55 protein-coding genes (2 of these 55 cut by a window edge) are annotated in these 55,733 nt (G+C 74.3%); 21 read left to right on the plus strand and 34 right to left on the minus strand.

The features are described 5' to 3' along the window. The 8 genes in view from ACFY3L_RS15960 to ACFY3L_RS15995 are tightly spaced (at most 12 nt apart) and all read right to left on the minus strand, a layout consistent with a single transcriptional unit that may run on beyond the window. Positions 1-1,130 carry the 5' portion of a chemotaxis protein CheA gene (locus ACFY3L_RS15960; protein ID WP_389323435.1) on the minus strand. Its footprint begins 991 nt before the window's first position, so only the first 1,130 of its 2,121 coding nucleotides appear in the window; its start codon is at positions 1,128-1,130; its stop codon lies off the left edge, out of view. 10 nt (positions 1,131-1,140) lie between these two features. After that, positions 1,141-1,437 carry a lipid asymmetry maintenance protein MlaB gene (locus tag ACFY3L_RS15965; RefSeq protein ID WP_389323438.1) on the minus strand — a complete coding sequence of 99 codons (297 nt, stop codon included), beginning with the start codon at positions 1,435-1,437 and terminating at the stop codon, positions 1,141-1,143. Further along, positions 1,434-1,802 carry a response regulator gene (locus ACFY3L_RS15970; RefSeq protein WP_344512636.1) on the minus strand — a complete coding sequence of 123 codons (369 nt, stop codon included), beginning with the start codon at positions 1,800-1,802 and terminating at the stop codon, positions 1,434-1,436. The genes ACFY3L_RS15965 and ACFY3L_RS15970 overlap by 4 nt, the downstream gene beginning before the upstream one ends. Positions 1,803-1,814: 12 nt before the next feature. Then, positions 1,815-2,852 carry a methyl-accepting chemotaxis protein gene (locus tag ACFY3L_RS15975; protein WP_389323441.1) on the minus strand — a complete coding sequence of 346 codons (1,038 nt, stop codon included), beginning with the start codon at positions 2,850-2,852 and terminating at the stop codon, positions 1,815-1,817. Further along, positions 2,845-3,921, minus strand: a complete 1,077-nt coding sequence (locus ACFY3L_RS15980) for a chemotaxis response regulator protein-glutamate methylesterase (RefSeq protein ID WP_389323444.1) — start codon at positions 3,919-3,921, stop codon at positions 2,845-2,847. Before ACFY3L_RS15980 ends, ACFY3L_RS15975 begins: the two co-directional genes overlap by 8 nt. Beyond that, entirely contained in the window at positions 3,911-4,417 is a 507-nt protein-coding gene (locus tag ACFY3L_RS15985) for a chemotaxis protein CheD (protein ID WP_389323447.1), read from the minus strand. The genes ACFY3L_RS15980 and ACFY3L_RS15985 overlap by 11 nt, the downstream gene beginning before the upstream one ends. Further along, complete coding sequence (locus ACFY3L_RS15990; protein WP_389323449.1) at positions 4,410-5,252, minus strand: CheR family methyltransferase; 843 nt, start codon at positions 5,250-5,252, stop codon at positions 4,410-4,412. The genes ACFY3L_RS15985 and ACFY3L_RS15990 overlap by 8 nt, the downstream gene beginning before the upstream one ends. Further along, positions 5,249-5,860: a chemotaxis protein CheW gene (locus tag ACFY3L_RS15995; RefSeq protein WP_389323452.1), complete on the minus strand. Its 612-nt coding sequence runs from the start codon at positions 5,858-5,860 to the stop codon at positions 5,249-5,251. Before ACFY3L_RS15995 ends, ACFY3L_RS15990 begins: the two co-directional genes overlap by 4 nt. 227 nt (positions 5,861-6,087) lie before the next feature. Between ACFY3L_RS15995 and ACFY3L_RS16000 the strand changes: the two genes are divergently transcribed. Both ACFY3L_RS16000 and ACFY3L_RS16005 read left to right on the plus strand, forming a co-directional pair. Beyond that, positions 6,088-6,609 (plus strand): RNA polymerase sigma factor, encoded by a 522-nt coding sequence (locus ACFY3L_RS16000; RefSeq protein ID WP_389323455.1) that lies wholly within the window; start codon positions 6,088-6,090, stop codon positions 6,607-6,609. Beyond that, a complete protein-coding gene (locus ACFY3L_RS16005) occupies positions 6,602-7,537 on the plus strand; it encodes a hypothetical protein (protein ID WP_389323458.1) in 936 nt (311 codons plus the stop codon). The genes ACFY3L_RS16000 and ACFY3L_RS16005 overlap by 8 nt, the downstream gene beginning before the upstream one ends. 151 nt (positions 7,538-7,688) lie before the next feature. On the opposite strand, the gene ACFY3L_RS16010 is transcribed toward ACFY3L_RS16005, so the two are convergent. After that, entirely contained in the window at positions 7,689-8,297 is a 609-nt protein-coding gene (locus ACFY3L_RS16010; protein ID WP_389323461.1) for an adenylate kinase, read from the minus strand. Positions 8,298-8,410: 113 nt separating this feature from the next. Here ACFY3L_RS16010 and ACFY3L_RS16015 point away from each other — a divergent pair, with 113 nt between their 5' ends. Beyond that, positions 8,411-11,212, plus strand: a complete 2,802-nt coding sequence (locus ACFY3L_RS16015; protein WP_389323464.1) for an AAA family ATPase — start codon at positions 8,411-8,413, stop codon at positions 11,210-11,212. Between the two features lie 133 nt (positions 11,213-11,345). Here the strand turns inward: ACFY3L_RS16015 and ACFY3L_RS16020 are convergent, their stop codons facing one another. Next, a complete protein-coding gene (locus ACFY3L_RS16020; RefSeq protein ID WP_389323467.1) occupies positions 11,346-11,954 on the minus strand; it encodes a class I SAM-dependent methyltransferase in 609 nt (202 codons plus the stop codon). Positions 11,955-12,023: 69 nt separating this feature from the next. Here ACFY3L_RS16020 and ACFY3L_RS16025 point away from each other — a divergent pair, with 69 nt between their 5' ends. Further along, a complete protein-coding gene (locus ACFY3L_RS16025) occupies positions 12,024-13,238 on the plus strand; it encodes an MFS transporter (protein WP_389323470.1) in 1,215 nt (404 codons plus the stop codon). Positions 13,239-13,241: 3 nt separating this feature from the next. Here the strand turns inward: ACFY3L_RS16025 and ACFY3L_RS16030 are convergent, their stop codons facing one another. Then, complete coding sequence (locus ACFY3L_RS16030) at positions 13,242-14,606, minus strand: MFS transporter (protein ID WP_389323473.1); 1,365 nt, start codon at positions 14,604-14,606, stop codon at positions 13,242-13,244. A 64-nt stretch (positions 14,607-14,670) separates the two neighbouring features. Between ACFY3L_RS16030 and ACFY3L_RS16035 the strand changes: the two genes are divergently transcribed. Further along, a complete protein-coding gene (locus ACFY3L_RS16035) occupies positions 14,671-14,898 on the plus strand; it encodes a hypothetical protein (protein ID WP_389323476.1) in 228 nt (75 codons plus the stop codon). 113 nt (positions 14,899-15,011) lie between these two features. Continuing rightward, positions 15,012-15,887, plus strand: coding sequence for a hypothetical protein (locus ACFY3L_RS16040; protein ID WP_389323479.1), 876 nt, complete (start codon positions 15,012-15,014; stop codon positions 15,885-15,887). Between the two features lie 8 nt (positions 15,888-15,895). Here ACFY3L_RS16040 and ACFY3L_RS16045 read toward each other — a convergent pair whose 3' ends face one another. Beyond that, entirely contained in the window at positions 15,896-16,249 is a 354-nt protein-coding gene (locus tag ACFY3L_RS16045) for a winged helix-turn-helix transcriptional regulator (RefSeq protein WP_389323482.1), read from the minus strand. Between the two features lie 48 nt (positions 16,250-16,297). Between ACFY3L_RS16045 and ACFY3L_RS16050 the strand changes: the two genes are divergently transcribed. After that, positions 16,298-16,963 (plus strand): NAD(P)-dependent oxidoreductase, encoded by a 666-nt coding sequence (locus ACFY3L_RS16050; RefSeq protein WP_389323485.1) that lies wholly within the window; start codon positions 16,298-16,300, stop codon positions 16,961-16,963. Between the two features lie 108 nt (positions 16,964-17,071). On the opposite strand, the gene ACFY3L_RS16055 is transcribed toward ACFY3L_RS16050, so the two are convergent. Then, positions 17,072-18,154 (minus strand): barstar family protein, encoded by a 1,083-nt coding sequence (locus ACFY3L_RS16055; RefSeq protein WP_389323487.1) that lies wholly within the window; start codon positions 18,152-18,154, stop codon positions 17,072-17,074. Between the two features lie 79 nt (positions 18,155-18,233). Here ACFY3L_RS16055 and ACFY3L_RS16060 point away from each other — a divergent pair, with 79 nt between their 5' ends. After that, complete coding sequence (locus tag ACFY3L_RS16060; protein ID WP_389324579.1) at positions 18,234-19,190, plus strand: TIGR03885 family FMN-dependent LLM class oxidoreductase; 957 nt, start codon at positions 18,234-18,236, stop codon at positions 19,188-19,190. A gap of 40 nt (positions 19,191-19,230) precedes the next feature. Beyond that, entirely contained in the window at positions 19,231-21,948 is a 2,718-nt protein-coding gene (locus tag ACFY3L_RS16065; protein ID WP_389323490.1) for an ATP-binding protein, read from the plus strand. Between the two features lie 10 nt (positions 21,949-21,958). Here the strand turns inward: ACFY3L_RS16065 and ACFY3L_RS16070 are convergent, their stop codons facing one another. From ACFY3L_RS16070 to dnaK, 5 genes are read right to left on the minus strand one after another with little or no spacing between them, the layout of a single operon-like run. Continuing rightward, positions 21,959-23,119: a sensor histidine kinase gene (locus ACFY3L_RS16070; RefSeq protein ID WP_389323493.1), complete on the minus strand. Its 1,161-nt coding sequence runs from the start codon at positions 23,117-23,119 to the stop codon at positions 21,959-21,961. Positions 23,120-23,162: 43 nt separating this feature from the next. Continuing rightward, positions 23,163-24,764 carry a CHASE3 domain-containing protein gene (locus ACFY3L_RS16075; RefSeq protein ID WP_389323496.1) on the minus strand — a complete coding sequence of 534 codons (1,602 nt, stop codon included), beginning with the start codon at positions 24,762-24,764 and terminating at the stop codon, positions 23,163-23,165. Between the two features lie 37 nt (positions 24,765-24,801). Beyond that, the gene (locus tag ACFY3L_RS16080; protein ID WP_389323499.1) at positions 24,802-25,629 is read right to left on the minus strand and encodes a DnaJ C-terminal domain-containing protein; all 828 of its coding nucleotides are present in this window, start codon (positions 25,627-25,629) and stop codon (positions 24,802-24,804) included. Continuing rightward, positions 25,622-26,095, minus strand: a complete 474-nt coding sequence (locus ACFY3L_RS16085) for a nucleotide exchange factor GrpE (RefSeq protein ID WP_389323502.1) — start codon at positions 26,093-26,095, stop codon at positions 25,622-25,624. Before ACFY3L_RS16085 ends, ACFY3L_RS16080 begins: the two co-directional genes overlap by 8 nt. Positions 26,096-26,153: 58 nt before the next feature. Then, entirely contained in the window at positions 26,154-28,034 is a 1,881-nt protein-coding gene (gene dnaK / locus ACFY3L_RS16090) for a molecular chaperone DnaK (RefSeq protein ID WP_389323505.1), read from the minus strand. Between the two features lie 208 nt (positions 28,035-28,242). On the opposite strand from dnaK, the gene ACFY3L_RS16095 reads away from it, so the two are divergent. Beyond that, positions 28,243-28,566, plus strand: a complete 324-nt coding sequence (locus ACFY3L_RS16095; RefSeq protein WP_389323508.1) for an STAS domain-containing protein — start codon at positions 28,243-28,245, stop codon at positions 28,564-28,566. Between the two features lie 29 nt (positions 28,567-28,595). After that, positions 28,596-28,967 (plus strand): ATP-binding protein, encoded by a 372-nt coding sequence (locus ACFY3L_RS16100; RefSeq protein WP_389323511.1) that lies wholly within the window; start codon positions 28,596-28,598, stop codon positions 28,965-28,967. A gap of 36 nt (positions 28,968-29,003) precedes the next feature. Here ACFY3L_RS16100 and ACFY3L_RS16105 read toward each other — a convergent pair whose 3' ends face one another. Further along, a complete protein-coding gene (locus tag ACFY3L_RS16105; RefSeq protein WP_389323514.1) occupies positions 29,004-30,563 on the minus strand; it encodes a PP2C family protein-serine/threonine phosphatase in 1,560 nt (519 codons plus the stop codon). Between the two features lie 119 nt (positions 30,564-30,682). Between ACFY3L_RS16105 and ACFY3L_RS16110 the strand changes: the two genes are divergently transcribed. Together ACFY3L_RS16110 and fabV are read left to right on the plus strand one after the other, a co-directional pair. Continuing rightward, entirely contained in the window at positions 30,683-31,630 is a 948-nt protein-coding gene (locus ACFY3L_RS16110) for a DUF1861 family protein (protein ID WP_389323517.1), read from the plus strand. A 104-nt stretch (positions 31,631-31,734) separates the two neighbouring features. Next, a complete protein-coding gene (gene fabV / locus ACFY3L_RS16115; protein WP_389323520.1) occupies positions 31,735-32,931 on the plus strand; it encodes an enoyl-[acyl-carrier-protein] reductase FabV in 1,197 nt (398 codons plus the stop codon). Here the strand turns inward: fabV and ACFY3L_RS16120 are convergent. Then, positions 32,883-33,311, minus strand: a complete 429-nt coding sequence (locus ACFY3L_RS16120; RefSeq protein WP_389323523.1) for a DUF4345 family protein — start codon at positions 33,309-33,311, stop codon at positions 32,883-32,885. The genes fabV and ACFY3L_RS16120 overlap by 49 nt on opposite strands. Next, positions 33,308-34,108 carry an NAD(P)H-binding protein gene (locus ACFY3L_RS16125; RefSeq protein ID WP_389323526.1) on the minus strand — a complete coding sequence of 267 codons (801 nt, stop codon included), beginning with the start codon at positions 34,106-34,108 and terminating at the stop codon, positions 33,308-33,310. The genes ACFY3L_RS16120 and ACFY3L_RS16125 overlap by 4 nt, the downstream gene beginning before the upstream one ends. Before the next feature lie 91 nt (positions 34,109-34,199). Between ACFY3L_RS16125 and ACFY3L_RS16130 the strand changes: the two genes are divergently transcribed. Together ACFY3L_RS16130 and ACFY3L_RS16135 are read left to right on the plus strand one after the other, a co-directional pair. Further along, positions 34,200-35,162: an AraC family transcriptional regulator gene (locus ACFY3L_RS16130; protein WP_389323529.1), complete on the plus strand. Its 963-nt coding sequence runs from the start codon at positions 34,200-34,202 to the stop codon at positions 35,160-35,162. Positions 35,163-35,364: 202 nt separating this feature from the next. Continuing rightward, positions 35,365-36,885: a serine/threonine-protein kinase gene (locus tag ACFY3L_RS16135; protein WP_389323532.1), complete on the plus strand. Its 1,521-nt coding sequence runs from the start codon at positions 35,365-35,367 to the stop codon at positions 36,883-36,885. A gap of 137 nt (positions 36,886-37,022) precedes the next feature. Here ACFY3L_RS16135 and ACFY3L_RS16140 read toward each other — a convergent pair whose 3' ends face one another. Beyond that, positions 37,023-38,021, minus strand: a complete 999-nt coding sequence (locus ACFY3L_RS16140) for a TolB family protein (RefSeq protein ID WP_389323535.1) — start codon at positions 38,019-38,021, stop codon at positions 37,023-37,025. Then, on the minus strand, positions 38,018-39,268 hold the full coding sequence (locus ACFY3L_RS16145) for an MFS transporter (RefSeq protein ID WP_389323538.1): 1,251 nt from the start codon (positions 39,266-39,268) through the stop codon (positions 38,018-38,020). The genes ACFY3L_RS16140 and ACFY3L_RS16145 overlap by 4 nt, the downstream gene beginning before the upstream one ends. Before the next feature lie 223 nt (positions 39,269-39,491). Here ACFY3L_RS16145 and ACFY3L_RS16150 point away from each other — a divergent pair, with 223 nt between their 5' ends. Both ACFY3L_RS16150 and ACFY3L_RS16155 read left to right on the plus strand, forming a co-directional pair. After that, the gene (locus ACFY3L_RS16150) at positions 39,492-40,868 is read left to right on the plus strand and encodes a DNRLRE domain-containing protein (RefSeq protein ID WP_389323541.1); all 1,377 of its coding nucleotides are present in this window, start codon (positions 39,492-39,494) and stop codon (positions 40,866-40,868) included. Between the two features lie 80 nt (positions 40,869-40,948). Next, complete coding sequence (locus ACFY3L_RS16155; protein ID WP_389323543.1) at positions 40,949-41,203, plus strand: hypothetical protein; 255 nt, start codon at positions 40,949-40,951, stop codon at positions 41,201-41,203. Positions 41,204-41,227: 24 nt separating this feature from the next. On the opposite strand, the gene ACFY3L_RS16160 is transcribed toward ACFY3L_RS16155, so the two are convergent. Further along, a complete protein-coding gene (locus ACFY3L_RS16160; RefSeq protein ID WP_389323546.1) occupies positions 41,228-42,457 on the minus strand; it encodes an RNA polymerase sigma factor in 1,230 nt (409 codons plus the stop codon). After that, entirely contained in the window at positions 42,450-42,782 is a 333-nt protein-coding gene (locus ACFY3L_RS16165) for a YciI family protein (protein ID WP_389323549.1), read from the minus strand. The genes ACFY3L_RS16160 and ACFY3L_RS16165 overlap by 8 nt, the downstream gene beginning before the upstream one ends. Positions 42,783-42,971: 189 nt before the next feature. On the opposite strand from ACFY3L_RS16165, the gene ACFY3L_RS16170 reads away from it, so the two are divergent. Beyond that, positions 42,972-43,145 (plus strand): CsbD family protein, encoded by a 174-nt coding sequence (locus tag ACFY3L_RS16170; protein WP_389323551.1) that lies wholly within the window; start codon positions 42,972-42,974, stop codon positions 43,143-43,145. Positions 43,146-43,231: 86 nt separating this feature from the next. Here the strand turns inward: ACFY3L_RS16170 and ACFY3L_RS16175 are convergent, their stop codons facing one another. From ACFY3L_RS16175 to ACFY3L_RS16195, 5 genes are all read right to left on the minus strand, one after another. Beyond that, entirely contained in the window at positions 43,232-44,467 is a 1,236-nt protein-coding gene (locus ACFY3L_RS16175; RefSeq protein WP_389323554.1) for a cupin domain-containing protein, read from the minus strand. Continuing rightward, the gene (locus ACFY3L_RS16180; RefSeq protein ID WP_389323557.1) at positions 44,464-44,724 is read right to left on the minus strand and encodes a hypothetical protein; all 261 of its coding nucleotides are present in this window, start codon (positions 44,722-44,724) and stop codon (positions 44,464-44,466) included. The genes ACFY3L_RS16175 and ACFY3L_RS16180 overlap by 4 nt, the downstream gene beginning before the upstream one ends. Before the next feature lie 83 nt (positions 44,725-44,807). Then, positions 44,808-45,290, minus strand: a complete 483-nt coding sequence (locus ACFY3L_RS16185) for a DUF6194 family protein (protein ID WP_389323560.1) — start codon at positions 45,288-45,290, stop codon at positions 44,808-44,810. A gap of 73 nt (positions 45,291-45,363) precedes the next feature. Then, positions 45,364-45,744 carry an ATP-binding protein gene (locus ACFY3L_RS16190; protein WP_389323563.1) on the minus strand — a complete coding sequence of 127 codons (381 nt, stop codon included), beginning with the start codon at positions 45,742-45,744 and terminating at the stop codon, positions 45,364-45,366. Positions 45,745-45,932: 188 nt separating this feature from the next. Next, positions 45,933-46,952, minus strand: coding sequence for a hemerythrin domain-containing protein (locus tag ACFY3L_RS16195; protein WP_389323566.1), 1,020 nt, complete (start codon positions 46,950-46,952; stop codon positions 45,933-45,935). 250 nt (positions 46,953-47,202) lie between these two features. On the opposite strand from ACFY3L_RS16195, the gene ACFY3L_RS16200 reads away from it, so the two are divergent. Beyond that, positions 47,203-48,780, plus strand: coding sequence for a cellulose binding domain-containing protein (locus tag ACFY3L_RS16200; protein ID WP_389323569.1), 1,578 nt, complete (start codon positions 47,203-47,205; stop codon positions 48,778-48,780). Positions 48,781-48,786: 6 nt separating this feature from the next. On the opposite strand, the gene ACFY3L_RS16205 is transcribed toward ACFY3L_RS16200, so the two are convergent. Genes ACFY3L_RS16205 through ACFY3L_RS16220 form a run of 4 tightly spaced genes read right to left on the minus strand, consistent with a single transcriptional unit; the run spans position 48,787 to position 50,970 of the window. After that, a complete protein-coding gene (locus ACFY3L_RS16205; protein ID WP_389323572.1) occupies positions 48,787-49,377 on the minus strand; it encodes a hypothetical protein in 591 nt (196 codons plus the stop codon). A 14-nt stretch (positions 49,378-49,391) separates the two neighbouring features. Beyond that, entirely contained in the window at positions 49,392-50,102 is a 711-nt protein-coding gene (locus tag ACFY3L_RS16210; protein WP_389323575.1) for a glycosyltransferase family 2 protein, read from the minus strand. Between the two features lie 9 nt (positions 50,103-50,111). Then, entirely contained in the window at positions 50,112-50,738 is a 627-nt protein-coding gene (locus ACFY3L_RS16215; RefSeq protein ID WP_389323578.1) for a YdcF family protein, read from the minus strand. 58 nt (positions 50,739-50,796) lie between these two features. After that, complete coding sequence (locus tag ACFY3L_RS16220; RefSeq protein ID WP_389323581.1) at positions 50,797-50,970, minus strand: hypothetical protein; 174 nt, start codon at positions 50,968-50,970, stop codon at positions 50,797-50,799. A 202-nt stretch (positions 50,971-51,172) separates the two neighbouring features. Here ACFY3L_RS16220 and ACFY3L_RS16225 point away from each other — a divergent pair, with 202 nt between their 5' ends. Continuing rightward, on the plus strand, positions 51,173-52,000 hold the full coding sequence (locus tag ACFY3L_RS16225; protein WP_389323583.1) for a helix-turn-helix domain-containing protein: 828 nt from the start codon (positions 51,173-51,175) through the stop codon (positions 51,998-52,000). Positions 52,001-52,007: 7 nt separating this feature from the next. Beyond that, on the plus strand, positions 52,008-55,733 hold the 5' portion of the coding sequence (locus ACFY3L_RS16230; RefSeq protein ID WP_389323586.1) for a glycoside hydrolase family 38 C-terminal domain-containing protein. 663 nt of this gene lie beyond the right edge of the window; the window shows 3,726 of its 4,389 coding nt (coding positions 1-3,726); it begins with the start codon at positions 52,008-52,010; its stop codon lies beyond the right edge, outside the window.

A 55,733-nucleotide genomic window follows, 5' to 3' on the forward strand; every position in this document is an offset into this window, starting at 1 on the left:
ACCTCCTCGACGAGCCGCATGACCTCGCCCTGCGCCTCCTCGTCGCCGTCGCCGTCGCGGCGGCGGATCCCGACGCTCGACTGGGCGATGACGAGCTCACCGACGAGGTCGATGAGCTTGTCGAGCCGGTTGGCGTACACGCGGATGGTCTGGGTCTCCTGCGACCGGCTGTCGGCGGTCTTGCGCTGCTTGCCGAGCGCCGCCTCGACCACCGGCTTCGGCACGGCCTGCGTCTCGATCAGGATCTGGCCGAGCGGTGGCAGGGTGTCGCCGGACCGGTTGTGCTCCTGCTGGATCCGCAGCGCCCTGGCGATCTCCAGGTCGGTGGCGGCGCCGCTACGGATCAGCAGGTCACCGAGCCGGTCCTGGTCAGGCAGCTCCTCGATCACCGTGACGTAGTCGTCGGCGGGCACGATCGCGATCCGGCTGTCCTCGCGGACGAAGTCGAAGACCTCCTCGATCTCGGTCTTCGGCGCGCCGCTGACGAACTCGGCCTCGAAGCCGAGGTAGCACGTCTCCGGGTCCATCAGGTCGGGCTCGGGCAGGGCGTCGGTCAGCGTCGTGACCCGGGTGACGTCGCCCATACCGCCCAGATAGCGCAGGAACGACAGCGGGTCCATGCCGTTGCGCAGGCTGTCGGGGCCGAACCACAACGTGAGCCGCCAGGTCCTGAGCCCATTGCCGCTCTGCTCGTCGGCGGCGTCGGGTGTACGAGCCGGCGCCGGCGTCTCGGTGAGGAACGGCTGCAGCGCGGCGAGCAGCCGGTCACCGTCCTCGGTCTCCGCCGGCGTCGCCTCGAGCCGGCCGGAGGCGATGCCCTCGACCATCGACGAGACGTGGTCGCTGCACGGCAGCAGCGCGCTGACCAGCTCCGGGGTCACCGTCAGCTCGCCCTCGCGGAGCGAGTCCAGCACGGTCTCCACCACGTGCGTGAACGCCACCAGATGGCCCAGGCCGAACAGCCCCGCCGACCCCTTGAGGGTGTGCATCGTGCGGAAGAGGGCGTTGACGGTCTCCTCGGCGCTCGGGTCGTCCTCCAGGCCGAGCAGGCCCTCCTCGAAGTCCTGCAGCAGCTCCCGCGCCTCGGTGATGAACGTGTCGAGGGCGTCGTTGAGGTCGTCGCTCACCATCGTGCTCCAGTCAGGTCCCGGGGTGCGGCGCGTCCAGCTCCGCGACGAGGTGGGCGGTCTCGAACACCGCCCGGACGGCCCCGCTCGGGTCATGGAAGGTCAGGGTGGTGCCCTGCTGCTCCGCCTCCCGCCGGGCGGCGAGCAGGATCTGCAGGCCGGCGGTGTCCAGCTCGGTCACGCCGGAGAGGCCGATCTCGGCGACCGTCGTGCTCTCGTGCAGGAAGGCGCGGACGCGGGCGTGCTGCTCGGCCGCCGCGACGACGGTCAGCTCGCCGTCGAGCTCCAGGCGGCTCGCGGGTCCCGTCACGGCATGACCAGCTTCGACACCGCGGCCAGCATCTGGTCCGGCTGGAACGGCTTGGTGACCCACGCCTTCGCCCCTGCCGCCTGCGCCTGCCGCTTCTTGTCCTCCTGCGACTCCGTCGTCAGCATGATGATCGGGGTGAACCGGTAGGACGGCAGCTTCTTGACCTCGCCGACGAGCGTGATGCCGTCCATGTTCGGCATGTTCACGTCCGAGATGATCAGGTGGATCCGCCGGCCGTCGAGCTGCTTGAGCGCGTCCTTGCCGTCGGTGGCGGCCACCACCTCGTAGCCCGCGCCGCGCAGCGCGATGGTGACGACCTGCCGTACCGACGCCGAGTCATCGACGATCAGAATGGTCTTCGACATCAGGTGCCCCCTCTAGAAGAACGTGATCTCTGATTCGGGCACCGCGGCGGTCTTCGCGCCGGTGAGGTGCGCCTCCCGCTCCTGGTGCATCGTGTAGGTGGCGGCGAGCTCGTCGAGCAGCCGCTGGGCGTTCAGCGAGCGGTCCTCGGCGACGACGACCGGCATCCGTTCGATGTTCTGCCGCAGGTGCTCCAGGACCTGGCCGATCCGGTCCTGGAACTGCAGGTTGACGATGGCGCCGGCGACCCCCGACCGGATCCCGACGGCGGCGCGTTCGAGCTGGTCGGAGGAGTCGCGCAGGCCGGCGAGCACGGCACCGAGGTCGTCGAGGACCTCGCCCACCTCGCTGTTGGCCCGGGTGACCGCCGCGCCCTCCCGCTCGGCGTCGCCCTCGGCCTTGCTCAGCGCGGAGGCGATCGCACCGGCGATGCCCTCGACGCGGCGGGCCATCCGCTCGCTGGTCTGGAACGACCGCTCCGCCAGCTGGCGGACCTCCAGGGCGACGATGCCGAACCCGGCGCCGGCCTCGCCGGCCCGCGCGGCCTCGATCGACGCGTTCAGCGCGAGGAGGTTGGTCTGCGCCGCGATCTGCGCGACCTCGGCGGTCATCTGCTTCAGGTCGTCGTTGAGGCCCAGCAGCGCCTCGAGGTCCCGCAGCGCCTCGCGTTTCGAGGTCAGGGCGGCGTCGAGGGTGTGCACGACGCTGCCGAGGCGCTGCCGTCCGCGCTCCAGCGCGCCGCCGCCGTGGCTGTCCTCCAGCGCGGCGCTCGACGAGGCGAGCACCGCGTCGAGGTTGTCGACGATCTGGCTGAACTCGGTGGTCACCGCGCCGACCGCGGACTCCATCTGCGTCCGCGACGACTCGATCTGGCTCGACCACACCGGGGCGACCGCGCCGGCGAACTCGGTGACGCTGCGCTCGTAGCCGGCCGTCGCGGCGCGCGCCGCCGCCGCCTCCCGTTCGGCGCGGCCGGCGCGGCCCGTCCCGGCCTTGTAACCGATGGCCAGACCGGCGGCGAGGACGAGGACTACGATCAGGAGCTCAACCATGGGTACGGATCACCTCGGCGATGACGGTCAACGGCACTTCCCGGTCGACGGCACCCAGCCGGACCGCTTCCTTCGGCATCCCGTGCACGACACAGGTCGCCTCGTCCTGCGCGACGGTGAGCGCGCCGGCGGCCCGCATCTCCAGCAGCCCGCGGGCGCCGTCGTCGCCCATCCCGGTCATGATCACGCCGAGCGCGCGACGGCCCGCGACCTTCGCGACGGACCGGAAGAGCACGTCGACGGAGGGCCGGTGCCGGTTGACAGGCGGGCCGTCGCTCACCTTGACCCGGAAGCGAGCGCCGTCGCAGAGGACCTGCATGTGCCGGCCGCCCGGCGCGACGAGGGCCAGGCCGTCGGCGACGAGGTCGCCGTCGGCGGCCTCGCGGACCTCGATCGCGGACACCATGTCCATGCGCTCGGCGAACGCGGCGGTGAACTTCTCCGGCATGTGCTGCACGATCACGATTCCCGGGCTGTCGCGGGGCAGCGCCGTCAGCACGGTCTCCAGGGCCTGCGTGCCGCCGGTGGAGGTGCCGATGGCGATGATCCGGCCGGCCGGCACCACGGGCGAGGACACGGGCGAGGACATGGGCGAGGACACGGTGGCCGGTCGCGGCACGGCGGCGGCCGGGGCCGTCCCGGCCCGGTTGAGGCGGGCGACCTTGCCGGCCGCCGCCGCCCTGACCGCCGCCACGATGTCGCCGCTGTCCTCGGCCATGAACTGCTTCAGGCCGGTGCTGGGCTTGGGCACGACACCGGCCGCCCCGGCCGCCAGGGCGTCCATCGTGGCGCGGGCGCCGCGCTGGCTCAGCGTCGAGCAGATGACCACCGGCGTCGGCCGGGTGGCCATGATCTTCTTGAGGAACGTGATGCCGTCCATCCTGGGCATCTCGATGTCGAGCACGACGACGTCCGGCCAGGCCCGGTTCATCAGGTTCATCGCGAAGATCGGATCGGAGGCGGATCCGAGCACCTCGATGCCCGGGCTCTCCGCCAGCCGCTTGGACAGCACCTGGCGCACCACCGCGGAGTCGTCGACGATGACGACGCGGATTCCCTTACCGGTCATGGCCCGCTCCGGCCGGTCGGCGCTCCTGATGCTGCAGCCACACGTCGCCCGTGCCGAGGTCGAACACCAGCTGCCGGGATCCGGTGCCGCCCAGATGTCTCGCGGTCAGGTGGAAGCCGTGCTCGCGCAGCAGCAGCAGGCCGGTCTCGATGTTGTCCTGCGGCACGTGCGGCGCCGGGCCGGGCGATCCGCCGGGGAACTGGTCCCCGCCGCCGAAGATCTTCGCCTGGTACTCCGCGGGACGGGTGCCGGTGCGCCCGAGCTCGCGCAGGAACAGCTGGACCGCCTCGTCGGCGTAGCGGCCGCTCAGCGCGGGATGGTCGCCGGGCGGGGCCGCCCGGCGGGACAGCAGGTAATGGCACATCCCGCCGATCCGCAGCCGCGGGTGCCACAGCGTGATGGCGACGCAGGACCCGAGCATGGTGCGGATGCGGGTGCCGGCCCCGGCGAAGTGGAAGTCGCCCGGGTTGAGGAAGACCTCGGTCGCGCTACCCACGGTCGTCTCCGAGGCGGTAGATCGACGGCTGGACCGCCCGCAGCCGCGACGGGATGCCGTTGAGCGTCTCGGACAGGCTGACGATGAGGTAGCCACCCGGAAGCAGCATCTCCTGCAGCCGCCCGATCAACTGTGCCTTCGTCTCCGGCTCGAAGTAGATCATCACGTTGCGCAGCATGATCACGTCGAACCGGCCGAGGCGGCTCAGGTCCTCCAGGAGGTTCGCGCCGAGGAACGTCGTGCGCGCCCGCAGCTCCCGGTCGACGGCCATCAGGCCTTCGTACTCGGCCCGCCCCTTCCGGCAGTACCGCCGCAGCAACACCTTCGGGATCCGCTCCGCCGCCGAGATCGGGTAGATGCCGGCCGCCGCCCCGGCCACCACCCGCGACGAGATGTCGGTGCCGACGATCTCCCACGGCCGGTCCGGCAGCGCCTCCGCGAGCACCATCGCCGCGCTGTACGCCTCCTCGCCGCTGGAGCTGGCGGCGCTCCACAGCCGGAACGGCCGGTTCGCCGGCTGGGCGCGGTACGCCGGCGCGACGACCTCACCGAGGAAGTCGAAGTGCCGCGGCTCGCGGAAGAAGAAGGTCTCGTTCGTGGTCAGCAGGTCGATCGCCTGCCGGGTCTCCGCGGCGTGCTGCGGGGAGCGGATCACCTGGAGGTACTCCGTGTAGCTGGACAGGCCGAGCGTGCGCAGGCGCTTGTCCAGCCGCCCCATCACCAGCGTCTCCTTGCCCGGCGCGAGCCGGATGCCGGTGCACTGGTGGAGGAACTCGCTGACGGCCTGGAACTCCGCGGAGCTGATCTCCGTGGGGCCGGCAAGTGACCGCGTCATGACGACCGGATCGCCCGGTCGGCGCCGCCATTCCCTTCCGCTCCGGCCGGCAGCGCCGTCACGAGGTCCACCATGTCGCTCAGCGACAGCACGTGTTCGATGTCGAGCACGATGATGAAGTCGTTGTCGCGCTTCGCCATTCCGCTGATGAAGTCGGACCGGATGCCGGCGCCGAACGCCGGCGCCGGCTCGATGTCCTCGGGAGTGAACGACTCGACCTTGCTGACCGCGTCGACGAGGACGCCGATGTCCTGACCGTCGCGGCCGGCGCCGGTGACCGTGCCGGCGCCGGTGTCACCGGACCCGGACATCCCGCGGATGTGGACGATGATGATGCTGGTGCGCCTGGCGATGCTCGTGGCGCCCTTCGCGAAGCGGATCGCGAGGTCGATGACCGGGACCGCCCGGCCGCGCAGATTGATGACGCCACGGACGAAGTCGGGCGTCATCGGCACGACCGTGAGGTTCCGGTATTCCAGGATCTCGGTGATGTGGAAGATGTCCAGCGCGTAGGACTCACCGTTCAACGTGAAGGTCAGGTATCGCTTCGCATCGCCAGCGGTGCTGTCGCCGGGACCACCGCCGCGGGGTGCTGCCTCAACGCTCACTGGTCTCCCCTCCCGGGCCGGACGCGCGCTCGGCACACGCTCACCGAGAGCCCTATCGGCTCCGCCGCGGACGCCTGAAGGGGAACATCCCACAAGATCAGACAAATGCTCCCCGGGTCGCTGGTCCGCGAGTCGCCGGCGGGTGATCGCCGTGCAGGAGCCGTGAAATGCTCGGCCCCGTGCGGACATGTACAGGCGACACCAACGCCGCATGACGGGAGCCACCCTTGGCACGAGCCCCTGACGCCGCCCGCTTCGAAGCCCTGTACCGGTCCTGCTACCAGGACCTGCTCGGCTACGCGCTGCGGCGCGTCGACCGGCCGGAGTCGGCCGCCGACGTGGTCGCCGACACGTTCCTGGTCGCCTGGCGCCGCATCGACGAGGTCCCCGACGACCAGGCCAGGCCCTGGCTGTTCGGGGTCGCCCGCAACGTCATGGCCAACCACCAGCGCGCCGACCGGCGCCGCGCCGACCTCGGGGCGCGCCTGCGGCAGGAGCTCGCGGACGCCACCACGATCGAGCCGTCGGTGCCGCCGGAGATCGCGCACGCGTTCCGCGCGCTGCCCGAGGGCGACCGGGAGGTCCTGCGGCTGGTGGCCTGGGAAGGGCTGAGCGCCGACGAGCTCGCCGTCGCGCTCGGCTGCACGGCCAACGCCGCCCGGATCCGCCTGCACCGGGCGCGCCGCCGCTTCGCGGAGGCGCTGCGCACACCCACCTTCACCAGCCGTGAGAGGAGCCACCGTGACTGACGTCGACGAGGAGCAGGACCACCTGATCCGGCTGCTCTCCCCCACCGTGCACGTCCCCGCGCCCGCCCAGGCGGCCGGCGAGGACCTGCTGCACGCCATCCTGGACACCGGCGTGCCGGCGGCGGACCGGCGGCGCCGCCTCCTCGTCGGAGTGCCGGTCGCGGCCGGGCTCGCGGTCGCGGCGCTCGTCGCCGGGTCGCTGCTCACGGCGCCGAAGCCGGCCAACGCGACGCTCACGTTCACCGAGGGCGACGGGTTCCTGACCGTCATCATCAAGGACCCCGCCGCCGATCCCCAGCGGTACCGTGCCGAACTCGCGAGGCGTGGACTCGACATCAAGATCGACCTGGTGCCGGCCAACCCGGAGGACGTCGGCAAGGTCGTCTTCGAGGAGTCCGGCGCCCCGGGGCTCGAGCCGATCGAGGATCCCGGCCGGTGCACCGCCAACGGGTCGTGCCAGGTCGGGTTCAAGGTGCCGCTGAACTTCTCGTCCTACGCGGTCGTCGCGTTCGGCCGCACCCCGCTGGACGGCGAGTGGGTCGAGGGCGGGTCCGCCGGGGAGCGGGCGATCGGCGCGAGCCTGATCGGCAAACGGGTCTCCGAGGCGCGTCAGCTGCTCGCCGCGAAGGGCCTGACGGCCGAGTACCGCGTCGGCCCGAAGTCCCTGGCCGCCCCGGCGGAGCAGGTGCCCGGCGACTGGATCGTGTTCGACACCGCACCGCTGCCCGGGAACGTCATCGTGCTGTGGTCGTCGGCGGACGGCAAGCATCCGGTCCCGGCCGGCGACGACACCCCGCGCCCGGCCGCGTCGTCCCGGCCCGGCGCGCCCACGTCGGCCGGCGCCGGCCCGGGCGCCTCCTCCATGCCCGCGTCGTCATCGATGCCCGCGTCGTCATCGATGCCCGCGGCCGGCTCCAAGGCCGGCTGACCCGGACGACACGGCAAGCTCCACAGCGCCGGGAACCGCCGCGTGCTCCACCGGCGGGTTGACGAACAGCGCGGCGAGTCATCGCCCGGACGGCGGGATCTCCCCGCCCCGGGCGATGCGCCGCGCCGGCACGGGGTGCGGCGCCTCTCTGTCAGGCGGCCAGCGGGACGGGAGCCGGACCGGGACACGGTCTTCTGCGCCGCAACGCCGACACCACCGTCGACGTCACCCGGTCCGGCTCCGGCATGCCGTCGACCGACAGCAGGATGCCGCGGTGGCGGTACCACTCCAGGATCGGCTCCGTCATCAGGTGGTACAGGGCGAGCCGGCGGCGGATGACGGGCTCGGTGTCGTCGCTGCGGTGCTCGATCGCGGAGCGGGCCAGCAGGCGGCGGACCACCTCGTCGTCGTCGGCGCGCAGGTGCAGCGCGACGTGCGCGGTCGCGTCGAGCGACAAGGCGATCTGGTATGCCGCCCACGCCTGGGCGGGCGTGCGCGGGTAGCCGTCGAGCACGTAACCGCCGCCGGCGGCCGTCGCGTCGGCGAGGGCGCTGCGGACCAGGTCCTGCATGACGCCGTCCGGCACCAGCTCGCCGCGGTCCAGGTGCACCCGCACGGCGCGGCCCAGGCTCGTGCCGCACGCGACGTGGCGGCGCAGCAGGTCGCCGGTCGCGAGGTGCGGCACGCCGAAGTGGGCGGCGAGCCGGGCGCCCTGCGTGCCCTTGCCGGCTCCGGGCGGCGCGATCATCAGTACCCGCATGGGATCTCCTTCTCAGTTGCGTGGCTACCCCATGAATCCTGCGGCGGCCCCGGAACCCGCGGCATGGGTCAGATGACTGCTTCCCCGGCTACCGTGGGCATCGGGGGATGCCCGTGACGCTTCCAGCGGAGCCGGTGGCACTGCGCGGCCGGACGTCCGAGTTGCGGACGATCGACGCGGTGCTCGCCGGTGCCGAACCGCCAGGCCCGAGCCTGCTGCTGCGCGGCGACCCGGGCACCGGTAAGACCGCGCTGCTCGACGCCGCCGCCGCGCGGGCCACCGCGGCCGGGGCGCGGGTGCTGCGGGCGGCGGGCGCGCCGTTCGAGACCGGGATCCGCTTCTCCGCGCTGCACCAGCTGCTGTACGCAACCCGGGACTTCGCCGGGCGGCTCCCCGACGACCAGCGCGACGCCCTCGCCCACGTGCTCGGCCGCGCCGGCGCCCGCGAGACCGACCCGCTGGTGCTGTCCACGGCCGTGCTCGCCCTCGTCATCGAGGTCGCGGCCGGCCACCCGCTGCTGCTGGTCGTCGACGACGCCCAGTGGATCGACGCGGCGAGCGCGACCGTTCTCGGGTTCCTCGCGCGACGCGTCGCCGGCACCCACGCGCGGTTCCTCGCCGCCGTCCGGTCGGGTGCGGGTGGCGTCTTCGACGAGACGCGGCTGCCGGAGCGGACCGTCGGCCCGCTGCCCGCACGGGCCGCGGCGGCGTTGCTGGACTCCCACCACCCCGGCCTGCCGGGCATCGTGCGGCGGCGGCTGCTCCACGACGCCGCCGGCAACCCGCTCGCGCTGCTGGAGCTGCCGGCGTCGCTCACGCCCCGGGAACGGTCGGGTCAGGTCGCCCTGCCCGCGTTCCTGCCGCTCAGTGACCGCCTCGAGGCGGCGTTCGCCGCCGGGCTCGCCGGGTTGCCGGAGCCGACCCGGGCCATGCTCCTGCTGGCCGCGCTCGACCACGATGCGGATGTCGCCATGGTACGAGCGGCCGCCCGCCCGCACGCGGACCTCCGCGACCTGTCCGCGGCGAAGCGGGCCGGGCTGATCCGCGTGGTCGAGGGCGGTCGCCTGGAGTTCCGCCACCCGCTGGTCCGCGCCGCGGTCGCCCAGCTCGCCACCGTCGACGAGCGGCGGCAGGCGCATGTTGCGCTCGCCCGGACGCTCGGGCCCGCCGTCGCGGCGACACCGGCCGGGTGCCGCGGGACCGCACCGGAGCGCCGCGCCCGTCACCTCGCCGACGCCGCCACCGGACCCGACGAGGTCGTCGCCCGCGCGCTGGACGAGGTCGCCCAGGCCGCCTGGACCGGTGGCCGCGGCGGCCGGCCACGCGGCGGCGCCGCCGGGGCGGTCACCGCGCTCGTGCGCGCCAGCGAGCTCAGCGACCGGCCCGGGCAGCGGTCCCGGCGGCTCGTCGAGGCGGCGTTCCTCGCCAACGTCACCGGCCAGCTCGACCGGGTGCCGCAGCTGCTCAACGACGCCGGGCAGACCACCAACACCGCCACCGGCCTCGTGTTCGCCACCACCGCGCACCTGCTGACGAACGGCGACGGCGACGTCGACGCGGCCCACCGCCTGCTCGTCAAGGCGCTCGACGACCTCGACAGCATGCCCGGCAACGGCTGGGACGCCTACGGCCTGCTGTACGCGCTGCTGTTCGTGTGTGTCTACAGTGGACGCACCGAGCCGTGGGAGCTGCTTCGGGCGGCGCTGACCCGGTTCGACCCGCGGGCCGTCACCGCGCTGCAGCTGTGCTACGACGCGTACGCCGACCCGGTCGGCACCGCCGACCCGTCGCGGCACCGGCTCTCCACCGCGTTCGAGGACCTGTCCAGCGACCCGGCGCCGTGGCAGTTCATCCCGCTCGCGTACGCCGCCGTCCAGCTCGACGCCCTCGCCGGCTACCGGCACCTGTGCCATCGCATCATCGACCGGGAGCGCGACGGCGGCATCGTCACCGTCGTCATCGCCGGGCTGCTGATGCTCAGCGTCGACTCGATCGCGCACGGGCAGTGGGACGAGGCGGAGCGGCTGGCGGAGGAGGCCCTCGAGATCGCCCGCGCCGACGGCTACCACCTGCTCGAAGGGCAGCTGCGGTGCCGGCTGGCGCTGATCAAGGCGTACCGCGGCGACACCGCCCGCGCGCGGACGCTGACCGACGAGGTGACCCGCTGGGCGGCGCCGCGCGGCGTCGGGCTGACGCAGGCCCTCGCCTCGCAGGCCCGCGCCGTCGCCGCGCTCGGCCGGCGCGACTACGAGGACGCCTACGTGCAGGCCGGCCGGATCGGCCCGCCCGGTCACCCGAGCTTCGGCGTGCCAGGCCGATGGATGGTCCTCGACTCCGTCGAGGCGGCTGTCCACATCGGACACCTCGACGAGGCGCGGGCGCACGTCGACGCCGCGCGGCGGGCCGGGCTCGCCGGCGTGTCGTCCCGCGTCGCGCTGCTGACCGCCGGCGCCGCCGCGCTCGCCGCCCCCGACGACGACGCCGAACGGTGCTACACGGCCGCGCTCGCGCTTCCGGGCGCCGACCAGTGGCCGTTCGAGCAGGCGCGGATCCGGCTCGCCTACGGCGAGTGGCTGCGGCGTACCCGCGACACCACCGCCGCCAGACTGCAGTTGCGGGACGCCCTGGAGAGCCTCGAACGGCTGGGTGCCCGGCCGTGGGCGGACCGGGCCCGCAACGAGCTGCGCGCCGCGGGCGTGGCCACCGCCCGGTCCGAGCCGGCGGCGGCGCTGACCCCGCAGGAGCGGCAGATCGCCACGCTCGCCGCCACCGGGCTGACCAACAAGCAGATCGGCGAGCGGCTGTTCCTGTCGCACCGCACCGTCGGCGCCCACCTGCACCGGGTCTTCCCGAAGCTCGGCATCACCTCGCGCGCCGCCCTCGCCGCCGCGCTCGAGGCTCAGGTGAGCGGGTAGTCGCTCCGCAGCACCCCGGCCACCGCCGAGGTCCTGGCCTTCGCCCACGCCGCCGACGACCTGACCACCCACGCCCCGTGACCGGACCCGTCCGCCGCGGGATCGATGCACGGCGGACCGGTGCGGCGGGGCCCTACGCCGCCGGGCGAAGGACGGCGACGAGGAAGTCGGAGCCCGGGGTGAAGGGGCGGAGGTCCCAGGTGGCCAGGAGCAGGTCCGGAACCAGGCCGGCGGCGTCGGCGTCGCCGAGGAAGTCGTCGAACTCGTAGCCGCGGCCGGCGCCGAAGCCGATCACGACCCGGCCGGCGCCCCGCAGGTGCGCTCGCATCCGGCGCAGGACCTCGCGGCGGGTGTCCTTCGCGACGAACGTCATCACGTTGCCGGCGCAGACGATGGCGTCGAAGCCGTCGGGGACGTCGCGGGCCGGCAGGTCGAGCTCCGACAGGTCACCGACGAGCCAGGTCGCGGACGGGTAGGAGCGCCGGGCGGCCGCGACCAGGACCGGGTCGAGGTCGACGCCGAGCACGTCGTGGCCCACCAGGGCCAGGTGGCCGCCCACCCGGCCCTGACCGCAGCCGGCGTCGAGGACCCGGGCGCCGCGGGGCAGCATCGCGTCGACGAGGCGGGCCTCGCCGACGAGGTCCGCGCCCGCCTCGGCCATCGACCGGAACCGTTCGATGTAGCGCTGGGAGTGCTCCGGGTCGGCCTCGATGAGCTCGAGCCAGGCGTTGCGGTCGGACATCCGCGGTTCCTTTCAATTTCGAAAAACCGAACCCGCGACTCGGCGCCTCCGGTTCGGCATGATGATCCGGTGTCAGCGTCTCATCCGCGCGCTCTGGCGCCGATCGCGTTCGCCTACGCCACCTTCGTCCTCGCCGGGTTGAGCGCCGGGGTCGGCGGGGTGCTGCTCCCCGCGCAGCTGCGCGACTACCACCTCGACAAGGCTACGATCGGCGTCACGTTCTTCGCGTTCTCGGCCGGGTTCCTGCTCGCCGGGGCGACCGCCGGGGCGCTCATCCACCGGCTCGGGACCAGGGCGGCGCTGACCGCGGGCGGCGTCGCGTTCATCGCCGCGGGGCTCTGCACGGCGACCCGCCCGGCCTTCGCGGTGCTCGTCGGGGTGCAGGTCGTCGCCGGGTACGGCACCGGCGTCCTCGAGTCGGTGCTCAACGCGTACCTCGCCGCCCTGCCGGGCTCCACCACGCTGCTCAACTGGCTGCACGCGTTCTTCGGCGTCGGGGCGTTGATCGGCCCGCCGCTCGCCACCTGGATGCTGGGCTTCACCGCGTGGACCTCGGTGTGGCTGGTCCTCGCCCTGGCGTGCGTGCCGCTCGTCGCCGGGTTCCAGCTCACGCTGCGCGCCACCGCCGGCAGCGCCCCGGCCGGCGCCCTGACCGGCATCCAGCCCCCGCCGCCCGCGCGCGGTCTGGTCCGCACGGCCACCCGGCGGCCGGCGGTGCTGCTCGGGGCGGTGTTCCTCGCCGTGTACGTGGGGCTGGAGATCAGCGTCGGCAACTGGGGCTTCAGCTACCTCGTCGCCGAACGCGGCCACGGCGACCTCCTCGCCGGGTACACGGTCAGCGGCTACTGGCTCGGCCTGACCCTCGGCCGCTTCGTGCTCAGCCCGGCCACCGCCCGCCTCGGCTGGACCGCGAACCGGCTCATGACCGCCTGCCTGATCGGCGTCACCGTGGCGTCGGCGCTGCTGTGGCTCGTGCCCGCGACGGCTGTGGCGGCGTTCGCGCTCCTCGGCTTCTGGCTCGGGCCGATCTTCCCCACCACGATGGCGGTCGCGCCCGCCCTCGCCCCGGGCGACCTCGCCCCCACCGCGATCGGCCTGCTCAACGGCGTGTCGGTGCTCGGCGGCGCGCTCTTCCCGTTCCTGGCCGGCGCCATCGCGGACCGGTCCGGGTTGTGGACCCTGGCCCCGTTCGCGCTCGCGCTGGCCGTCGCGGAACTGCTCATCTGGTGGCCCACCGCCCGGCACATGACCGCCCCGGCCCCCGCACTGCCGGCCGGCGCCTGAGCCTCAGCGCTCCCGGGTCCGCGACCGGGTGCCCGCCCGCGCCGGCGGCGCTTCCGTGCCGGGCCGCGGCCGCGTCGACTCCGCCGTGCCCGCCGCCGTGTCCGGCGCGCCGGCGACCGGATCCGCCGCGATGACCGCCGGGTCCGCCGCCGCTTTCCCGTTGCCCGCCGGCGGATCAGCATCGCCCCCAGGCGGACCAGTGTCGTGCTCCGGTGGATCCGCGTCGTGGGCCTGGCGGGCCAGGGCCAGCAGGACGCAGCCCGCGGCCGCGAGTGCGCCGCACAGCAGCAGGGCGGCCCGCGGCCCGAGCGCCTGCACCGCGCCGCCGCCCAGGACGCCCGAGACCAGCGAGCCGAAGGTCAGCGTGTTGGCGAACATGGTGGTCGCCCGGCCGGTGGCGCCCGGCATCAGGTCCTGCATGAGCGTGATGCCCAGCGCGCCGACCACCGCGATCGCCACCCCCCGCGCCACCTGCGTGCCGACGAGCTGCGGCAGGTTCACGCTCGCCGCGACGAGCGCGAAGTACCCGACGAACACGACCATGCCCGCCAGGATCATCCGCCGCCGGCGGACGCGGGCCGGCAGCAGCACCAGGGCGAGGGCGGCCGGGATCTCGACCAGCGCGCACACGCTGAACAGCAGGCCGACGTCGCCGTCGGGAAGGTCGAGGGTGCGCGTCACGTACAGCGGCAGCGCCACGGAACCGGCGAGCATCGCGGTGTGGAACATGGTGAAGCTGCCCGCGGCCAGCAGGACGGTCCGGCCCGTCCGGCGGCCGCCGCCGCCCGCCGCCGGGTGCGGTGCGGGCGCGGGGGTCGGCCCGAGCAGCAGGACCGGCAGCGCGACCACCGCGAACGCGAGCGCGGTGAGCGCGAGGAGCCCCCGGTACCCCTGCCACGCCAGCACGGCGGCACCGATCATCGGCCCGATCGCCCACGCCAGGGACCACACCGAGCGCAGCAGCGGCGTCCCGCGGCGGGAGCCGCCGCCGGACCGGCCGTCGAGGTGCGTGCGCGCCAGGGCGAACAGTTGCGGGAACGCCGCCATGCCCGCGCCCAGCAGCCCCGCGGCGATGAGCAGCAGCAGGGCGTAGCTGGTCGTCGTGGTCAGCGCCAGGTACCCGGCCGCCGGCGCGGCCACCGCCACCAATGCGGGCCACCGGCCGTTCGAGCGGTCGAAGCGGCGGCCGAGCCAGGTGCTCACCGCGAGCCCGCTGGCCGCGATGAGCGACATGAACACGCCCGCCTGCAGCGGCGTCAGCCGCGCCGCGTCGGTGCCGAACAGCACCAGGTACGGCCCGATCATCGAGTCGGCGATGCCGAGCAGCAGCACGCCGGCGAGCAGCGGCGGCAGCCTGGAACGCGTCACCGCTTCCTCATTCCCCATCGCCCGGGGAACCATCCATCGCCGCGAGTTTGGACGCTCATCGTCGATGGCGTGGGCGGTGGTGATGCCGCTGCTCGCGCACCGGGTCGGCGACTGGCTCGCGGTCCCCGGCCTCGTCTGGGCGCTCGGCGTGGCCGCGACCGCCGCCGCGCTCTGTGTGGCCGTCCCACGCTGGCGGGACCTGCCGCTCGTCGCGGGCCGTCCGTGGTGGCGCTGGACCGGCGCCGCCGTCTCCGGGGCCGCGGCGGCGGCCATGGCGCTGCTGGTCACCTGACCGTGCCGGCACCGGCCCACCCCACCGGCCGGACGCGCTGGGCCATCGAGCCGCTGCGACGCTGACCGAACGGGTGTAGGCGGCGCAGCGGCCCGCCCGTAAGGTCGCGTGCTGTGACTGTAGAGGTGGAGCGGCCGGCGCGGCCGGCGCAGGTGACCGTGGCGTTCTGGTTGCAGCTGGCCGGGGTGGCGGTGTTGCTGACGCTGGTCGGGATGGTGGTCGCCTACGCGGTGCACTTCGACGGGGAGATCTCGCGGGCGGCTGCGGCGGTGCCGGGTGTGGACCCGCGGGAGGTGAGCGACGAGCGGACCGGGAACGTGGTGTCCACGCTGTTCGTCGGGGTGCCGGCGCTGGTGCTGGCGCTGTGGCTCGGGATCACGGCGCTGCCGGTGCTGCGGGGCAGCAACATCGCCCGGATCTTCGTGTTCGTGGCCGCCGGCGGCCAGCTGATGCTGCTTCTGCTGCAGATGTGCGGCGGGTTCCTGCTGCTGCCGCTGCTCGCCACGGCCGACTGGGCCGACGAGCCCGTCACCGTCGACGACGGGGCGACGTGGGATTCGTCTGAGCCCTCGCGGTTCCAGGACGTCCTGTACTCCGGCGACGACGACTTCTCCGACCTCACGTTCCTGGGCGGCGCACTCGGCGTGTTCGCCGTGCTGATGCTCAGCGTGGCGATCGTGCTGATGCTCGCGCTGCCGCCCGCGCACCGCTACTTCGTCCCGCGGGCCGCCGCACCGGTGCCGCCCGCGTGGCCGGCCTACCCCGGCCCCTACTTCATCTGCCCGGACCCGGCGGCGCACGTCGCACCGGCCTGGCCCGCCGCGAACGTCACACCGGCCGGGGTGCCGGCGCACGTCGTACAGGCACCGCAGACGCCACAGGAGCAGCCGGCGCACGTCGTACAGGCGCCGCAAACGCCACAGGAGCAGCCGGCGGCACCGGAACCGCCGGCGCCAGTCGTACAGACGCCGCAAACGCCACAGGAATAGCCGAGGCGTCAGGAGTTGGCCGACCGGGCGGCGAGCAGGGCCGGAAGGTGCTCGGCGCTCCACGCCCGCACCGCCTCGATGAGCGTGAGCAGCGTGCGGCCGAGGTCGGTCAGCGCGTATTCGACGCGCGGCGGATGCTCGGGGAACGCCGTGCGCACCACGAGCCCGTCGCGCTCCATCGCCCGCAGCGTCTCGGTGAGCACCTTCGGCGTGACGCCGCGCAGCGGAACCCGCAGCTCGGTGAAGCGACGCGGGCCGTGCTCCAGGCACAGCACCACCATCGCCGTCCACTTGTCGCCGATCTGGAACGGCAGCGCGCCCGACGGGCACACCGGGTCGAACATCCGCGGGTCCAGGTCCATCCCGGTATCCTTGCAGTAACCGGGCTCAGCACGGCTACCGTCCGGGCCATGAGCAGCATCGTCATCTTCGGAGCGGGCGGCCGGGCGGGGCGGGCGGTCACCGCCGAGGCACTTGCCCGTGGACATCAGGTCACCGCGGTGGTCCGCGAGCCGGCAAGACACCCGGGCATCGCGACCGCGGGCGTGCGCGTGGTGCGGGGCGACGTGCGCGACAGGCAGGCGACGGCGGCGATCCCGCGCGGGCATGCCGCCGTGGTCAGCGCGGTCACCCCCGCGTCGAGCCCCGAGGCGCTCGCCGCCCTCGGCCCGCTCGACGCCCGGTTCTTCGCCGACGCCGCCGACGCGCTCGCCGAGGGGCTGCCGCGGGCCGGGGTGCGGCGGCTCGTGGTCATCGGCCTGTTCGCGAACCTGCTCGGCGCCGACGGGCGGCCGGTGCACGACGACCCGGCGGCGTTCCCCGAGCAGCTGCGGCCGTTCGCGCTGTCGCACTCCGCAGGCCTGGATCGCCTGTGTACGGCCGGCGCCGAAGTCGACTGGCTGATGCTCACCCCGCCGGCCGGGCTGGACGCGGCGGGACCGCGGCTCGGCCGGTACCAGATCGGCGGCGAGACCCTGCCCGCGTCGGGACTGTCCTACGCGGACCTGGCCGTCGCCGTGCTCGACGAGATCGAGGAGCCGACCCTGCACCGGCGCCGGGTCGCGGTCTCAGGGTAGGCGGGGTCGACACACGGCGCCCTCACCGTCCTGCCGATCCCGGCCTGGCCGTCGACGGGCCACCGCAGCACCGTGAACCTCTGAGCCGCCTGCAGGGTGGGTCGCCGGCTACTGCGGGACCACGGCGACCTGCCTGCGGCGCAGGAGATCGACGATGTCGTCCTGGTACGTCCGGCCGGTGGCGGGGTCACGGTCGAACACCCGGCCCGACGCCGCGAACCCGTGCCAGATCAGCGTGAAGGGCGGCACCACGCCGAAACCGCCGCCGAGGCAGTCGCGGAACGCGTTCCACTCCCGCCCGTAGTACCCGCCGGGGCCGGCGATCGCCTCGCTCAGCGCGCAGTGCAGCCCGGTGTGGTCCGTGACGTCGCCGCCGGCGAGGTGGTGCACGCCGCCGGAGCGGTCGGGCCGGCCCTCCTCCAGGGTGCCGTAGGTGAGGTCCAGCCACGCATACCTCGCCGGCTCGTCCAGGTCGCGCCACAGCCCGGGCTCCCGCGGCCTCCCCCGGCGCCAGATCTCCCAGGCGGGGCGCGCGTCCTGGCCCGGCAGCTCGTAGGCGGGGATGCGCACGTCCAGCAGCCCGCCGCCGAGCACCGACGGGGCGGACGCCTCGACCGGCGCGTACACCCAGATCTTCGCCATGGCCCGGCCCGTGTCGTCCAGCGGCAGCACCCGCACCTCACTGTCGGGACTGCCGGGCCACGCCCCCGGCGCGGTGAGCGGCTCGAGCCCGATCAGCCGCAGTGACCTCGGTGGTGGCGGCGGCCGGTGTACGGCCAGGCCGTCCGCCGCGTCCGCGGAGGCGACGACCCGCTTCCCGGGGCCGCTGAGGTCGAACCGGGTCGCCGGCCCGGCTCCGCGCATCTCGTCCACGCTCCTGACACCGGCGCCCAGGACCACGTCCACCAGCCCGGCGCCCGCGGCGCGGACGGTCAGGATCTCGGCGTCGTCCAGCTCCCACCAGCGGACGGGATCGCCGGCGATCAGACCCTCGATCCACGCCCGGCCCAGGTGGCCCGGCACCGGTCCCGGGCGGCAGCCGCGCAGGGTCAGGATCTCCCGCGGCGGCACGGCCACGTCCACGAACAGCCCGTCGACGGCCGCACACCGCCCCAGCAGCCGCTCGCCGTCCGCGACGACCAGCGCCCGCACCGGAAACGGCCACGCCCACGACGTCCGCGCATCGACCACGCCCGCAAGGATCGCACGGTCGCCGCGAGCGGCGTGGACCGTGCATAGCGACGGGGCGCGGATGGGTAACAGGGCCGGCATGACGGTCTTCGGGTTGCACAACTCGCACGAGCAGGTCCATCCGTCCGCGCTGCTGGCCGCGGTACGACAGGCGGAGGCCGCCGGGTTCGGCGCGGCCATGTGCTCCGACCACTTCTCGCCGTGGAGCGCCCGGCAGGGGCAGTCGGCGTTCGCGTGGTCGTGGCTCGGCGCGGCGCTGCAGGCGACGTCGCTGCCGTTCGGGATCGTCAACGCGCCCGGTCAGCGGTACCACCCGGCGATCATCGCGCAGGCGATCGGGACGCTCGCGGCGATGTACCCGGGGCGGTTCTGGGCGGCGCTCGGCACCGGCGAGGCCAGCAACGAGCACATCACCGGCGACGGCTGGCCGCGCAAGGACGTCCGCGCCAGGCGGCTGCGCGAGTGCGTCGACGTGATCCGGGCGCTGCTCGCCGGCGAGGAGGTCAGCCACGACGGTCTCGTCACCGTGGACCGGGCGCGGCTGTGGACGCGCCCCGACGAGCCGGTCAAGCTGGTCGGCGCGGCCGTCAGCGTCGAGACCGCCGGCTGGGCCGGGCAGTGGGCCGACGGGCTGATCACCGTGAACCAGCCGGTCGAGCACCTGCGCCGCATGATCGACGCGTACCGGGAGGCCGGCGGCCGCGGTGACCTCTGCCTCCAGGTGCACCTGAGCTGGGCGCCGACGGACGAGGAGGCGCTGGCCGTCGCGCACGAGCAGTGGCGCAGCAACGTCTTCGCGCCGCCCGTCTGCTGGGACCTGGAGACCGCCGAGCACTTCGACGTGGTGTCCGAGGACGTGACCCCGGAGCAGGTCACGAAGACCGTGCACGTCGGCGCCGACCTGGGCCGGCACACCGAGATCCTGCACCGGTACGCCGAGCTCGGCTTCGACCAGATCTACCTGCACCACGTCGGGCAGCGGCAGGACGAGTTCATCGACGTGTTCGGCGCGAAGGTCCTGCCGCAACTGCGGTAGAAAGTCCGAAGGTCGGGGCGCCGCCCTCCGATAAGCGGTTGTGTGGTCCGTCCTGCGGCAGGCCGGGCGGGCGGTGTCGCGCGCCGGGGCCCTCGCCACCCTCGTCGCGGTCCTCACCGCGGCGATGGCGGTCAGCGCCGGGGTGGCGCTGGAGGGTGTGCAGCACCGGGCGATGACGCAGGCCCTGGACCGCAAGGTCAGCTCGGTCGCCGCGGCCGTCGTCCACGAGACCGGGCGGTACGTCGACACCCTGCGCACCGTGGCGGCGGCGGCCGGCGCGTTCGAGCCGCTGACCGCGCAGAAGTTCGCCCGGGCCGTCGACCCGCTGCGGCACATGGGCCTGGCGGGTGCCACCTCCATCGCGTTCATGGTGCCCGCCGACGACGGGGAGATCGGCGGGGTGCAGGCGCTGTGGCGGGAGCGCGGGGTGCCGGGCCTGACGCTCACCCCGGTCGGGCCGGGCCCCGGCCACATCTTCTCGGTCTTCAGCGAGCCGTTCGACGGCACCACCGCCGGAGGGCTGGGCGTCGACGTCACGCAGGCGACGGCGCCGACGCGGGCCCTCGCCGACGCCCGGCGGTCCGGCCGGGTCACGGTGTCCGACACGTACCTGCTGATCCGCGACCAGAACCTGCCGGCGGACCAGCGGCAGAAGTCGTTCGTGCTGACGGCCCCGGTCTACGGCACGCCCGGCCCGCCGCCGGCGGCGGGCCCGGACGGGGAGCGGCCGTTCCTCGGCTGGGTGCTGATGGGGCTGCGGGGGCAGGACTTCATGGCCGCCGCGGTGCGGCGCAGCACCCAGAACAGCGCGGACGTGACGCTGACGGCCCGTGACGCCGACGGCACCGAGGGCACCGTAGCCGCGGTCCGCGCCGATTCCGACCGGCGCCGGACCGAGCACCGGACCGTCGACGTCGCGGTGGCGCAGGCGCACTGGCGGCTGCGGATCAGCGTCGTCGCCGCGGACCTGCCGGGCGCGGGCCCGTTCCCGATCGCGATGACGGCCGCGGGGATCGGCCTCGGCGGCCTGCTGGCCGCGTTGACGTTCGTGCTCGGCACCGGGCGGGCCAGGGCGGACGCCCGGGTCGCGGCCGCGACGGCGCGCCTGCGGCACACCGAGGCGGCGGCCCGCGACCATGCGGCGCTGCTCACCGCGGTGGTCGACAGCGTCAGCGACGGCGTCGGGGTGGTCGACGAGCACGGGCGGTTCCTGCTGCACAACCCGGCCGCCAAAGCACTGCTCGGGGTGGCGGAGGACAGCCAGGACGGTGCCGACACGTGGCAGGCGCACTACGGGATCTTCCGGCCCGACGGCGTCACACCGTTCCCCACCGGCGACCTGCCGCTCACCCGGGCCCTTGCCGGGGAGGCCAGCGACCAGGTGCCGATGGTGATCCGCAACGACGGCAACCCGGACGGGATCGTCATCACCGTGTCGGCGCGGCCGCTGCGCGGCGGCGCCGGCCGGGCCGGCGCGGTCGCGGTGTTCCACGACGTCACGGCCCGCGCCGCCGCGGACCGGGCGATCGCGGAGGCGAACACCGCGATGCGCGAGGAGCTGGCACTGCGGGAGGCGGCGGAGGCGGGGCTGCGGGCCGCGCGGGACGAGCTCGCCACCGAGCGCGCGTACCTGCGGCAGGTCCTGGACGCCCTGGACGTCACCGTCATCACCTGCGACGCCGACGGCATGCTGGTGCACACCAACCGGGCGGCGCGCGCCGCGATCCCGGGGGTGGACGCCGGCGCCGGGGTGCCGCTGCCGGCGGTCGAGAGCAGCCGCCGGGTCCGGATGGCGCACCCGGACGGCACCCCGTTCGCCGAGCACGACCTGCCGCTGCTCGTGGCGCTGCGCGGCCAGCGGGTCGACGGGGTCGAGGCGCACGTGACCCAGGCCGACGGGCACCAGCAGGTGGTGATGATGCACGCCCGGCCGCTGCGGGACCGGGAGGGGCGGATCATGGGGGCGGTCGCGTCGTGGTACACGATCACGGCGCTGCGGCAGCGGGAGGCCGAGCTGACCGCGTTCGCCGGCGTCGTCGCCCACGACCTGCGCAGCCCGCTGACGGCGATCGGCGGGTTCACCGAGTTCGTCCGCGAGTCGCTCGGCGACCGGCTGTGCGGGCAGGAGCACCGCGAGGAGCGGACGGTGCTGGACCGGACCCTGGCGACGACGGCACGGATGCGCCGGCTGATCGACGACCTGCTCGGCTACGCCGCGGCCCGCGACGCCGTGCTGGACGCGCGGGACCTCGACCTGCGCGCCGTCGTCGACGACGTGGTCACCGAGCGGCTCGCGGCGCAGGCCGTCGACCAGACCAGCCCGCCGCCGCAGATCTTCGTCGGCGCCATGCCGTCGGTACACGCGGATCCGGCGCTGCTGCGGCAGCTGCTCGACAACCTGATCGGCAACGCGCTGAAGTACACGCCGCCGGGGCAGCCGGCGCGGGTCGACATCTGCGCGACGCCGCACGGCGCCGGGTGGGTCCGGGTCGACGTCGCCGACCGCGGCATCGGCATCCCGGAGGGTGAGCACGACGCGATCTTCACCGGTTTCCACCGCGCGCACCGCACCGCGGACTACGCCGGCACCGGCCTCGGGCTCGCCATCTGCCAGCGGGTCGTCGAGCGGCACGGCGGCACCATCACCGCCAACGACAACCCGGGTGGCGGCGCCAGGCTGTCCTTCACCCTGCCCATCGCGCGGTCCGCCCGCATCACGGCGCGGTCCCGCGTCCCCTCTGACCAGCAGATCGGCTGATCCGGCGGGGTCAAGGCGGGGCGGGCAGGGTGATGACGAAGCGGGCGCCGGGGTGGGCGGGCTCGTAGGTGAGGTCGCCGCCGTGCGCCCGGGCCAGCTCGCGCACGATCCACAGGCCGAGGCCGACGGACTGCGGCGCGGCTCCCCCACCGTACCGGCTGAACAACGCGCTCACGGCGTCCTGCGGCACCCCCGGGCCGTGGTCGCGGACCGCGATCGTCGTGGTCCCGCCGGCCGACGAGGCGTCCACGCAGATCGGGGCGGCGCCGTGCCGCATGGCGTTGCCGATCAGGTTGACCAGCATCTGCTCCAGGCGGTCGGGGTCGGCGACGATCGTCAGACCGGGGTCGACGTCGACGTCGACGACGGCATGCGGGGTGAGCGCGACCGCGTCCGTGACCGCGGCGTGCACCGGGACGGGGCGCAGGTCCAGCTTGAGCACGCCGTCCTCGACCCGGCCGACGTCGAGCAGCCCGCTGGCCAGCCGCGCGATCCGGGCGACCTGGCGCAGCGCGGCGGCGGTCAGCCGGGCCCGGCGCTCCGGCGGCAGGCCGGCGTCCTCGTCGAGCAGTTCCAGCGCGCCCTGCACCGCGGTCAGCGGCGATCGTACGTCGTGCGCCAGGGTCAGCATGAGCGACGCCCGCCACCGCTCGGCGGCGGCGACCTCGTCCTGAGCCCGCCGCCACTGCCGGACCCGCCCCGCGATGAGCACCGCGACGGCGGTCACCACCGGCACGAACACCACGGCGCTGCCGACGACCTCGGGCGGCTGGCGCGTGGCGATCAGCGGCGCGACGTAGGCGGCGGCGGTCAGCGGCGACAGCGCGTACGCGATCCACGGCGGATGGTGCAGCCCGACCCACGCGAACAGCAGGACGAAGAACGGGCCGGTGCCGGCGGCGGTCCCGCCGAACGCCCACGTCGAGAACGCCAGCACCACCAGCCCCGCGAGCGCGAGCGTCACGGTCGCTCTCGAGTGCAGCCGCTGCCACGGTGCCCACCACGCGACAGCGGCGATGCAGAAGTCGGCGACGGCGACGACGACCAGGTCACGGCCGCGGCTGTTCGGCTGGGCCACACCGAGCATGGCGAGCACCCCGGCGAGCAGGAACAGGCCGGCGGCGGCACGGGCCGCTCCGACACTCCCGTCGAATCCGATACTTCGCCACATTACGGAACGATTGTATGGCGCTACCCACCGTGCTAGTCCCGCATCAGTGCACGGCCAGCGCCTCCGGTTCGCCGGCGGCGTCAAGGTCATCGGTGGCCGCCGACACGCGGGGCAGGGTGAACACGAAGCGGGCGCCGTCGCGGTACGTGTCGTCGAGGCGGATCTCGCCGCCGTGGAACTCGACCACCTTCTTGCAGATCGCCAGCCCGATCCCCGTGCCGGAATAGGTCTCCCGCGAGTGCAGCCGCTGGAAGATGACGAAGATCTTGTCCGCGTACTTCGGGTCGATGCCGATGCCGTTGTCCTCGACGCTGAACTGCCACATGGCGCCGGCCTCGCCGACCGCCACCCGCACCACCGGGTCCCGGTCCGGGTGGCGGAACTTGATGGCGTTGCTGATGAGGTTCTGCCACAGCATCGTCAGCAGGGTCACGTCGCCCGGCACGGTCGGCAGCGGCGGCCGCTCGATCCGGGCACCGCGGTCGGCGATCGCACCCGCGAGGTTCGCCTCCGCCTGCGCGACCACGTCGTCGAGGTCGACGGAGCGGGTGTCGTCGTACACGCGGCCGATGCGCGAGAAGGTCAGCAGGTCCGTGATGAGCCGCTGCATCCGGGTCGCGCCGTCGACGGCGAAGGCGATGTACTGCCGGGCCTTGTCGTCGAGCTGGTCGCTGTAGCGGCGCTGCAGCATCTGGCAGAACGAGGCGACCTTGCGCAGCGGCTCCTGCAGGTCGTGCGACGCGACGTAGGCGAACTGCTCCAGGTCGGCGTTGGAGCGGTGCAGCTCGAGCTGCTGCTGCTCCAGCTTCGCCCGGGCCCGCTGGCTGTCCACGAGCGCGTCGACGACCCGCTGGCGCATCGTCTCCACGTCGCCGGTCAGCCGGGCCAGGTCGGCCGGCCCGGCCGCGGCGAGCCGGTGGTCGAAGTCGCCGCCGGCGACCCGCCGCACGCCGGCGCTGAGCCGGTCGAGGGGGCGCAGCACCACCACGCGCAGCAGCACCGCGATCGCGACGATGAACAGCAGCAGGAACCCGATCATCCCGATGAACACGCCGTCGCGCAGCCGGCGGGCCGCGTCGAGGTCCGCGCGGGCCTGATCCCGGATGGCGGCGAGGTCCTTGTCCAGGGTCGCGACCCGGGCCCGGACCGCGTCGAAGGCGGCCTTGCCGGCGAGCACGGTGTCGACCGCGGCCGCCGGGTCGCTGCCGCGGCGGCGGGCCTCGACCGCCGGGTCCGCGACGGTGCTCCGCCACTCGCGGGCCTGCGCCTCGGCGCGGTCGAGGTCGGCGAGGGCGACGGGCTCGGCGGCGAGCAGCTGCCGGATGCGGGCCAGGAGGGCCCGCTCGCCGTCGACGCCCCGCGCGTACGGCTCCAGGAACCGCTCGTCGCCGCTGAGCAGGAAGCCGCGGACGCCGGTCTCCTGGTCGACGAGGGCGGCGGTCAGCTCGACGACCGCGGTGCGGGCCGGGGAGATCCGGTCGCTGAGCCGGTTGGACACCGCCGCGGTGTGACTCAGCACCCCCGCGCCGACGGCCGCGCCGCACATGACGAGCACCACCATCGCGATCAGCACCGAGGCGAACCACCTGGTGCTGCTCCACCGGTCCCACACTCTGGTCGCCGGGTATCCGTCCGAGCCGATCACAGCAGCACCGTACGCGATCCCGCACGTCGGCGCCCGTTCAGCGGCCCCGTGGGTCGTACGCCGACACCTTCCCGAGCTCCTCGAACAGATGACGCTCCCGCGCGGTCAGCGTCGCCGGCACCATGATCCGCACCTCGGCGTACAGGTCGCCGGGGCGGCCGCGCGGATTGGGCAGCCCCTGCCCGCGCAGCCGCAGCCGCCGCCCGGACGACGTGCCGGCCGGCACGTCCACGCGGACCGGCCCGCCGGGGGCGTCGAGCGGCACCCGCGCGCCGATGGCCGCCTCCCACGGCGCGACCGGCAGGTCGAGCACCACGTCACGGCCCTGGACGCGGAACCGGGGGTGCGGCGCGAGGCTGACGACGAGATACAGGTCGCCGGGCGGGCCACCGGATATGCCGGGACCACCCTGGCCGGCGAGGCGGATCCGCTGGCCGTCGACGACGCCGACGGGGATGTTGACGTCGTAGCGCCGGGGGCGGCCGTCGGCGTCCGGCAGGGTCACCGTGCGGCGCCCGCCGCGGAACGCCTCCTCGACGCCGACCGTGATGTGCGCCTCGGTGTCGGGCCCCGTGCCGTACCGGCCGCCGAACATGCTGCTGAACAGGTCGTCGATGTCGACGGTCTGTACGCCGCGTGGCCGCGCCCGCTCACGCCCGGCCTTGTCGTGGCGGGCGCGGCGTTCGGGGTCGGACAGCACGTGGTACGCCTCGTTGATCTCCTTGAAGCGCTCCTCGGCGCCGGGCTCCTTGTTGATGTCCGGGTGCTGCCGGCGGGCCAGGGTCCGGTACGCGCGCTGAATCTCCTCCGGTGTCGCGTGCCTGGTCACGCCGAGCACCTGGTAGGGGTCGCGACGCTCACTCACCGTCGTGCCCGTTTCCCCTGTCGCCCAGCACCACCGGCGCGCTCACCGCGACGACGGCCGGCCGCAGCAGCCGCTCGCCGTCCCCGTACCCCGGCCGCAGCACCCGCACGACGGTCCCGGGCGGCGCGTCGCTGTCGCGCACGACCTCGGCCGCCTCGTGCCGCACCGGGTCGAACGCCTCACCGACCTCGCCGAACGGCGTGAACCCGAAACCGGCGAGCACGGCGAGGGCCTGCTCGCGGACGCCTTCCACGCCTTCGACGATCGTGCGGGGGTCGGCGTCGCCGTGCCGCAGCGCCAGGTCGAGGTTGTCCAGGACGGGCAGCCACGCCGAGGAGATCGCGATCCGCTCCTCCTGCCGCTGCCGCGCCGTCTGACGCTCGGCCCACTTGCGGGTGTTCTCCACGTCCGCCGCGGCCCGCTGCCACCGTTCGGTGAGCTCCGCGACCTCGTGCTCCTGGGTCATGACCTGACCTCCGCCACGCTCCGGCGCCGCCCTGACCTGGAGCTCCGCGCCGGCCCGCTCATGAGCCCGTGTTGAAGTCGGCGTCGATGACGTCGTCGGCGTCGTGTGGTGCCGCGCCGCCGGGCTGGGGTTGGGGCTGGGTCGGCCGGGCGGACCGGCTGCCCAGCGCCAGGGTCATCTGGCGCAGGTCCTCGGTGAGCTGCCGCATGCGGGGCGCCGGCTCCTGTTCCCGCACCGCCCGGCGGGCGTCCTCGATGAGCATCGTGGCGCGGGCCCGCTCGTGCTCCGGCACGTCGCCGTGGTCCTGCAGGCCGCGTTCCAGCTGGTACGCGACGCTGTCGAGCTCGTTGGAGGCGTCGATCCGCTCCCGGATCTGCCGGTCCTCGGCCCGGTGCTCCTCGGCCTCGCGGACCATCCGGTCGACCTCGGCGGCGTCGAGGGTCCCGCTCTCGGTGATGGTGATCTGCTGCTCGGCGCCGGTGTCCCGGTCCTTCGCCGACACGTTGAGGATGCCGTTGGCGTCGACGTCGAACGTGACCTCGATCTGCGGAGTGCCGCGCGGCGCGGGCCGGATGTTCTCCAGCCGCATCCGGCCGAGGACCCGGTTGTCGGCGGCGCGCTCCCGCTCGCCCTGCAGCGCGACCACGTCGACGGCCGGCTGGTTGTCGTCGGCGGTGGAGAACGTCTCGGCGCGCCGGGCCGGGATCGTCGTGTTCCGCTCGATGACCTTCGTCATGAGCCCGCCGAGCGTCTCCACGCCCAGCGACAGCGGCGTCACGTCGAGCAGGACCACGTCCTGCACCTCACCCTTGAGCACGCCCGCCTGGATGGCGGCGCCGAGCGCGACGACCTCGTCCGGGTTCACCGACATGTTGGGGTCCTTGCCGCCGGTGAGCCGGCGGACGAGGGCCTGCACCGCCGGCATGCGGGTCGCACCGCCGACGAGGATCACCTCGTCGAGGTCGCCGGCGCCGGCCTTCGCGTCCTGCATCGCCTGCCGGACCGGCTCCATGGTGCGTTCGAGCAGGTCGTGGGTCAGCTCCTCGAACGTGGCCCGGGTGAGCGTCATCGTCAGGTGCTTCGGGCCGGACGCGTCGGCGGTGATGAACGGCAGGTTCACCTGGGTCTGCGTCACCGACGACAGCTCGATCTTCGCGCGCTCGGCGGCCTCGGTGAGCCGCTGCAGCGCCTGCGGGTCGGTGCGCACGTCGATGCCCTGTTCCCGCTGGAACTGGTCGGCGATGTGCTCCACCAGCCGGTGGTCGAAGTTGTCGCCGCCGAGGTGGGTGTCGCCGGACGTCGCCCGGACCTCCACGACCCCGTCGCCGACGTCGAGGATGCTGACGTCGAACGTGCCGCCGCCGAGGTCGAACACGAGGACCGTCTCGTGCCCCTGCTTGTCCAGCCCGTACGCGAGGGCGGCCGCCGTCGGCTCGTTGATGATCCGCAGCACGTTCAGCCCGGCGATCTTCCCCGCGTCCTTGGTCGCCTGCCGCTGCGCGTCGTTGAAGTACGCCGGGACCGTGACGACCGCCTCGGTCACCTTCTCGCCGAGGTGCTTGGCGGCGTCGTCGGCGAGCTTGCGCAGGATCTGCGCGGACACCTCCTCCGGCGACAGCTGCTTGTCGCGCACGTCGAAGCGCACCATGCCGTCGGGGCCCTGGACCACGTCGTAGGTGACGCCGCGCGCCTCCTCGCTGATCTCGTCGAAGCGGCGGCCGATGAAGCGCTTCGCGGAGTAGATCGTGCCCTTGGGGTTGAGCACTGCCTGCCGGCGCGCGAGCTGCCCGACGAGCCGCTCGCCGGTGCCGGTGTACGCGACCACGGACGGCGTCGTCCTGCTGCCCTCCTCGCTGGGCAGCACGGTGGGGCGGCCACCTTCGAACGCGGCGATCACGGAGTTGGTGGTGCCGAGGTCGATTCCCACAGCGCGTGCCATGTGTGCATCCCTCCTGAGCCTCCGGCTGCTGCAGCAGCTTCAAGGCTCGCCGGGGTGCCCGGGCCGTGTCTCACCCACCCGTGGTGAGCGCCGACGACCTCGCGGTCGCCCTGTCCTCCTGGCGGGTCGGGCGGTCGGCTGATGACGTGCCGCCCGGTCGCGGGTGCCATGATGGGTGCCGGGTCCGTGGTGAAGGGTGCTGAAGTCGATGGCGCTGTTCGAAGCGAAGACGTCCGTGACGGACGGCCGGGCCGTCGTGTCCCTGGCCGGTGAGTGCGACCTGACCTCCCGCGACGAGCTGACGGCGGTGCTGCTGGCGGCCGTCGACCTCGCGCCGCTGGTCGTCGTCGACCTGGCCGGCCTGCGGTTCATCGACTCCAGCGGGGTGCACGCGCTGGTCGCCGGCTACCACGCCGCCCAGCGGCAGGGCCGCACGCTGCTGGCGGTCAACGCCGCCGGCGTGGTCGCCCACGTCCTGGAGATGACCGGTGTCGGCGCTCTGCTGGCCCCACCGGCGGAGTCGGCGGCATGACGGTGCCGGAGCGGAGCGGAAGTGGCGGCATGGCGCCTCTGTCGTTGGAGTACAGCACGGCCGCGGACCTCGGGTCGGTGCGGGCGTTCGTGCGGACCCAGGCCCTCGCGGCGGGCATGTCGCAGGCCCGCACGGAGCTGCTGATGCTCGCCGTCAACGAGCTGGCGACCAACACGCTGCAGCACACGACCGGCGGCGGCCGGGTCAGCCTCTGGGCCGGCGACGGGCAGCTCTACTGCGACGTCGTGGACCAGGGCCCGCCCCGGACGTTCCCGCGGCCGATGCCGGCGGCGGACGCGCCCCGCGGCCGTGGGCTGGCGATCGTCGAGCAGATCTGCGACCGGGTCGAGACGATCAGCGGCCCCGACGGCACCACCGTCCGCCTCCGCCTCCACCTGTAGCGGCGCCGCGATGCTCGACCCGTCCCGGTCCCCTGGTCAGGGCTGGACGCACACCGCCAGGGTGCAGGTGTCGTCGTCGGGGCTGGCGTAGTGCAGCAGGCCGCGGAGCCGGGTCAGCCGCTCGGGCCCCGCCTCGGCGGAGACGGTGGACAAGGCCTCCTTGACGCGGCCGAGCATCACGTCGCTGTCGGTGGACCGGCGCTCGATCAGGCCGTCGGTGTAGAAGAACACGAGGTCGTCGGCGCGCAGTGCCGCCGCGACGACCGGATAGACGGCGTCCCGGCCGGCGCCGAGCAGCAGGCCCGCGGGCCGGTCCAGCTCCGTGGTCACCCCGGCCCGGGCCAGCAGCGGCGGCATGTGCCCGGCCCGCGCCCACGACAGGGTCCGGGTGGCCGGGTCGTACACCCCGATCGCCGCCGTGCCGGTGATGCCGAGCTGCAGGGACAGCTGGTTCATGTGGGCGAGCAGCGTGCCGGGGTCGAGGATGCCGATGGACAGCCACGCCACCAGCGAGAAGCGCAGGTGCGCCATGCCGTTGGCGGCGTCCAGCCCGTGCCCGGCGACGTCGCCGACCGCGAGCACCACGTGCCCGTCCGGCTGGGTCTGCGCGTGGTACCAGTCGCCGCCGACCTGCACGGCGCTCTCCGCGGGCAGGTAGCTGACCACGGCCTGCAGCCCGGCCAGGGGAAACGGCTCCGGCGGCACCGGCTGGATCAGGTTCTGCAGCTGCGCGGCGAGCCGGTGCTCGGCGAGCGCCGTCATCTCGCGGGTGCGCAGCTGGTCGCTGAGCCGCTCCATCGCGGTGCGGGTGTCCTCGCGGGCGGTGACGTCCTGCACGACGGCGCAGATCTTCAACGGGCTGCCGTCGGCGTCGCGGGCGACGTCGGACAGGATCCGCAGGTACTTCACCGTGTCCGCGGTCCGGAACCGGACGGTCACGTCGGACGCGGCGCCGCTGTCCAGGGTCTGCCAGGCGGTCTCGCTCACCCCGCGGTCGTCGGGCAGCAGCGCCGCGGCCTGCTCCGCCCGCGTCATCGGCCCCAGCGCCGGATCCCGCCCGAAGATCCGGAACATCCCCGGCGACCACTCGCTGCGCCCGGTGATCAGGTCATACTCGGCCCAGCCGAGGCTGCCGAGCAGCTCGGTGTGCTCCAGCCGGCGGCGGGCCTCGTCGGTGCGCCGCCACCACACCAGCAGCCCGCCGAGCACCGGCTCGACGCTCACCTCGAACAGCGAGTCGGCCACGATCCCGGCCCGGCGCACCGCATACCGGAAGTCGGGCAGCTCGGCGGCCACGCCGTCGGCGAGCACCCGCAGGTACAGATCCCACAACGGTCCGCCGACCATGCTCGGGTACAGGTCGCTGATCCGCTCCCCCACCCGATCGAGACCGCGGCCGTAGATGTCCGCGCCCCGGCCGCTCACCGCCGCGACGAGGAAGTCGGCGACCTCACCGTCCTCGTCGGTCAGCGGCAGCAGCCACGAGCACCCGACCGGCACGGCCGCCAGCAGCTCCCGCACGGCGGCGGCCACGGTGCCGGCTGCACCGTCCGCCGTGGCCGGCGCGGTCCCGTGCCGCGCCCCGTCGTGTGCCATCACCGAAGCTTAATGCCGGGCGCGCACCGCGGCCGATCGGGCGTGGAGGGTGTCGCCGCTCCCGACGTTCACCCCGTTTCCCGCCGTCCACGCCCGGCCGCGGCGTTACGGTGCTTTGTGTGACGTTGCCTCCCGCCGGGTACCGCGACCTCGTCGCCGCCCACCTGCGCCGCCCCGGCCGCCCGACCGGGGTCGCCGAGCCGATCCCGGGCGTCGGCGACCGCCTCGCGTACAACCCCTGCCTGGTGCGGCAGGACGGCCGGACGCTGCTCGCGGTGCGGGTCGAGTCGCCCGGCAGCTACTGGCGCGACGAGTCGTCGTGGGACCCCGAGGTCCGCTTCTACGAGCGCACCGGCGGCGGCTGGCAGGAGGCGCCCGGCACGCCGGTGTTCACGGCGGCGGAGGACCCGTTCGCCGCCTGGGTCCTGGCCCCCGACGGCTCGCCGGTCCTGGTCCTCGGCGTGGTCTCGCTGGACTACCGCACCGATCCGCCGGGTGTCGTCACCCGCTTCTACGCCGCGCCGGACGTCGAGCGGCTCGACCCTGCCCGGCCGTTCCTCGAGGTGCCGGGCATGAAGGACATCCGGCTGCTGCAGCGCCGCGACGGCCTCGCCGTGTGCGGCCGCCCGCAGGGTGGCACCGCCGGCCGCGGCCGGGTGAGCTTCATCCTCGCCGACGACTACACGCAGCTGTCGGCGGAGCTCATCGCCAAGGCGCACATCTTCCAGGACCAGGTCGCCGAGGACACCAAGCTCGGCGTCAACGAGCTGTACGACCTCGGCGACCACATCGGCGTCCTCGGTCACGTCGCCGTCGGCGAGGAGGGGGGCCCGCAGGAGTACGCCGGCGCCTGGTGGACCATCGACCCCGCCGCCTGCACGACGACCGCGCCGACGGTCATCGCGATGCGCGCCGACTTCCCGCCCGCCCCGCCGAAACGCGCCGACCTGACCGACGTCGTCTTCCCCGGCTCGATGGAGGTCCTCGACGGCGGCGCCGTCCGCCTGTACTGCGGCCTCAGCGACGCCTCCATCGGCTCGATCGTCGTGCCGTCGCCGCTGCCCTAGACCCCGCATGCGTGGGGTGACGGTATGTGTCAACGCCACGAAGCACTCGACGGCGACGGCATGACAGGATGTGACCGCACCGCCGGATGATCGAGGGAGCAGTCGTGGCCGTACGTGTCGTCAGTCCCACCGGACGAGGGTTCCTGCTGCTCGACGCGCACCCCGCCGGCTGCTTCCGCAGCGTCACCGACATGGTCGCCCAGATCCCGGCGCCGGAGCGGCAGCCGTCGAAGCTCACCGCGCTCATCATCGGGTCCAGCGCCGGCTACGGCCTCGCCGCCACCCTGGCGGGCCTGGTCCGGCACGGCGTGCAGGGCGTCGGCGTCGCGTTCGAGCGGCCGCCGGGCCGGCGCACCGCGACCGCCGGCTGGTACCGCACGATCGCCACCGACGCCGTCGCCGCGGAGGTGGGCAGCGACTTCACGTTCGTCAACGCCGACGCGTTCGCCGACACCACCAAGGACGAGGTCCTCGACCTGCTGCAGAAGCGGTTCGGTCAGGTCGATGTCCTGGTGTACAGCGTGGCCGCGCCGCGACGGACGGACCCGCGGACCGGGACCACATTCCAGTCGGTCATCAAGCCGCTCGGCGAGGCGCACACCACGAGGACGCTCGAGTTCGACGCCGACGGCACACCGGCCCTGCGGGACGTGACCGCCGCCCCCGCCGGCGAGCAGGAGGCGGCCGACACGGTCCAGGTGATGGGCGGCGAGGACTGGTCCCGCTGGGTCACCGCGCTGCAGGACCGGGGGCTGCTGCGCGACGGGTTCCGCACGGTCGCCCTGTCGTACATCGGATCCGGCCTCACCTCGGCGATCTACCGCGACGGCACGATCGGCGCGGCGAAGCTGCACCTGGAGAAGACCGCCAAGGAGCTCGACGAGCGGCTCGCCGGGTCCGGCGGCCGGGCGCTGACGTCGGTCAACGGTGCGGCCGTCACGCAGGCGTCGACCGCGATCCCGGGCATCGCCCTGTACGTGAGCGTCCTGCGCGCCGTGCTCGGCGACGCGCTCCAGTCGCCGGTCGAGCAGTCGGTGCGGCTGTGGGACCAGCTGACCGGTGCGGCCCCGCTCGACCTGGACGAGCAGGGCCGGCTGCGGTTGGACCGGTGGGAGCTGGACCCCGCCGTGCAGGCCGCGGTCGCGGAGCGCTGGCACGCGATCACCCCGGAGACGATCGCCGAGGTCGCCGACGTCGACTGGTTCCGCGCCCAGTTCCGCGGCCTGTACGGCTTCGACGTGCCCGGCGTCGACTACGCGGCGCCCGTCGACCCCGACCTGGAGTGGCCCGCGCCCAGGTGAAGGCCCGGCGCCGGGCGGGTGGCGGCGAACCAGCACGCCAGGCCGAGGGCCAGCTCGACGATCCCGCCGACGACGAGGCCGCTCGCCGGCACCCCGTCCAGCGCCGCCGACACCCCGCGCGACACCGCGTACGCCAGGTAGAACACGGCACCTGCGACCGCCGCCGTGAACGCGAGCCGCGCCACGAACGCGCCGACCAGCAGCAGCACCCCGACGGCGAGCACCGCCCCACCGGCGGACCTGGTCTCGCTGAGGAGGTTGGCGTCGGCGCCGATGCTGATGCCGTACTGGCGGCGGAAGGCCACCGGCGCGAACAGGCCGGCACCTCCGACAGCGACCGCCACCGCACCCGAGACGAGCAGCAGGATCCGCCGGATCACCGCCAGGCCCCAGCCGCCGCGGCGGCGCGGCAGTAGTCGGCGAAGTCCCGCGGCGGCCGGCCGAGGGCGTCCTGGACGCCGGTGCCGAGGCTGGCGTTGCGCCCGTCGAACACCTCGCCGCACAGGTCGGCGAACAGGTCGCCCTGCGGGTGCCCGGCGAGCGCCGCCCGCAGCTCCTCGACGCCGACCGGCACATAGGTGACCGGCCGGCCGGCCGCCAGCGCGATCTCCGCGGCCGCCTCGGCGAAGGTGAGCAGCCGGGGGCCGGTGACCTCGTACACGCGGCCGTCGTGCCGCTCGTCGAGCAGCGCCGCGACCGCCACGTCGGCGATGTCCTCGACGTCCACGAACGGCTCGGCGACGTCGCCGGCGGCCAGGACGACGGCGCCGTCCATGACGCCCTGCCGCAGCTCGCCCTCACCGAAGTTCTGCGCGAACCACGAGGCCCGCACGAGCGTGTAGCCGAGCCCGGACTCCCGGACGATGTCCTCGCAGCTCTCGGCGTGGTGCTCGCCGCGGCCGGACAGCAGCACGAGCCGCCGGACGCCGGCCGCCGCGGCCGCCTTCGCGAACGCCTCCACGGTGGCGGGGGCCTCGGGGGCGGCGAGGTCGGAGTAGTAGGAGACGTACGCGGCGTCGACGCCGTCCAGGACGGCCGGCCAGGTCTCCTGCCGTTCCCAGTCGAACGGCGGGTCGCTGCGGCGGGAGGCGCCGCGCACGGGGTGCCCCAGGTCGGTGAGGCGGCGCAGGATACGGCGGCCGGTCTTCCCGGTCGAGCCGATGACAAGGTTGCTCATGTGGTCAAGCTTCGCCGGTACCGGCGAGATTCTGAATCACAGGAACACCAGATCTCTTTGCAGATCGTCCAGCCTCATGGACGATGGCGGAGTGACGACGACGATCCTCCCGCCGGCCGGGGACCCGCTCGGCGAGGCGCTGCACCTCTTGCGGCTCACCGGCACGCTGTACTGCCGCTCGGAGCTGACCGCGCCGTGGGACATCGCCGTGCCCGCGCTGGACGGGCTCATGGCGCTGCTCGTGGTCACCGCCGGCGAGGCCGTCCTCGAGGTCGACGGCGAGCCGCCGCGGACGCTGCGGCCGCGCGGGCTGACCCTGATCCCGCACGGCACCCCGCACCGCGTCCACAGTGGACACCGTCAGTCGCGGGCCACGCCGCTGTTCGACATCCCGGTCGAGCGGGTCAGCGAGCGGTACGAGCTGCTGCACCACGGCGGCGGCGGCCCGCTGACCCGGGTCACCTACTGCGTGCTGCGCTGCGACCACGTCCCGGCCCGGCGGCTCGTCGCGCAGCTGCCGCCGGTGCTGCACGTCGACGGATGGGACGACGACGGCGGCTGGCTGCACAGCACCCTGCAGCTCATCGCCGCCGAGGCGACCGCGCTGCGGCCCGGCGGCGAGACGGTGCTGACCCGCCTCGCCGACGTCCTGGTGGTGCAGGCGATCCGCGGCTGGCTCGACACCGCGCCCGAGGCGCACCAGGGCTGGCTCGCGGCGCTGCGCGACGAGCACCTCGGCCGGGCGCTCGCCGCGATGCACCGGGCCCCGCAGGCGCCGTGGAGCGTGGAGTCCCTGGCCCGCGAGGCGGCGATGTCCCGTTCGGCGTTCTCCGCCCGGTTCACGGCGCTGCTCGGCGAGCCCGTCATGCAGTACGTGACCCAGTGGCGGATGCAGCTCGCCCACACCCATCTGCAGCAGTCGCCGGAGCCGCTGTCGCAGGTGGCGCACCGCTTCGGCTACGCGTCGGAGGCCGCGTTCTCCCGGGCCTTCAGCCGGACCTTCGGCGTGCCGCCGGGCGCGGTCCGCGCCGCCGCGGACACCACCGGCCGATGAGGTGCCGCCACCGGCCGTCTGACCTGCGCCTCGAGGCCTTCTGACCGGGGTGCCGGACGAACCGGCCGAGGGGTGACTGGCGTCGCGAGGGGTGCTCACGGCAGGATACGGCTGCACGGTGGGCGTCGATGCGTAGAGGCAGCCAGACGCCCGCCGGAGGACCGCTACCGGATCGGAGGGGCAGCTCGAGGTGCAGGGGCGGGTGCTGGGCGGTCGCTACCGCCTGGAGGAGCAGCTCGGCAGCGGCGGGATGGCGGTGGTGTGGGCCGCGACCGACGAGGTGCTGGGGCGGGCGGTCGCGGTCAAGATGCTCAACGGGGCGCACACCGCGAAGCCCGACTCGCTGCGGCGGATACGCGCCGAGGCCAGGGCCGCGGCGAACCTGTCGCACCCCAACATCGCCCAGGTCCACGACTACGGTGAGGCGTCCGACGACGGCGAGCTCGTCCCGTATGTCGTGATGGAGCTGGTCCCGGGCCCGACCCTCGCGCAGCGGATCGCCGCGGGGCCGGTCGAGCCGAAGGCCGCCTTCCGCATCTGTGCCGAGATCGCCGCCGCGCTGACCGCCGCGCACGCCGCGTCGCTCGTGCACCGTGACATCAAGCCCGCCAACGTGATCGTGACGCCGGGCGGCGCGAAGGTCGTCGACTTCGGCATCGCCGCCTCCGTCAGCCCCGGCGGCGACGGCGACCTGCCCGACCAGGTGCTGGGCACGCCGTCGTACCTGGCGCCGGAGCGGCTCACCGACGACGCGATCGAGCCGGCCTCCGACGTCTACGCGCTCGGCGTGATCCTCTACAAGCTGCTCGCCGGGCACCTGCCCTGGACCGTGGACAGCACGACGCAGGTGCTGACCGCGCACGTGTACGTCCCGCCCACGCCGCTGCCGGAGACGCCGGGTGTCCCGCCGGAGATCGCCGACCTGTGCCTGCGCTGCCTGCGCAAGGAGCCGGCGCAGCGCCCCGACGCGCCCGAGGTGGCGGCGGCCCTCGCGGCGGCCGCCGGGCTGCAGGTCGTCCCGTCCACCCCGGCCCTGCTCGCCCTGGGGACGGCGGACGGTCCCGCGGCGGACGGCGAACCGTCGGCGCTGGTCATCCCGCCCGCCCCGGCCCGGCAGTCCCGCGCCCGGGTGACGGCGGCGGCGGGCGTGGGCGCCGTGTCGGTCGCGGCGATCCTGGCCTGGGCGGCGCTGGGCTCCCCGCCGGACGCCTCGGGACGGTCCGGCGACCTGCCGTCGCGGGAGACGTCCCGGTCCGCCGCGGCCCCCGCCGCCACGGGCCCCGCGGGCACCGGCGCGGCCAGGCCCGGCGGCACGGGCCCCGCGGGCACCGGCGCGGCCAGGCCCGGCGGCACGAGCGGTGCCGGCGGCACCCCGGGCACCGCCGCGACGGCCGGACCCGGCCCGACCGGCTCCGGCGGCGATGGCACCGACCCGGCGCCCACGACCGGGCCGCCTCCCCCGCCGACGACCTCGGACCCGCCGCGCCGGGAGACGCTCTCCTCCGCCGGCGGCACGGTCACCGCCGCCTGCGACGGCGCCGGGCGCGTGCGGCTGACGTCCCCCGACCCGGCGGACGGCCACAAGGTCGCGGCCTTCAACGGCGGCCCGGCGAGCACGGCGGAGGTCACCTTCAAGCGCGGCAACGTCACCATCCGCATGTCCGTCACCTGCGACGACGGCGTGCCGACCGCCACCACGACGACGACCACCACGACCGGCTGACGCGGGCGGCGTCACGCGTACGGGTCGGTGACCTCCCTCAGGTCGGTGAGGATCGCGCGCAGCTGGGTCATCCGGCGGTCGCCCAGGTGGGCCGCCCACCCCCCGACCTCGGCGACGGCGGCCGTGGGTACCGGGACTCAGGCGGCCAGTGGCGCCGGTGACTCCGCGCCCGGGATCAGCAGCCGGGGGGCGCCCGTGCCGTCGGCGGGCACCGACCAGACGTCAGGGCGGCCGTCGTCCTGGCGCAGCGTGTACCCCAGGGTGGACCCGTCCAGCCAGGCCGCCTGGTCGTCGACGCTCGCCTGCTCCGCGGTCTGCGTCACCCGCATGGTGGCGAGGTCGAGCACCGACAGCCGCCAGCCGCGCTGCGGGTCGGCGTCGATCGCCTGCTTGAACGCGATCCGGGTGCCGTCCGGCGACAGTGAGGGGCACTCGACGTTGTCGCGCAGGGTCTCGACGGTGCGGGCGGCGAGGTCCCCGCGGACGAGGTACCGCCGGCCGCCCGTCGACATCGTCGCGTAGAACCGGTTGTCGTCGGCGGCGAACGTGACGCCCCAGAAGTTCACGTCGACGTTGCGGTAGGGCTTGCCCTCGTGGATGACGGCAAGCTCCTCGAGCGAGCTGACGGTCGCGCCCGTCCGGGTGTCGAGGATGCCGGTGCGGGTGGAGAACCCGCTGCTGGTGTACGAGTCGCCGCCGACGAAGACGGTCCACGCCACGAACCGCCCCGACGGCGAGACCCTGGCCCGGTTGGGCAGGCCGGGCACGGCGACGGCCTGCCGGGGGCGCAGTTCGGCGTCGAGGACGACCACCTCGTACGCCCACGCCGTCTGCGGACGCAGGCACACGCCCGTGCCGGCGGCGGCGTACACCCGCAGGCACTCCACTGTGGACACCGTCCGCGGACCGGTGGGGTCCGCGGCGTCCACGGTCGCGAGGTGCCGGTCGGTGATCGTGAGCAGGCGCGGACCCGGTGTGAGCGTGACGGTGGCGGCCGGCCCGGTCGCGGCCGCGCGCCCGGCCGCGGGTTCAGCACGGTCGGCGGCGAGCGCCGTGTAGCCCGCCGCGACGCCCGCGAGCACGACGACGGCGGCGGCGAGCACGCCGATGCGTGCCCTGTTCGACAGCTGTGTCATCGCTCCGGTCCCCGCTTCCTCAGCAGCAGCAGTGTCGCGACCACGACCACCGCCACACCGGCGGCCGCGGCCCGGCTGGCGGTCTGCGGGCCCCATGCCTGCCACGCCAGTCCGAAGAGGACGGACGACACCAGGTACGCGAGTGCCTGCCCCGTCTGGACGAGCGCGATGCCGGTGGTGCGCAGCCGCGCCGGCAGCACCGGCCCGGCGAGGGCGATGAGGACCCCGTCGGTGGCGGCGTAGAACAGCCCGTGCAGGGTCAGGGTCAGCACGAGCAGCGGCCACCCGCCGACCGGGCCGAAGAGCAGCAGGTAGGCCAGGCCCAGCGCGGTGTAGCCGCCGAGGACCACCGGCAGCCGGCCGACCCGGTCGGCGAGGATGCCCAGCGGCGCGGCGAGCAGCAGGTACGCCAGGCTGGTGCCGACCGCCAGCATCGGGAACCACACCAGGCCGAGGTCCTCGCGGCGCTGCAGCATCAGGTACACGAACCCGTCGCCGATCGTGGCGAGCCCGAGCAGGCAGGCGGCCGCGACGAGCCGCCTGACGGGCGCGTCGCGCAGCAGTCCGAGCGCCTCGCTGACGGCGGCCGGCGGCTCGGGGGCCCGGGGCGCGTTCGTTTCCCGTACGAACAGCACCAGCACCACCACGGCGAGGGCGGCGACGCAGAAGCTGGTGACGAAGACGGCGTCGTAGGACTCGCCGGCGGCGGCGAGGACGGCGAGCGCGACGATCGGGCCGAGGAACGCCCCGATGCTGTCCATCGTCCGGTGCACGCCGAACGCCCGCCCCAGCGCCTCCGGCGGCGTCGACTCGGTGATCAGCGCGTCGCGGGGCGCGGTCCGCACGCCCTTGCCGAGCCGATCCACGGCGATGACGGCGCCGATCGCCGGCACCGACCGGCCGGCGAGGAGCAGGCCGAGCTTGGCGACGGCGGACAGCGCGTACCCGAAGCCGGCGACCAGCTTGCGGGAGCGGAACCGGTCGGCGACGAACCCGCCGGCCAGGCGCAGGACCGCGGTCGCGCCGGTGTGGACGCCGTCCACGACGCCGTAGGCGAGCGGGCTGACGTGCAGGCCGAGCACGAGGTACAGGGGCAGGACCGCGGTGACCATCTCGGCGGACACGTCGGTGATGAGGCTGACCGCGCCGAGGGCGACGACGTTGCCGCTGACGAGCGCGAACCGCCGGCGGCGCGGGTCACCGCCCGGCGGCGCGGTGACCGGGCTGGTCACGGTCGACAGGTACACCTGGCGGTCCCCTCTCCTGCGGCTCCTGCGGGCACGGTGCGCCATCGTCCGACGGCGGCGGATCTTCCCGCAACGCCCCGGAGACGGCGGTCCGGCATGCGGCGCGTGAACAGGACTTTACATCGAAGTATTTCGCTATATGTTTACCTGACGGTACCGGTGCGGCCCATCGGCGTCCCTATGTTCCTTGCGCTTCTGCACACGCCCAGAGAAGGGTTTCTGGATGGGCATCCGTCTCACCCGCCCACAGGTGACGATGGTGACGGTCGCGGCGCTGGTCGCCGTCACCGCCACCGTCGTCGTGGCCGCCGCGACCCCCGCGTCGGCCGCCACGGCCACGTTCACGCCCGTCGCCGACACGTACGTCCAGAGCGACACCGCGTCCACCAACTACGGCACGGCCACGCAGATCGTCGTGGACAACTCGCCGGTGCGCCGCATCTTCCTGCGGTTCACGGTGTCGGGCGTCAGCGGCACGGTCACCGCCGCCAAGCTGCGCCTGCGCACCATCAGCGGCAACGACGGCAGCCCGGCCGGCGGCACGTTCAAGGCCATGAGCAACACGACGTGGTCCGAGACGGGCACGACCTGGAACAACCAGCCCGCGATCGACGGCGCCACCCTGGGCACGATCGGCGCCGTCACCAAGGACGGCTGGTACGAGATCGACGTCAAGGCGCTCGTGACCGGCAACGGCACGTTCAGCATCGGCGGCAGCTCCGCGAACGCCGACGGCGCCTACTACGACTCGCGCGAGAGCGGCGCCGACGCCCCGCAGCTCGTGATCACCACCGGTACGACGACCCCGCCCTCGGGCGACCCCGTGTTCGTCGGCGCCGGCGACATCGCCAACTCCGGCTCGGGCGACAGCGCCACCGCGGCCCTGATCGACAGCATCCCCGGCACCGTCTACACGCTCGGCGACAACGTGTACGACAGCGGCACGGCGAGCGAGTTCAACTCCTACTACGAGCCGACGTGGGGGCGCTTCAAGGCCCGCACCCGGCCGTCCCCCGGCAACCACGACTACGTCACGTCGGGCGCGTCGGCGTACTACAGCTACTTCGGCTCCGTCGCCGGCCCGTCCGGGCGGGGCTACTACTCGTTCGACCTCGGCAACTGGCACATCGTGTCGCTGAACTCGAACATCAGCATGTCCGCGGGCTCGGCGCAGGAGCAGTGGCTGCGCACCGACCTGGCCGCCAGCACCAAGCCGTGCACCTTGGCCTACTGGCACCACCCGCTCTTCACGTCCAGCTCCAACCACGCCCCGTCGACCTCGACCCGCCCGCTCTACCAGGCGCTGTACGACTACAACGCCGACGTCGTGCTGTGGGGTCACAACCACGTCTACGAGCGCTTCGCCCCGATGAACCCGAGCGGCGCCCTGGACACCGCCCGCGGCCTGCGCACCTGGGTCGCCGGCATGGGCGGCGCCAGCCATTACGCGTTCGGCACCATCCAGCCCAACAGCGAGGCCCGTAACAGCTCCGCCTACGGCGTCCTCAAGTTCACCCTCCACGCCAACACGTACGACTGGCAGTTCGTCCCCGTCGCCGGCCAGTCCTACAGCGACAGCGGCACCGGCTCCTGCCACTGACCGCACCGCCCCACCGGCCGCCGGGCGCACGGGTTCCGTGCCGCCCGGCGGCCGGCCCATGCCGAGCACCCGGGCGGCACATGACGAACGGCGGCCGGAACCTGGCCGGCCGGCACCATCAGGTCAGCGGCGGCGGCGTCGCGCAGGCCACCGCGCTCGCCGCCGCGCTCGGGGCGCTCGCCGGCCTGGAGCTGGTGGAGCACCGCGTCGCGGCGCCGCCGGTGGTGTTCCTGGCCGCGCGGACGGCGCTCTTCGCGCTGGTCGCGGCGCTCGACGGCGAGCGCCGCGCCCAGGCCGCCCTCTACGCCCGCGAGCACGGCCTCCTCGCCGACTAGCGATCCGACCCGTGCCCGGCCGGCTCAGGTCGCGCCCGCGCCGCCGGCCCGCGGATCGGTGCCCTCGCGGGACTGCCACTCGGCGGCCCGGGCCGCCAGGGCGCGGCGCTCGCCGTCGCTGTGCGCCGCCGCGGCCGCCCGCCGGAACAGCGCCGCGGCGCGCCCGTGCTCGCCGAGCCGCCCGGTGAGGTCGGCCGCCACCGCCAGGGCGTGCGGGTGGCCGTCGAGCGCGCGGACCGCGGCGAGCAGCGCCAGGCCTTCCCTCGGCCCGTACGCGTAACCGTGCGCGACGGCCCGGTTCAGCTCGACCACCGGCGACGGCTGCGCGGCGGCGAGCCGGTCGTAGCACGCGGCGATCCACGCCCAGTCGGTCAGGTCCGGCGAAGGGGCGGTGGCGTGGCACGCGGCGATGCGGGCCTGCAGCGCGTACGGGCCGTCGGCCGTCACCCGCCGCAGGACCTCGACCGCCTCGGCGATCGCGGCGTGGTCCCAGCGGGCACGGTCCTGCCGGTCGAGGGTGAGCAGCTCGCCGTCCGCGCCGCGGCGGGCGGCCCGCCGCGAGTGCTGGAACAGGAACAGCGCCAGCAGCGCCGACACCTCCGGCTGGCCCGGCATGAGCCGCTCGACGAGCCGCACCAGGCGGATCGCCTCGTCCGCGAACGCGGGCTCGCCGTCGGCGTTGTAGCCCTGCGTGAACAGCAGGTACAGCACGGCGAGGACGCCCGGGAGGCGTTCGGTGAGCGCCCGGCCGGTCGGCACCCGGTACGGGATCCCGGCCGCCGCGATCTTCGACTTGGCCCTGGTGAGCCGCCGGGTCATCGTGGACTCGGAGACGAGGAACGCCCGGGCGATGTCGGCGGTCGGCACCGCGCAGATGGTGCGCAGCGTCAGCGCCACCCGCGCCTCGAGCGGCAGCGCCGGATGGCAGCAGGTGAAGATGAGCCGCAGCCGGTCGTCGAGCTCACCCGGGACCGCTTCCCCGGCAGGGGGGAACATGGCGATCTCCTGCAGCTTCCGGCGCTCCACGGCGGCGCGGCGCAGCACGTCGACGGCCCGGTTGCGGGCGGCCGTCATCAGCCACCCGCCCGGGTTGTCCGGCACGCCGTCGCGCGGCCACCGCTCCAGGGCCGCCGCGAGGGCGTCCTGCGCGCAGTCCTCGGCCAGGGCCCAGTCGCCGGTGACCCTGATCAGCGTCGCGACGATCTTCGAGTAGGCGCCGACGGCCGCCACCGCGACCGGATCGTCGTTACGCAACGACCGCGAACGGCCGCAGCTCCAACCGTCCGGCCCGCGCCATCGGGTGGGCCCGGGCGACCTCGATCGCCTCGTCCAGGTCGGCGCAGTCCAGGATGTCGAACCCGACGATGACCTCCTTGGTCTCGGTGAACGGGCCGTCGGAGACGAGCAGCTCACCGTCGCGGACCCGGACGGTCGTCGCGGCGGACGTCGCCGCCAGCACGTGGCCCGTCACCCGCCGCCCGGCGCCGTCGTGCTCGGCGACCCAGGCGAGGATGTCCGGCTCGGGCGCCGGGTCGGTGTCCGGCTCGGTGTCGGTGCAGACGAACATCATGTACTGCATGGCTGGGTGCCCTCCGTTCGACGGGATCTCACCATGGTGACGAACGGGGCCCCGCCGATCGGACAGCGGGCGGAAATCCGGTGGGCTCGACGTGACGCCCCGCACCGTTTCACCCGCTTCACCCTGGGCACCACTACTGATGGGTGCCGGCAACGGCACGGAACTGACCGTCTGTGATTGGGGTTCGCCATGGGACTGAGCGACAAGATCGACAACCGGGCGGAAGAGACCGCCGGCAAGGTCAAGGAAGGCGTGGGCAAGGCCACCGACAACGAGCGGCTCGAGGCCGAGGGCAAGGTCGACCAGGCCTCGGGCAGCCTCAAGCAGGCCGGCGAGAAGGTCAAGGACGCGTTCAAGGACTGAGCGCGGTGCGAAAGGGCCTGCGTCCCGCCGGACGCAGGCCTTTCACATGTCCGGGTCAGGCCGCCGCCGGCCGGATTGCCGGCGCGTCACACGTCCAGGATCAGGATCGTCTCGGTCAGCAGCCGGCGGGCGAGGACGACGCCGTCGTCCGGGGACAGGCCGGGCAGGTCGGCGATCGGGCGCGACCGGCCGTCGAGCAGCTCCCGGACCGCCGCCGCGCACACCGCCGGCATCGTGACCGTCCGGTCCGGTGCCTCAATCGCGACGTGCTCCGGGTCCGGCTCGGTGACCTGGATCCTCAGGCCGGGCCGCAGCCGGACCCGGTCGTCCGCGGACAGCCGCGCGAGCGCCGCCGCCTGCGCGACCGGCCGCAGCGGCGCCGGCCGTGCCTCCGGTCCGCGGCCGCGGCGCCAGCGGCCGGCGACGTCGTCGGGGCGCAGCGTGTCGAGCCATTCATGCAGCGCCTTCACCGTGTCGGCGAGCACCGGGGCGATCGCCGCACCGTCGCCCGGATCGGCGCCCATCGGCAGCCCCGCCCGCAGCGACGGCGCGTCCGCGGCGAGGTCCAGCAGCGCCTCCACGACGCTGAGCCGGGTCGGCGCGCGCAGGCCGATCGTCAGGTGCAGCGACCAGTCGTCGAGCGCGCCGGCGGCATGCAGCCAGCCCCGCGGCAGGTACAGCGAATCCCCCGCCTCCAGGACCGCGTCCAGGAACGGCTCGCCCGCGGCGACGGCGGCGACCTCCTCGACGCGGCCGCCCCACGGCTGCCGCTCGACGGGGTCGGTGACCACCGGCGGGTGCACCCGCCACCGTTTGGTGCCCGCGACCTGCAGCACGAAGACCGCGTGCGTGTCGTAGTGCGTGGCGAAGCCCTGGTTGCCCGGCGGCGTCAGGTACGCGTTCACCTGCACCGGCACGCCCAGCTCCCGGCCCAGGTCACCGGCCAGGTCCACCAGCGGCGGCCACAGGCGGTGCAGGCCCTGCAGCACCAGCGTCGCGCCACCGGCGAGCTGCTCGAAGACCCGCTCGTCCAGGACCTGGTCGCCGACCTCGGCTCCTGGTCCGCCGCCGCCGGTGTACCGCGCCGCGGGGATCACCTTGCCCTGCCGGGCCATCCGCACGAACGGCGTGCGCAGCGCCCGGCGGCTCAGCAGCTCGTCGACGTCGTCGAGGTCGAGCAGGTCGGTGTAGTCGCCGACCCGGCGCGACAGCAGCGGCGCGCGGTCCCAGTGCCGCTCGGCGAAGTCGCCGGCGGGGATCGGGACACACCGGCGCAGCGCTGACCTCACCTCCTGACCGGCGCCGCCGCTGTCGTCGGTCATTCGCTCGCGCCGCCGTCCGCGCCGCCGTCCGTGGCGCGCGCGTTGGCGCCGCCGTCGTTGGGGCCCTCATCGGCACCGCCGTCGGCGCCACCGTCCTGGGCCTCGATGTTCGCGCCGCCGTCGGCGGTGCCCTCGTCCATGGTCGCGCCACCGTCCGCGCCGCCGTCGTGCGCGGCCGGCACGGCACCGCCGTCGGCGGGTCCTTCGGGGCCGGGGCCGGGCGGGGTGGTGGTGATGTCGTCGTCGTTGAGCGCCATCGCTGAGCTCCATCCTGATCGGGTCGGAGTTCCCCGTTACCCCGCCCACCACGAGCGCAATCGAATCGACGCGAACGCCTTGCTCAGCCCGGATCTCTCGACCGGCGGCGGAGGTCGGCCGCTGTCGCGTCCCGGTGCGCGACGGCGATCAGGGCGTCGAGGGCGGCGGCGGTACGCGCGCCGGGGTTGAGCACGCAGACCCAGCCCTGCCGCCCGTACGCGGGGTGCGGCAGGATCTCGTCGAGCCCGGCGAAGTCGACGTCCGCCCGCCGCTGCTCCAGCTCCGCGGGCGGGTAGCCGAGGTGCGCCTGGAACGCCTCGCGTCCGGCGTGCACGTTGACCCGGAACACGCCCGGCCGGTCCAGCCGCGACGCCTCGTCCCAGCCGGGGGTGTCCCGCCCGACGATCGTCGCGAACGGCAACCTGCGGTCCGGGCCGACGTAGAAGAACCGGTCGCCCCAGCTCGTCTCCGGCGCCCCCGACTCCTCCGTCGCGAGCAGCAGTTCGACGCCGGGCAGGGCGAGGATCCGGTCGGCGATCGCCTCCGGGGTGGCAGCGTCAGTCATGGCCTCAACCGTATCGTTGAACCGCCCAGTGAAGGTCTGGCGCGGATTCACTCGTACAGTGGCGGCGAAAGCCTCAAGCAGTGGGCTCGGCGCGGGGCATGAAGAGCCGGACCGTGACCCCGCAGGCGGAGCTGGTGATGTGCAGGTCGCGGCACAGGTTCCGGACCATCCACAGGCCGCGGCCGCTGACCGCCTCGGGCGACGGCAGGTCCTGCGACAGGTGCTCCGGCAGGCCCGGCCCGTGGTCGCTGACCTCGACCCGCACGCCCTCGTCCGTCTGCTCGACGACGATCCGCCCGCTGCCGCCACCGTGACGGACCGCGTTGGCGGCGAGCTCACTGACGGCGATCACCAGGCCGGGCACGTTGGACGCGGAGACGCCGGCGACGCGGGACGTCTGCTCGACGAGGTCCCGGACGCGGCGCAGGCCGTCAATGGTGAACTCACGAGTCACAGCGCGAATCCGGTCGCGTGCCATCGTCACCGCGTCCCTACGCATGTCTCTCGGCTTGCCAATTTGGCCCCCGCATGGAGCATTACCCATCAGGCCGGCTCTCGAATCCTGCCGGATTCGTGCCGATCTGCCCGGCGGCGACCGCATGACAGGACCGGACGCCGTGGCACGCGGCGGCCGGTCGGCGGTCACACAGGCAGCTCCTGGGCGGTGGGGCGCAGGACGTCGCGGACGAGGTCGGAGGCCTGCGGCATGCCCGGGCGGGCGGGGGCGCCGGCGCAGGCCTGCGACTCGGCGTCGCGGGCGGCGGTGGCCAGCTCGGCGAGCTCGGCGGCGGGAATGCCGGCGCGCAGGAGGGGAAACTCCTCGGTCGACTCGCGCCGGGTGTGGGCGAGCAGCATGGCCTGGACGGTGGTCAGGCCGTCGACATCGCCGAGGCTGATGGAGACGTCGGCGAGGGCTTCGCTGATCCGGCGCTCCTCGTCGACGAGGTGGTCGGCCAGGTGGTCGGCGGGGGCGAGGTGCCGGGTGAGCGGGTGAAGGATCTCCTCCTCGATCGTCTCGTGGACGGCGATCAGCCAGGCGAGCTCGCCGAACGCGGTGTGGCGGTCCTCCCCGGTGGCGGCCACGGTCATCTCGAACTGCTCGTCGATCCGGGACTGGTGCTCGGTGAGCATGGCGGGCAGGTCGGTCACGCCGGCGGCGGGCATCGTGGACATCAGCTCCTGCGGGTCGCGGTCCTCGTGCAGGCGGAGCAGGTCGCCGGCGGTGTGGAGGGTGGCGAGCTCCATCTGCAGGTGCAGCTCCCACAGCTGGCGCAGCCGGCGGTCGGTCTCCTGCTCCAGGAACGCGTGGTACGTGGCGCAGGCGGCGCACTCCTGGACGACCAGCTGAGCCCACAGGCTCCGGCTGCCGCTCGGCGACAGGGCGGCACCGGCGAAGGGGTGCAGCACCGCGAGGGTGTCGTGGCGGGCCGTGGCGGCCAGGCCCAGGCGCTGCACGGCGCGCTGGGACTCCAGGTCCGGGCAGCGCAGGGCGGCACGGCGGTTGAACATGGCGGCGGCCGCCTGGAGGGCTTCCATCTCGTCGACCCGGTCACGGGCGCCGGGCTCGGCGGAGCGCAGCTGGGCCGCCTCGACATCGAGCTCGTGCCAGTGCCGGCCCTGGCGGCCGACCGGCAGTCCCGGGTGCTCCAGCGGGTTGAACATGGGCCCTCCCTCGGAATACCGAACCGAGCGTGACGAATACCTACAGAGCAGGGCAGATCACACCAGGCGTGACGCGGGGCGCGTGACAGGAATGCGCTACCCAGCTTCGGCGGCGCGACACCATCCTTCTGCGATCCTCCTCCGATCTCGGGGCTCGCGAAGCAAAGATCGAGCGCCGGAAACAGCCCATTGACTTTTAGTTAACTTTCTTTATCGTTGGGCATCAATCAGACCAACGCTGGAGGCACAGATGGCGCTACGACACCGGCTGGTGCTGGTCGCCGCCGCGACGATCCTGGCGGCGGGCGGCACCGCCGTCCTCGCCGGGACCGCGGAAGCGGCCGGCTCGCTGACCGCCACCCTCACCTACGACTCCGACTGGGGCTCCGGGTACCAGGCGAAGTACACGATCGCGAACGGCTCCGCGGCGACCGTCACGGCGTGGAAGGTCGAGTTCGATCTACCGGCCGGGTCGACGCTCGGCAGCTACTGGGACGTCCTGGCCAGCCAGTCCGGCACCCACGTCACGGCGACGAACCGGACCTACAACGGCACGCTCGCGCCCGGCGCGTCGACCAGCTTCGGGTTCCTGGTCTCCGGTGGCGGAAAGCCCGCCAACTGCAAGCTCAACGGCGCCAGCTGCGCCGGCGTGGCCGACACGCAGGCGCCGACCGCCCCGGCGAACCTGCGAAGCACCGGGGCCACCTCGTCCAGCGTCAGCCTGGCCTGGAACGCCGCCACCGACAACGTCGGCGTCACCGCGTACGACATCTACCGCGGCGGCACCCTGGCCACCACCGTCACCGGCACGAGCGGCACGGTCGGCGGGCTGTCGGCGTCGACTGCCTACACGTTCACGGTCAAGGCTCGCGACGCCGCGGGCAACACCTCCGCCGCGAGCAACCAGGTCAGCGTCAGCACCACCGCCGGCGGTGGCGGCGGCACGGGCAGCCCCCTGCCCGTCGCGCCGTACGTGGACATGGGCGCGTGGCCGACCCCGTCGCTCACCGACATGGCGACCGCGGGCAACCTGAAGAGCTTCACCCTCGCGTTCGTCAACAGCGCCGGCTGCAAGGCGTCGTGGTTCAACGCGTACGACCCGAGGGCCGCGTGGGCGAAGGACCAGATCGACGCGATCCGCGCCCGCGGCGGCGACGTCAAGATCTCCTTCGGCGGTGCGAGCGGCATCGAGCTCGCCCAGGCCTGCGGCACCCCCGCGGCCGTCGCGGCGGAGTACCAGGCCGTCGTCGACGCGTACCAGCTGAACTTCATCGACCTGGACATCGAGGGCGCGGCGGTGGCCGACCCGACCACGGTGGCGCGCCGGTCGCAGGCCCTGGCCCTGCTGCAGGCGGCCCGGCCCAACCTGAAGATCTCGCTGACCCTGCCGGTCCTGCCGGAGGGCCTCACCGCCGACGGCGTGGCCGTGGTCCGCTCCGCCCGCGACGCCGGGGTGAACCTCGACCTGGTCAACGTCATGGCGATGGACTACCAGCGCAGCAGCGGCGACTACGGCAACTTCGCCGTGCAGGCGGCGCAGTCGACGTTCGCGCAGCTCAAGACCCTGTACCCGGCGAAGACCGACGCGCAGCTGTGGCGGATGGTCGGCGTGACGCCGATGCTGGGCAAGAACGACGACGGCGGCACCTACGACCAGGCGGACGCCCGGCAGCTGGTGGCGTTCGCGCAGGCCAACCACCTGGGCATGCTGTCCTTCTGGGAGACCACCCGGGACCGCAACGCGTGCACCGGCGCGCTCTACATGTGCACCAACATCCCGCAGCAGCCCTACGAGTTCAGCCGCATCTTCGCCGCGTACACCGGCTGAGCCGGCTCACGCGCTGAACGGCGTCGCCGGTGGAGCGGACCGGCGGCGCTGTTCGGCCGTGTCGTGCACTGTCTCCGTGGCGGGGTGGGAGAACAGCGCCGGCGCGACCTTCGCCCGCGCCGGCGCCTCGGCGGCGACACCGGCAGGGGCGCCGGCGGCAGGCGCGGCGGCGGGGGCAGGGGCAGGGGCAGGGGCGGTCACGCCGCCGGCCGGGCGCAGGGCGGCGGCGGCCTCGGCGGCGGGCATCGCGCCGGAGCAGACCGCCCGCCACAGGGTCATGGCGGCGCCGGACACGGTGACGACCTGACGGTCGAGGGACTCCGGCGTCGCACCGGCCTTGGCGAGCACGGCGGCCGCGTCCGGCTGCAGGTCCGCCCACGGGCGCACGGTCGCGGCGGTGAACCCGGCCGCCGCCCACTGCGCCGCGAGCCGGCTGAGCCGCTCCGCGACCGCCACGGGGACGACGTCGCGGCCGCTCGGCCGCTCACCCAGCAGCGCCCGCGCCAGATCGGTCAGCTCCGCGATCGGCACCCACCCAGCCTCGCCCCCGCTCATTCCGGTCTTCTGGGTGGGGCGGCGGCCAGCGGTCGGTTCCATGCGTCCATGATCCCTCATCGCGTGACCGGCCGGCTACGCGCACCCCTCGGTGACAGCGCGTACCGCAGCAGGGGGCGGTAGACGCGGGCCGAGTCCGCCAGCGAGCCGAAGTGCGAGGTGCCGTTGTCGCCGATGTACGTCGTGGCGATGACCGTCTCGTTGATCGGCAGGCCGGCGCGCGCGGCGTCCAGCAGGACGTTCATCTCGTACTCGAACCGCTCGCCGGGGATCCCGCACAGCCGGCCCAGCAGGTCCGCCGGGTAGCCGCGCAGCCCGGTCTGCGTGTCCCGGACGTCGCGGCCGGTCGCGGCGCGGAACAGCAGGCGGGTGACGGTGTTGCCGAAGCGGCTGCGCAGCGGCACCCGGCCCTCGAAGCGGCGCACGCCGAGCACCATCTGGCCGGCGACCTCCACGTGCTCGGCGACCTGGAGGATGTCGGCGAGGTGGTGCTGACCGTCGGGGTCCGCGCAGACGACCGGCCGGCCGGGGTGCGCCGCGGCGATGTGCCGGAAGCCGGTCTTCAGCGCCGCGCCCTTGCCGCGGTTGGTCTCGTGTCGCAGCACCGTGCAGCCCAGCTCGCGGGCGCGGTCCAGGAGGCCCGCGGCGGCCGGTCCGCTGCCGTCGTCGACCACGACGACGTGGGCCCGGGGCCGCGCCTCGGACAGCGCGACGACGGTGCTGACGAGGCCGTGGCCCGGTTCGTACACCGGCAGCAGAAACAACACGGGAGCCTCTTACCCAGTCGTGCGCCTGCGCAATGACGCCACCGCCGCCCGCTCGCGGCGCAGCAGCGCGGCGGGATCGGCGACGCCGAGGAACCACAGCCGCGCCGCGACGTGCAGCGCCCGCTCCCGCCGCGACGCCGGCTCGCCGCCGGTCGCGGGCACGTCGAGCAGCGCCGCCCCGCGCAGCCGCAGCACCTTGCGGGCGAGGAACCGGATCCGCGGCAGGTGCCAGGCGTGCGAGACCAGTCCGAGCGGGTGGCCGGGGCCGAACTCGTGCCCAGCGAGCAGGCCGTCCTCGACCGTGTTCAGCAGGTTTTCGAGCGTGCTCCGCGACCGGCACTCGGTCCGCAGCGCCACGTGGCGGTCGAGCCCGGCGGCCCGCGCCCGCGCCACCATCAGGTCGCCCTCCCGGCACCCCTCCGGCGGTCGCGGCGCACCCTCGGCCGCCTCCGCCCACCCGCCGCTGAACACGACCAGCGGCGCCACCGCGGCGTCGAACGCGTCCCGGTGCGCCGAGACGTAACCGATCGCGGCGTCGACCCTGGCGGCGCCCGCCGGGGTGAGCACCCACTCCCCGCCGGCGGTCGTGACCCCTCGCCCGAACACCAGCAGTACGGTCGCCACCGGCGCTGTCATGCCCCCCACCGTACCCACCGCGCCGTGCTTGACTGCGCGGGTGCCGGACGACCTCGCCTCACTCCTCACACAACTGCCGCGGCTCACCGGGCTCGAGCACGACCGGCTCGTCGTGGTGGTCGAGCAGCGCGGCGACCCGGCGGCGATCCGGCCGCTGCGGGAGCGGGTGGCCGTGGCGCCCGGGGAGGCGCTGTTCGGGCTGCACCACGCCCTGGTCCGGCTGACGGGTCACGACCCGGTGCTCCCCCTCGACCGCGACGCCTGGCCGCACGCGGTGCGCTTGGCGTGGGCCGCCTGGACTCCGGCGACGCGGGCGCGCCGCGGGCGGTGCCGGACCCGTGTGAGCCCCGGCCGTCAGGCGGACGCGGGCGGCGGCATTGACCAGGGTGCATGCGCGCGTTACTTTGAGGATTCTTTACAGAAAGGTGGAGGACGTGCTGCCGAGGCACGAGCTGGATGTGCCGGACCCGGCGCCGCTGCCGTTCGCGATCGGCTCGTTCGACTGGTTCGGACCGATGGCGCGGGCCGGCTTCCCGCACCGGCACAGCTTCCACGAGATCGTCTACGTCACCCGCGGCACCGGCGCGCACGTCGTGGACCTCGCCGCGCACCGGCTGCGCCCGCCGCAGCTCTTCGCGGTCGCGCCGGGGCAGGTGCACCACTGGCGGGACGTCTGCGGGCTCGACGGCTGGGTGATCGTCTTCACCGACGACGCGCTGCACCAGCACCCGGAGGACCGCCGCGCACTGACGGCCCTGTCGGCCGCGCCCGGGCTGCGGCCCGCCCCCGCCGACGCGGCCGGCCTCGAGTCGCTGCTGGCCGCGATGGCGCTCGAGTACACCGACCGCCGGCCGGGCTTCACCACCGTCCTGGCCGCGCTGCTGCACGTGCTCGTCGTCCGTGCGCTGCGCCTCGGCGCGCCGCGGCCCGCGGATCCGGCGCCGGGCGTGGCTGAGCGGTTCGGCCGGCTGCTCACCCACGACACGGGGCTCGCACCGACAGTGCGGGCCTACGCGGCGCGGCTCGGCGTCTCCACCAGCCACCTGACGGAGGCGGTGAAGGCGTCCACCGGCGAGCCGCCCGGGCGGCTGATCCGCCGCGCCCAGGCCCTGGAGGCGCGGCGGCTGCTGGCCCGGACCGGCATGAGCGTCGCGCAGGTGGCGCACGCCGTCGGGTTCGCCGACCCCGCGTACTTCTGCCGCTTCTTCCGCCGCGAGGTCGGCATCACCCCTGGCCGGTTCCGGGAGCTCAACCGGGAGTGACCCGGACGTGAGGCAGTGCCGGTGTGGCAGCCGGAGGCTGCAGTGGGGCAACTTCTTCGTCCCGTTCATCCTGCTGCTGAGCCCCGAGAAGCAGCCGGCGCCGGTGACCATCTCCACGTTCTTCACCCGGTACGGCGCGGTAGCCTACGGACGGCTCGCCGCGTTCTCCATCCTCTCCACAGCACCGGTCGTCCTGCTCCACTCCGTAACTGTCCAGAGTGCTCGGCGGGGCGTTCAGCCTCACCGGCGCGGTGAAAGGCTGAACCGGCACATGCGCATCGTCGGCGTCACCGGCACCGAACTGTTTCTCCCCGGCCCGCTGCAGGTCGTCCGCGTCGAGGTCGAGGACTGGCCGGGGCGGCTGGACATCACCGGCGACGGCGTCACGGGCCATGCCGACGTCCACAGTGGACCACTTGTCGAGGTCGGCGTCTCATGTACCGCGCCGCCCGGCGCGACGGTGCCGATCCGGGTGACCGCCGGCGGTGGGCACACGGTCGAGGCCCCGCTCGTCGTCGCCGAGCCGGGGTGGACCGTGTGGATGGTGCCGCACTTCCACTACGACCCGGTCTGGTGGAACACCCAGGCGGCCTACACGGCGATGTGGGATCGCGAGGGCCGCCTGGGCACCGAGTTCCGGGCCGCCTTCCAGCACACGGGCTTCGACCTGGTCCGGCTGCACCTGGAGACCGCCCGCCGCGACCCGGACTACAAGTTCGTCCTCGCCGAGCTCGACTACCTGAAGCCCTACTGGGACAGTCACCCCGAGGACCGCCGGTACCTGCGGACCCTGCTCGCCGAGGGCCGGCTCGAACTCATGGGGGGCACCTACAACGAGCCCAACACGAACCTCACCTCCGCCGAGTCGACGATCCGCAACCTGGTGCACGGCATCGGCTTCCAGCGCGACGTCGTCGGCGGCGACCCCCGCACCGCCTGGCAGCTCGACGTCTTCGGGCACGACCCGCAGTTCCCCGGGCTCGTAGCCGACGCCGGCCTCGACTCGTCGTCGTGGGCGCGGGGGCCGTTCCACCAGTGGGGGCCGATGCTGTGGACGTACGAGCCGCGCGACGGCTGGGGCGACCCGTCGGCGATGCAGTTCAGCTCGGAGTTCGAGTGGATCTCCCCTTCGGGGCGCGGGGTCCTGACCCACTACATGCCCGCGCACTACTCGGCCGGCTGGCACATCGACGCCCAGCCGACCCTCGCCGGCGCGCAGCAGAGCGTGTACGAGCTGTTCCTGCTGCTGAAGAAGGTCGCCGCGACCCGCAACGTGCTGCTGCCCGTCGGCACCGACTACACGCCGCCGGCGAAGTGGGTGACCGAGATCCACCGCGACTGGAACGCCCGCTACGCCTGGCCCCGCTTCGTGTGCGGGCTGCCCCGCGAGTTCTTCGCCGCGGTCCGCTCGCAGCTCGCCGCCGACGGCGTCCGGGCCGCGCCGCAGACCCGCGACATGAACCCGGTCTACACCGGCAAGGACGTGTCGTTCATCGACACCAAGCAGGCGCAGCGGCACGTCGAGGCGCTGCTGGTCGACGCGGAGACCTTCGCGACCATCACCGCCGCGCTGCACTTCACCGAGTTCCCGCACGCCGAGATCGACAGGGCGTGGCGGCTGCTCGTCTACGGCGCCCACCACGACGCGATCACCGGCAGCGAGTCCGACCAGGTGTATTTGGACCTGCTGGCCGGCTGGCGGGAGGCGCACGACCTGGCCCGGTCGGTGCTGGACCGGACGCTGCACCGGTTCGGCCCGCCGACCCGCCGCCTGCCCCACCTGCAGGCGGTGGTGGTGTCCAACCCCTCGGCGTGGTCGCGGTCCGACCTCGTCAGGGTCCGGGTCGACCTGCCCGGACCCGGTTTCGCGGGCCTCTCCGTCGGCGACCGGCCCGTCCTGCTGGAGCATCCCCGCCACCACGACGACGGCACCCTCGCCTCCGTCGACGTCGTCTTCCGCGCCACCGACGTCCCCTCGCTCGGCTACCGGAGCTTCCCCCTGGAGTTCGGCGGCGCGCCGGCGACCGGCTGGGCCGAGGCCGGCGGCGAGCCGGTCATCGCCAACGAGATGTTCCGCCTCACGGTCGACCCGGCCCGCGGCGGCTGCGTGTCGAGCCTCGTCGACCTGCGCACCGGGCGCGAGCTGCTGCGGCCCGGCCGGGTCGGCAACGAGCTGCTCGTCTACGACGAGTACTCCGCCCACCCGCGCTTCCACGAAGGGCCCTGGCACCTGCTGCCGAAGGGCCCGGCCACCCACGGCTCCGCCCGGGAGCCCGCCATGGGCGTCCTGGTCGAGCACAGCCCGCTCGGCGAGCGGATCACCGTCACCGGCGCGACCGGCCCGCTGCGATTCACCCAGATCCTGACCCTCTGGCACGGCGACGACCGCCTCGGCCTCACCACCCGGGTCGACGACTTCACCGGCGAGGACCACCTCGTCCGGCTGTGCTGGCCGGTGGACGTCCCCGGCGGGCTGCCCGTCAGCGAGGTCGGCAACGCCGTCGTCGGCCGCGGCTTCGGGCTCGTCGAGGTCGACAGCGAGCAGGCGCCGTGGACCCTCGACAACCCGGCGCAGCACTGGTTCGCCGTCTCCAGCACCGCCCGCGTCGACGTCCACGACCCGTCCGGCGTCCGCCGGCACACCAGGGCGATCGGCATCGCCGAGATCGTCGCCGCGCAGGACGTGCGGGAGCTCGCCGTCGCGCTGGTGCGGCGCGGGGTCACGGCCACCACGTCCCGGCCCGGCGGCCCGCGCTACGGGCGGCTCGCCGTCGACTCCAACCTGCCGGACGTGCGGATCAGTGTCGGCCGGACCGCGTTCACGGCGGCCGTCCTCGCCGCCGCGGACACCTCGTTCACCGGCGAGATCGACCGGCAGCTCGCCGTCGCGGGCCGCGCCCGGGTGCTGGTGCCCGCGGCCAGGGCGCTGACGGACGTGTGGGTGCCCAACGCGGACCTCACCGGCGTCCTGGACCTGCCGGTGCTCATCGTGATCGGCGCCGGCGCGGTCGAGGCGCTCTGCGACGACCTCGCCGCCACCGGGACCGTGCCGGTGACGCAGCCGGTGACCGGCATGCCCGACCCCGACCTGGACGACCGGACCGTCGCCATCGTCAACCGCGGCATCCCCGGCTTCGCCGTCGACACCACCGGCGCGCTGCACCTGTCGCTGCTGCGCTCCTGCACCGGCTGGCCGTCCGGGGTGTGGATCGACCCGCCGCGGCGCACCGCGCCCGACGGCTCCACGTTTCAGCAGCAGCACTGGACGCACACGTTCGACGCCGCGCTCGTCGCCGGCGCCGGCGACTGGCGGGCCACCGGCCTGGTGCGGCACGGCCACGAGGTGAACCACCCGCTGCACGCCTGTGTCCTCGGCGGCGCCTCCACGCAGGCCGAGAGCTACCTGACCGTCACGGCCGGCAGCGACGTCGTCGTCACCGCGGTCAAGCCCTCGGGAAATCCACTCGCCGCTGGAATCGCCCCGGCCACCGTCGACGGCGTCACGGTGCGGCTCTACGAGGCGGCAGGCTCACCCACCGACGTCCGGCTCGCGCTGTGGACGCCGGTGACGGACGCCCGCTCGACCGACCTCCTGGAAGCGCCTGCCGACGCACTGCCCGTGCGGGACGGGGCGGTGCTGCTGCCGCTGGACGGGGCAAGCATCGCGCAGGTCACGGTCAGCACCGGCCCCATCGCCCCGGCCCCGGCGCCGGTCGCGCCCGCGTACGCGAAG

The sequence above is a fragment of the Dactylosporangium sp. NPDC000521 genome, from assembly GCF_042898305.1.
GTDB lineage: Bacteria > Actinomycetota > Actinomycetes > Mycobacteriales > Micromonosporaceae > Dactylosporangium.

Bases quoted from the DNA above. Each gene is read 5' to 3' on its own strand.
- ACFY3L_RS15970 (WP_344512636.1), bottom strand. From the start codon at position 1,802: ATGTCGAAGACCATTCTGATCGTCGATGACTCGGCGTCGGTACGGCAG.
- ACFY3L_RS15975 (WP_389323441.1), bottom strand. From the start codon at position 2,852: ATGGTTGAGCTCCTGATCGTAGTCCTCGTCCTCGCCGCCGGTCTGGCC.
- ACFY3L_RS15980 (WP_389323444.1), bottom strand. From the start codon at position 3,921: ATGACCGGTAAGGGAATCCGCGTCGTCATCGTCGACGACTCCGCGGTG.
- ACFY3L_RS15990 (WP_389323449.1), bottom strand. From the start codon at position 5,252: ATGACGCGGTCACTTGCCGGCCCCACGGAGATCAGCTCCGCGGAGTTC.
- ACFY3L_RS16010 (WP_389323461.1), bottom strand. From the start codon at position 8,297: ATGCGGGTACTGATGATCGCGCCGCCCGGAGCCGGCAAGGGCACGCAG.
- ACFY3L_RS16020 (WP_389323467.1), bottom strand. From the start codon at position 11,954: ATGTCCGACCGCAACGCCTGGCTCGAGCTCATCGAGGCCGACCCGGAG.
- ACFY3L_RS16035 (WP_389323476.1), top strand. From the start codon at position 14,671: ATGGCGTGGGCGGTGGTGATGCCGCTGCTCGCGCACCGGGTCGGCGAC.
- ACFY3L_RS16045 (WP_389323482.1), bottom strand. From the start codon at position 16,249: ATGGACCTGGACCCGCGGATGTTCGACCCGGTGTGCCCGTCGGGCGCG.
- ACFY3L_RS16050 (WP_389323485.1), top strand. From the start codon at position 16,298: ATGAGCAGCATCGTCATCTTCGGAGCGGGCGGCCGGGCGGGGCGGGCG.
- ACFY3L_RS16060 (WP_389324579.1), top strand. From the start codon at position 18,234: ATGACGGTCTTCGGGTTGCACAACTCGCACGAGCAGGTCCATCCGTCC.
- ACFY3L_RS16070 (WP_389323493.1), bottom strand. From the start codon at position 23,119: ATGTGGCGAAGTATCGGATTCGACGGGAGTGTCGGAGCGGCCCGTGCC.
- ACFY3L_RS16085 (WP_389323502.1), bottom strand. From the start codon at position 26,095: ATGACCCAGGAGCACGAGGTCGCGGAGCTCACCGAACGGTGGCAGCGG.
- dnaK (WP_389323505.1), bottom strand. From the start codon at position 28,034: ATGGCACGCGCTGTGGGAATCGACCTCGGCACCACCAACTCCGTGATC.
- ACFY3L_RS16095 (WP_389323508.1), top strand. From the start codon at position 28,243: ATGGCGCTGTTCGAAGCGAAGACGTCCGTGACGGACGGCCGGGCCGTC.
- ACFY3L_RS16100 (WP_389323511.1), top strand. From the start codon at position 28,596: ATGGCGCCTCTGTCGTTGGAGTACAGCACGGCCGCGGACCTCGGGTCG.
- ACFY3L_RS16105 (WP_389323514.1), bottom strand. From the start codon at position 30,563: ATGGCACACGACGGGGCGCGGCACGGGACCGCGCCGGCCACGGCGGAC.
- ACFY3L_RS16125 (WP_389323526.1), bottom strand. From the start codon at position 34,108: ATGAGCAACCTTGTCATCGGCTCGACCGGGAAGACCGGCCGCCGTATC.
- ACFY3L_RS16140 (WP_389323535.1), bottom strand. From the start codon at position 38,021: ATGACACAGCTGTCGAACAGGGCACGCATCGGCGTGCTCGCCGCCGCC.
- ACFY3L_RS16150 (WP_389323541.1), top strand. From the start codon at position 39,492: ATGGGCATCCGTCTCACCCGCCCACAGGTGACGATGGTGACGGTCGCG.
- ACFY3L_RS16155 (WP_389323543.1), top strand. From the start codon at position 40,949: ATGACGAACGGCGGCCGGAACCTGGCCGGCCGGCACCATCAGGTCAGC.
- ACFY3L_RS16165 (WP_389323549.1), bottom strand. From the start codon at position 42,782: ATGCAGTACATGATGTTCGTCTGCACCGACACCGAGCCGGACACCGAC.
- ACFY3L_RS16170 (WP_389323551.1), top strand. From the start codon at position 42,972: ATGGGACTGAGCGACAAGATCGACAACCGGGCGGAAGAGACCGCCGGC.
- ACFY3L_RS16175 (WP_389323554.1), bottom strand. From the start codon at position 44,467: ATGACCGACGACAGCGGCGGCGCCGGTCAGGAGGTGAGGTCAGCGCTG.
- ACFY3L_RS16180 (WP_389323557.1), bottom strand. From the start codon at position 44,724: ATGGCGCTCAACGACGACGACATCACCACCACCCCGCCCGGCCCCGGC.
- ACFY3L_RS16185 (WP_389323560.1), bottom strand. From the start codon at position 45,290: ATGACTGACGCTGCCACCCCGGAGGCGATCGCCGACCGGATCCTCGCC.
- ACFY3L_RS16195 (WP_389323566.1), bottom strand. From the start codon at position 46,952: ATGTTCAACCCGCTGGAGCACCCGGGACTGCCGGTCGGCCGCCAGGGC.
- ACFY3L_RS16200 (WP_389323569.1), top strand. From the start codon at position 47,203: ATGGCGCTACGACACCGGCTGGTGCTGGTCGCCGCCGCGACGATCCTG.
- ACFY3L_RS16205 (WP_389323572.1), bottom strand. From the start codon at position 49,377: ATGGAACCGACCGCTGGCCGCCGCCCCACCCAGAAGACCGGAATGAGC.
- ACFY3L_RS16215 (WP_389323578.1), bottom strand. From the start codon at position 50,738: ATGACAGCGCCGGTGGCGACCGTACTGCTGGTGTTCGGGCGAGGGGTC.